The sequence below is a fragment of the Pseudomonas sp. WS 5059 genome, assembly GCF_012985525.1.
Taxonomy (GTDB): Bacteria; Pseudomonadota; Gammaproteobacteria; order Pseudomonadales; family Pseudomonadaceae; genus Aquipseudomonas.
In genome coordinates this window covers 115,343-173,013 of record NZ_JAAQWO010000011.1, presented here as the reverse complement: position 1 = coordinate 173,013, position 57,671 = coordinate 115,343, and the positions used below count along the sequence as shown (strand labels likewise).

The following is a 57,671-nucleotide window of genomic DNA, read 5'->3' as shown; positions in this document are numbered from 1 at the left end:
CATGCCTGTTCGCTGTGAAAGCGCGGGCGCTCGATCAGGCGGATCGGCGAGCCCTGGATCGAGTCGGCCACTTCACCGTAGACCAATACCGTGGCGCCGTTCTCGCGCAGCAGTTGCACATGGCTGGCGATGGCGTCGATTTCCTCGGCCACCGAGCGCCGGGCCAGGCGGCTGGAGTACCAACCGGAGACCAGCGCCAGGTCGTAGGGGCGCAACACATCACCCACGCCCTTGGCGTCCTTGGGGAATTTGCCGTTGAGTTCGAAACCTTCGTAGCCGATGGCCTTGCCTTCGCTGAGCGCGGTGCTCAACGGCGTCTCGCCGCCCAGGGCCGGCAGGTCGTCGTTACTCCAGGAGATGGGGTTGATGCCAATACGGATTGCGGGCATGGCTGCACCTTTTATTGTTTTAACCTTGAGGCTGCTGAAATCTGCTTGTGTGGGAGCTGGCTTGCCGGCGCCCACATTTGAGCGTGTTTAAACTCTCGAGCTGCGCCAGGCCTGGATCAGTTGTTCGAAGGTCTGCTGTACCTGCTGGATCAGCGTTTCGTCGTCGATTTCCCCTGCCATCCACGCCCTGCTCGGCTCCTGGAAGATCGTGCGGCCCACGGCAAACCCGCGGCAGGTCCGGCTCTGGCTGGCCTGCTGGAAGCCCTCGGCCAAAGATTGCGCCGGCGCATTCAGGCCCAGCAATACCACGCCCCGGCAATAGGGGTCGCGTTCCTCGATCAGTTCATCGAGCTGGTGCCACTGCTCGGCCGACTGCGCCTCAATCTTCCACCACGCCGGGTAGATACCCAGGTTGTACAGGCGCTTGAGGCTGCGATAGAGCACATCCGGGTAGGTCGAAGGGTGATCCTTGGGCGGCACCACTTCCAGCAGCAGTTCGTGGCCGCTGGCTTGCGCGGCTTGGTACAGGCCCTTGAGCTGCGCTTCCTGTTCCAGGCGCAGCAGCGGCTCGTCGTCGGGATGAAACTGCACCAGGCACTTGATGATCTGCTCCTGGGGCCAGCCGATCAGGTTACTGCCGATCGAGCGCCCGTGTTCGAACGCCAGCGGCCGCGAACCCTGAACCTCTACCGGGCGCGCGACCCACCAGCCACGGCCGGTGGCGGCGTTCAGCGCGTCCTGGCCAAAGCGCTGGTCGGCCAAAATACCCACATCGGCCTCCACACCCTGCTCGTGCAGTTTGCCTTCGACGCGTTCTACCGCCTGGATAAACAGTTGCTTGATCGCACTGATCCGCGCCGGGTCCTGGCCGCCTTTTTGCGCCAACTCCAGCAGTTGCCAGCGATGGTCGAAAGCAAACACAAACAGCTGCTTCCAGGCCTTGCGCGGCACGCTGACCTGATGCAAGCGCTGTAATACCGGGTCCTGGTCCGGGCGAGTGATGGGCACCGAGCTGCTGAACAGGTAGTGGAGTTCTGCAAGCGTCGGCATCGCCGGGGCGCAGGCATGGCGCGACACCACCAACCCGCCGCAGGCATTGGCCAGCTGGCAGCAGCGCGTGTCATCGGCCTCGTTCAGCCAACCACTGAGAAAGCCGGCCATAAACGCATCGCCGGCCCCCAGCACGTTAAGCACCTCGACCCGCACCCCGGGATAGATCGCGCCGTCTTCCAGGCGCGCCGGGATCGCCCCGTGAATCACCGTGCAACCCTGCGGGCCGAGCTTGACCACCAGGGTCGCCGCCGTCAGTTGGCGCACCGTGCGTAAGGCGCTTTGCAGATCGTGGCTGGCGCCGGCAATCAGGAACTCTTCCTCGGTGCCGACAATCAGGTCAAAGCGCGGCAGGATCCCTTGCAGATGCTGGCTGACGCTCTGGTCGGCGACAAAACGGGTCTCGCCGTCAGCCTTGCCCGCCAGGCCCCAGAGCACCGGGCGGTAGTCAATATCGAGCACGCGCTTGACGCCGTGTTGCTCGGCGTAATCCAGGGCCTGGAGGCTGGCCTGGTACACGCCGTCGGTGGAAAAGTGAGTGCCGGTGATCAGCAGCGCCTTGCTGCTGGCAATAAAGGCTTCGCTGATATCGGCGGCACACAGGGCCATATCGGCGCAGTTTTCGCGGTAGAACACCAGGGGGAAGGTTTCGCGGTCCTTGAGGCCCAGCAGCACCATGGCGGTCAGGCGCTGTGGGTCGACGGTGATGCCACTGACATCACAGCCCTCGCGCACCAGCGACTCCACCAGAAAGCGCCCCATGTGATCGTCGCCGACCCGGCTCAACATCGCCGACTTGAGCCCCAACCGCGCAGTGCCGAAGGCGATGTTGGCGGAGGAGCCGCCCAGGTACTTGGCAAAACTGGCGACATCTTCCAGGCGCGCCCCGACTTGCTGCGCATAGAGATCGACGCCCAGGCGCCCAAGACAAATCAGATCCAATTGACGCCCACTGGCAAAACGAGTCTGGCCCATGCTGGCTCCTGTTATTTTTATCAGCCCGCGCCTGCCGTCGTGACGGCGACGCTCTTGGTGGATGCAGACTAGGACGTCCGGCGCCAGCAATCAATATTTATTCTATAAATATTTTATGTGGAATATATTTTCCATTAAGATATTTTTTGCCGCCTTCCCTGTAGACTTGCGCCCATCGACCTATTGTCATGGGCGAGGTGCGCCTCACCTGCCCTGTAAGAACAAGCCAGAAGGATTGCCTATGTCCCGCTCCGATCAGCAGGCTCCCGCCGAGATGCTCGCCAGCCCTCCGATCAATGCCGAGCGTCTGTTGCAGCTGATCACCGATGAATACGAAAGCCTGCCCCGCCAGCTCAAGCGCATCGCCAGCTACATGAGCCAGCAGAGCGATCGGATCATGGTCGACCGCATCAGCGACATCGCCCGGGAATGCGAAGTCCATCCTTCGGCCATCGTACGGTTTTCCCAGCGCTTTGGGTTCAGCGGGTTCAGTGAGATGCAGGCGCTGTTTCGCGAGGCGTATACCCACAAGACCACGCCGGTGCAGAACTACCAGCAGCGCATCCGCAGCATGATCGCCAACAAGTCGCAGAAAGCCAGCGCTGGCGACCTCGCCCGTGAATGCGTGAATGCCACACTGTCCGGCATCGAGCGCCTGGGCCTGGAACTGGACGACGCAGCCTTCGAGAAAGCCGTGGACCTGGTGGTCAACGCCGACAATATCTACGTGGTCGGGGTGCGCCGCTCTTTTGCGGTGGCCGACTACCTGGTCTACAACCTGCAGCACACCAACAAGCGCATCCACCTGGTCTCGGGCCTGGGTGGCAGCTATCGCGAGCAGATGCGCAGCGTGCGCGCCAATGACCTGGTGATCGCCATCAGCTTCACGCCCTACGGCAAGGAAACCCAACACTGCCTGCGTATCGCCCAGCATCACCAGGCCAAGACGCTGATCATCACCGACAGCAACCTATCACCGCTGGCCAAGCGCGCCAACACGGTGTTGCTGGTCAATGAAGGTTCGTCGTTTGCGTTCCGCTCGCTCAGTGCCACGCTGTGCCTGTGCCAGGCGCTGTTTATTGCGGTGGCGTACCGGCTGGAGTTGAAGGTCGATGAGATTCATGAACAGGTGGGGTTTGACGACTAACAAAAAGGCCGCCCCTGCCATGCAGGAGCGGCCTTGATCAAGCGGGTACGCGGGTTAGTGCATGAAGATCGCGATCAGGATAATGACCGGGATCGGCACACCGAGGAACCACAGCAGTAATGAGCGCATGACGTTCTCCTTGAATTAACGAATGGTTTCCAGATACGCCACGGCATCCCGGCGGCGACCGCCGAAGGTCGCGGCGAAACTGGCGAAGAAGGCACCGAGCAACAGCGCGACGAAGGTCCACAGCGAGGTCACCGCGGCGATCTTGCTGGCGGTATCGGCGGCCTGTTTGGCCTTCAACTTGGCATCTTCCAGGGCTTTGCGGGCATCACCGTAGACCTGGTCGACACGCCGCTCGGCATCGGCCTGGCTGAGGTTGGTGCGCTGGCTGATCAACTGCGCCAGGTAAGTACGGTCTTGCGGCGCCAGTTGGCCGTCGTTGCCCAGGGTGCGGGCGAAGATCCGCGCCACCACGCCATGCACCGCATCGTCACTGGCAGCGGCCGGGCGATCATCGCGGAACAGGCTGTCGACGTAGTAGCCGAAGTCATCGCCATTGGCCGCGTTGCCGGCAGCCTGGGTCAAGCCGCTGGCGGCACCCGAAACCACGCTCGCACCGGCCTGCACACCGCCGCCGACAATGCTGCTGACCGAGCCGACCACCAGGGTCGCGGTCACCAGCGTGGCCACGGCCCAGGACAGAAAGCCGTGGGCGGTGTCGCGAAAGTACACCTCATCGCCATGCATATTGGCCCATTTGACCCGCAGCCGGCCGGCGATATATCCGCCCAGCCCCGCCGCGACAATCTGGGTAAAGGCCAGCCAGACAATCGTGGAAATGCCCAGGCCCTTGGCGCTGATGCCGCTGTCGGCCCACGGCGACACCGCCGAAAACCCCAGGCCGAAGCCCAGCAACACCAGGACCAGGGATAACGCAGCGGCAGCTGCGGCCCCGGCAAAGATCGCCCCCCAGGAAACCCCGGAGAGCGTGCTCGACTCTTGCAAAGTGGATGAGGATGTCATCATTGTTGTTGTGCTCCAGGCATTGAAAAATGGTGTTACATCTGTCGGAAAGGACAGTGCAGGCGGCGTGCCAGTCGCCGTAAAAATAAAAACCTATTAATTTCAATGAGATAAGTAAGTTGAACTTCCTAGGATCATGCAACTTGCAAGAACGCAGGTTAAGTGGCGGGCGTTATGCATTCCCGGGCCATCCGCCAACCTTGTGGGAGCGGGCTTGTCGGATCGCCGCATCGCCGCGAAGACGTCGGCCCAGCAAACATTGATGTTGAATGACCTGCCGCTTTCGCGAGCAAGCCCGCTCCCACATTGACCGAGGCCTACATGAATTTTCTTTTAGAAACCTCGCTATCATTTCTTGGCAAAATGCCCCCCACTCCCGTGTGACCAGGTAACCCTTATGACCCGCATTTTGACTATCGAAGACGACGCCGTGACGGCTCGCGAGATCGTCGCCGAGCTGAGCAGTCATGGACTGGACGTGGACTGGGTCGACAACGGCCGCGAAGGCCTGACGCGGGCAGTCAGTGGCGACTACGACCTGATCACCCTCGACCGTATGCTCCCGGAGCTCGATGGCCTGGCCATCGTCACCACCTTGCGCACCCTCGGCGTGTCGACGCCGATCCTGATGATCAGCGCCCTCTCCGACGTGGATGAACGGGTGCGCGGCCTGCGGGCCGGTGGCGATGATTACTTGACCAAACCCTTTGCCTCCGACGAGATGGCCGCGCGGGTCGAGGTGCTGCTGCGCCGTAACAATGCGCTCAAGGCCGCGCAAACCGCGCTGCGCGTGGCCGACCTGGAATTGAACCTGATCAGTCGCGAAGCCAGTCGCGCCGACCAACCCCTGAGCCTGTTGCCCACCGAGTACAAGCTGCTGGAATTCCTGATGCGCAACACCGGGCAAATCCTCTCGCGGATGATGATCTTCGAGGAAGTCTGGGGTTATCACTTCGACCCGGGCACCAACCTGATCGACGTGCACATTGGCCGCCTGCGCAAGAAAATCGACCCGCCGGGCCTGACGCCACTGATCCGCACGGTACGAGGTTCGGGCTATGTCATTGCTGAACCCGTCTAACGGCTGGCGCTCGTCCAGCAGCCGCCTGCTGGCCCTGTACAGTTCGCTGTTCGTGGCCTGGAGTTGCATCCTCATGGGGGTGCTGTACTACGAAGTCTCGGGTTACCTGGGCGACCTGTCGCGCCATTCGCTGATGCAGCGCCAGCATCTGTTCCAGCGCTTCGAGGGCGCGCAACTGGATGAAGCCCTGGCCACCAGCATGACCTTCGATATGAAGGGCATTGACGCCTATGGCTTGTTCGATGGCCAACAGCGCCCCCTCAGCGGCCCGCTCCAGCAAATCCCCCCAGGCCTGCCCCTGGACGGGCGCATCCATGCCTTGGCCAACTGCATCGAATCGGATGATCCGAAACTGCCCCGGGGCAGTTGCGACGCGGTGGCGACCCACACCCAGGATGGCCGCTGGCTGGTGCTGGTGCGCGATAACGGTTCATTGCTGGGCGTGACAAGGATCATCCTGCAAGCCCTGCTCTGGGCAATCTCCCTGACCATCATCCCCGGCGTCGCCGGCTGGCATCTGCTACGCCGGCGCCCATTGCGGCGGATTCGCGGGATCCAGGCCAGCGCCGAAGCCATCGTCGCCGGCGACCTGACCCACCGCCTGCCGCTGTCCAACCGCCGCGACGAACTGGACATGCTCGCCGCCATCGTCAACGCCATGCTTGAGCGCATTGAAAAACTGATGAACGAAGTCAAGGGCGTGTGCGACAACATTGCCCACGACCTGCGCACCCCACTGACCCGCTTGCGCGCGCAGTTGTACCGGATCAAGCAACAGGCCAGCGAGGAGTCCCCCCTGGCCCTGCAGCTCGATGCAGTGATCAGCGAGACCGACACCCTGATGGCGCGTTTTCGCGGTTTGCTGCGTATTTCCGAGCTGGAGGACCGTCAACGACGCTCCGGCTTCCTGGTCTTCGATCCCCTGCCGTTGCTCCAGGAACTCCATGACTTCTACCTGCCCCTGGCGGAAGAAGGTCAGTTGGAACTGCTGCTGCAAGTCCCCGAAGCATTGCCACCGATTACCGGTGACCGGGCACTGCTGTTCGAGGCCCTGGCCAACCTGCTGAGTAATTCGATCAAGTTCACCCCGCCGGGCGGCGAGGTGATTCTGCGCGGGATCGACGTTGCTGGCAGCACGCGCATCGAAGTCCTGGACAGCGGCCCCGGGATTCCCGAAGCGGAACGGGCGGCGGTGTTCCAGCGTTTCTACCGGGTCGATGAGGTCAACCAGCAGGGCAGCTTTGGCCTGGGCCTGTCGATTGTGGCGGCGATCATCAACCTGCATGGCTTCCGTCTGGAAGTTGGCAGCAGCGAGCGTGGGGGCGCGCGACTGACCCTGGACTGCCGCACACACACCCCACTGTAGGCGCCGGCTGGCCGGCGATAGTGGCCGATCAGGCCGGGAAGTTCTTGCGCAGCGCCTCGACGCCGCCGGTGTAGACGCCGCTGAACAGCTCTTCAACCTCAGCATCCGTCACGCCCGCAACCGGAGTGAACACACCCGACCAGGTGACCTTGGCCGAGTGCTCACCCAGCGCTTCAACCTGCAATGTCGCCAGATAGGCACTGACCGGAAACGGCGATTCGCTGAGGGTGTAGCTGTAGGTGCGCGCAACGTTATCGAAGGTCTGCAAGTGCTCGACCACCACCGCGCCATCCACGGTTTGCAGGTGCCGCACGCGCCCGCCTTCGCCCGGTTCGCTCTTGGCAATCAGCGGCAGCCAATCGGGCAACGAGTTGAACCCACCGACCAGTTGCCAGACTTGATCGGCCGACACCGGGATTTCAATGACAGCAGCAGCTTTGGCCACGATATAACTCCACGACTGGAAAAAAGTCAGGCAGCTTACGCTGCCTGGCGGTGTTGGCGCTATTGGCCGCTCAGCCGTGTGCCGACTTGGCACACTCGCAGCCGGTGGCCGACTCGCACGGTTCACCATGGGCATGGTGATCGGCACAACCCTGGCAGCAATAGCCCTTGCCGTCTTTGGTCACAGCGTTCTGCCCCAGTACACATTTGCAATGCGGGCAGGCACAGGTTGGATCTGGCATGATCAGACTCCTTTTTTTTGGTCGTCCCGGTGCAGCGAATGCCGGCACCTTTAGCAGTGACTGCGGGCCGCTGCCCTTGGTTCAGCGCCGTTAATCAGCCTGGCGCGTGCTGCTGCGATACATGAACACCAGGGCCAGCACCAGGCACAGCATCGCCAGCACCCGGCTGCCGGACAGTTCGATGGCCGTGTTGCCCATCCAGCCGAAGTTGTCGATCAGCATGCCCATGGCCAATTGGCCGACGATCACCGCCACCGTCGCCACCGCCGTGCCCACGATCGGCACCGCGCCGACCATCACCATCATGTACACCACACCGAACAACGCCCCGGTCAGCTGCCACTTGGGCACCTCGAGCAGGCTGACGGCCTGGGCCGGCTCAAAAAACAGGATCAGCAGGCCGGTCACCAGCGTGCCCACCGAGAACGTCACCAGGCTGCTGCGCAGCACGCCGACGGTTTGCCCCAGGCGCCCATTGATCGCCGCCTGCACACTCAACACCGCGCCGGCGGCAACCACCAGCACCAACAATGCAATCAGATTCATCGCCTTAACCTCGCGCAATCAAAACAAGGGCTATCACAATCAACAGCAGGGCAACCCAGCGTTCGCCATTGACCCGCTTGCGGGCGGTGCCGAACCAACCGAAGTGGTCGATCAGCACGCTCTTGCCGACCTGGCCGCAGAGGATCGCGATCATGGTCATGGCAATGCCGATATGGGGCGTGGCCAGGGTCAGTACCACCACATACATCGGCCCCAGGAAGCCCCCGATCAACTGCCAGCGCGGCAGTTCATTGAGGGCCGGACCTTTTTGCGGGCCGCTGAACAGCAGGAGCAGCAGCAAGATTGCCGTGCCCACCGCGAAGATGCTCAAGGTCGCCCATAAGTGCCCCACCTGGGCGCCCAGCGGCCCCAACAGGCCCGCCTCCACCGACAGGCCCATGCCTGCCAGGATCACCAGCGGCAACAGCAGCAGCCCCAGGCGGTTTTTCGGCCGGGCCTGGGCCGCGGCCTCGAGAGAAGAAGTTTGCATACACCACCTACACGTCAGATTAAACAATGACGCGCATTATCCGCTGGCCCATCTGTGCGATAAATGGGAGCATGCAGACAACACCTTTGCGTAAATCGCACAGCACGGAGGGCCCATGCAGGGCTTCAATGAGTTGAGTTTCAAGGCGCTGCGCCTGTTCGTGGCGGTGCTGGACCACGGCAGTTTCTCCGAGGTCGCACGCCGCGAAGGCCTGGCGCCCTCTTCCATCTCCCGGCAGATCCAATTGATGGAACAGGCCCTGAGCCAGCAATTGCTCTATCGACACACCCGCGCCGTCAGCCCCACGGAAGCCGGGCGCCTGCTCGGGCATCATGCGCGCCTGATGCTGCAACAACTGGAAGAGGCCGGGCAGGCCCTGCAAGAACAGGAAAGCGAACCCAGCGGCCTGGTGCGCATCAATGCGCCCATGGTGTTCGGCCAACGGCACCTGTCGCCCTGGCTGGCGGAGTTGTGCCAGCGATATCCCAAGCTGCAACTGGACATCCAGCAGACCGACACCTACGTCGACCCCTTGCAGGAAGGCGCCGACCTGTTGTTCCGGATCGGTGTGCTCAACGATTCGGGAATGCAGGCGCGCATTTTCGCGCCCCAGCGCTACCGCATCGCCGCCAGCCCCGAGTACCTGGCGCGCTTTGGCACGCCGCGCCATCCCGATGAGCTGCGCAATCATCAGTGCCTGGCGTACAAGGGCGTGAACGGCCAGCAGCGTTGGTTCTTCCGCCGCGCCCAGGACGACTGGACGCCCTATACAGTCAAGGGCCCGATCACCGGCAACCACGCCGACACCCTGGCACGCGCCGCCGAACAAGGCCTGGGGTTCGTTGTGTTCCCCTCCTGGCTGATCGGCGACAGCCTGCGCGCCGGGCGCTTACAGGCGGTACTGAGCGATTACGAAGTGGCGACCACCCTGGAGCCGCAGCAGATTGCCGCGCTGTGGCCCGGCAGCCGGCGGTTGTCGGTGAAGGTGCGCACGGTCATCGACTTTTTTGTCGAGCGTTTTGGCAGCGTGCCCTACTGGGACCGCTGACTCAGAACAGCCACTGGCCGATCAGCCAGGCGTTGGCGCCGCTGATCACGGTGAACAGGCTCCAGGCCAGGATCCTGGTGGGCAGGCGATTGACGAATGGCCCCATCAATTGCCGGTCGCCGGTCATGCGGATCAGCGGGTACAGGGCAAACGGCAGCTGCAGGCTGAGCACCACCTGGCTGAGGATCAGCAACTTGCCAATGGCCTGGTCGCCCATCAACCACACCCCGAGAAACGCCGGGATCAGCGCCAGGCCACGGGTGATCAGGCGGCGTTGCCAGCAGGGAATACGCAGGTTGAGGTAACCCTCCATGATCACCTGGCCGGCGATGGTGCCGGTGAAGGTCGAGCTTTGCCCGGACGCCAGCAAGGCAATGCCGAACAGGATACTGGCGAAGGCACCGCCCACCAGCGGGTCCAGCAGGTGGTAGGCGTCCTGGATTTCCACGACCTCGGTATGACCGCTCTGGTGGAATGCCGCGGCGGCCAGCACCAGGATCGCGGCGTTGACCAGCAAGGCCAGGGCCAGGGAGCCGATGGTGTCGATACGCGCCAACTTGACCGCGTCCTGGCGGCTGGCCAGGTCCTTGCCGAACAAGCGGGTCTGCACGATGGACGTGTGCAGGTACAGGTTATGCGGCATCACGGTGGCCCCGAGGATGCCGATGGCCAGGTACAGCGGCGCGGCATCGCTGATCGCCGAGAGCGACGGCGTGAAACCGCGCAAGACGTCCGGCCAATACGGTTTGATCAACACCAGCTCGACAAAAAAACACACACCGATGGTCGCCACCAGCGCCAGCATGATCGCTTCCAGGCGCCGGAAGCCGCGGTTTTGCAGGGCCAGGATCAGCAGCGTGTCAAACGCGGTGATGACAATCCCGGTGGTCAGCGATACCCCCAGCAGCAGATGGAACGCCAGGGCGCAGCCGAGGACTTCGGCGAGGTCGGTGGCAATGATCGAGATTTCCGCCAGCACCCATTGCGTGCGCGCTGAACGCCGGCTGTAGCGTTCGCGGCACAACTGCGCCAGGTCCTTGCCAGTGGCGATGCCCAGCCGCGAACACAGGCACTGCACCGCCATCCCCGCCAGACTGGCGAGCAACACCACAAACAACAGGCTATAGCCATAGCGCGACCCGGCCTCGATGGCCGTGGCCCAGTTGCCGGGGTCCATGTAGCCGATGGAAATCAGCAGGCCGGGGCCGGCAAACTGCACGACCCGTTTGAAGAACGATGCGCGGGGATCGACGGGGATGGTGCCCGCCACTTCCGGTGGGCAGAACGGTGCGGTAGCAGTTTTCGGCAGGCTGAATTTCACGCGGGGTACCAGGCAGACACACAGGACAAGCCCGCAGCTTAGTAGTCAGGCGAGACCGTGCGCATCAGCGTTTCACGGGGCAGATCGAACGCCTCGACCACCTGCACCACCAGGTCCATTTCCTGATTCAGCGCCTCGCGTTCCATGCGCTGGCGAATCACCCCCAGCACCAGCACCGCCAGGGTCGTGATGGAATACGCCGGCCCGGAAAACGCGCGCACCCCGCTCAGCAGCAGCATCGCCGCCGCCAACGCCTGCCCCACCACCGGAATCGCCGTGGCCGCGCCGCGCCGCACGATAAACCCGGTCAACCCGGCCAGCGCTGTACCGCTCAAGGCGGTGGTGGCCGAACGGCCGACATCGAAACGGTGGAAAAACCCCTGCTCCTTTTGCGCCGCCGCCCGCAGTTCAGCCTCGAACACCTGGCGGTCGGCCAGGCTGAGTTTGTCCTTGTACTGCTCGATCAGGGTCTCGGCGACCCGTTCTTCCAGGCTCACCAGGGCCACGCTGTCGATGGGCTGGTCAAACTTGATGCCGACGCGCAAGGCCACGTCCTGGGCCAATTGGCGATAACTCACACCGTGCCCACGGGCCAGGTTCATGAAGCTGTCACCGCCCATGCGCTGCAACTCGATGGCCAACTGCAATGGGTCACGTACATCCGCAGCGATGGTCGCACTGCGCTTGGCGGCCATCAGCTCGGCGAGGAACTGCAACTCCGGCGCCCGTGCCTGGAGCAGCACCGGGAACAGGTCCACGTCCTCTTCGGCAAAGCGCACCTCGGCACTGCGCTGGTCCGCACGGATCATGCCCCGGCGCTCGTGCAGCAAGTCGGTGTACTGCACCACGGTCTGCAACTGCGGCCAGTAGGCGGCGTGGTCGAAGGTGACCAGATGCACGTTGGTCACCTTGCCCTTGAGCGATGGGGTCAGGGGAATGGCATAGCGGCCGATGCAGCGCTCGGTATCCGGCTTGAGCGCCAGGGCCCAGTCCTTGCTGGAATGGCAGTTGATCACCCGCCCCTTGAGCGGTGCCGACACCTGCTCCCAGGGGCTGGACGTGCAAATCGCGCCGCCCATCAACAACAGGTGATTGAGCGGCAGCTCCCGGGCCAGCTCCGGGCTGGCCAGCAGGCTCTTGACCAGCAGGCGAGCGCCCAGGGAATGGCCGATCAGGTTGATCTGGCGCACCTCGATCGACTCGGCATGCAGGTAGTTGGCCAGTTCCGCCAACAGCGTCCTGGCCACTTCGTCCACCCGCGCCTCGACACTTTTGTAGTGATCGAGAAAATAGCCCACCGCCTTGCCCAGGCCCACGGTCGCCGCGCCCAGGGTCCCGCCGCCGAGCATCGAGGCGAAGATGTCCTTGAAGGGGGCGAACAGGTTTTCCAGGAAGTGCCCAGCCGGCCAGAACAGCATCACGTTGGTCGAACCTTCGATCCCCGCCAGTTGCGCCTGGAAATTGGCCAGTTGTTGCGGGTTGAAAAACGCAGAATAACCATGGACATAGAGATTGAGCACCGGCCCCTGGGGCGCGCCGCACAGTACGAACGAAGGCTTGCGGGTACGGTGCATTTGGTCCCACTGGTGTTGCATGAGGCGCTGGCTCCTGGTGAAAACGCAGCGCGATAGTAGCAAGAATCGGCGCAGGGCCGCGGGGGTCATGGGCACACACCCAGCTTTAATGCAAAAAAAACCGCCCTCGCGGGCGGCTTGAAGAACCCGGCCTTGATCAGAAGCCGAGGGAGAAACTGATGGTCATCCCATGGTCCTTGTCGTTGCGTGACAACTGGCCCGAGTAGCCCAGTCCCAGTTTGCCGTTAGGGCTGATCTGGTAATCGACGCCCGCCTCCACCACCGCGCTGTCCTTGGCAATCGGCACGCCTTGAGTGCTGAAAGACGCGCCGCCATTGATAAAGCTCAGGTCGGCATCCGGCTGGGTGTCACCAAAGGCATGGCGCCAACCGATGCTGCCCCGTGGGGTGATGCTCGAACCGTTGCCCAGGGCGATGGTTTTACCCAGGCGCACGCCAAGGGTGGAGAACGTGATGTCCTGGTCGGCATCCCCTTTGAGGGCGGCCGAACCGCCTTTTTCCTTGAGGGTGTCGCTTGCGTAGTTGACGTAGGCCAGGCCCGCGAACGGTTCCACGGCCAGGCCGCCGGCCTCCACGGTGTACCCGACTTCACCGAACACTTGCGCACTGCGCGCCTTGTAGTCGGCTTTCAGGCGCTGGCCCTCGGTGCCCACGGCCACGTCACGTTTGCTTTCGATGTCGTGCCAGGTGTAGCCCACGCCCATGCGTGCGGCGAAGGCCTCCTGCTGATACGCGGTGTAGGCCATCAGGTGGTAGCTGTCGACGTCGGCACTGGCGTTGCGGCGCTTGGCGTCCAGGTCACTGCGGGTATAGCCAGCAGCGATACCCGCGCGCCAGGCGTCGTCCAGTTGCTTGTCGGTGCCCAGCAGGAAGCCGCTGAGGTTGCGATCCAGGCGCGCGGTGTTGCTGTCGCCGCCCAGGTGGCCCCAGGTGCCGAGGACGCGCATCCAGCCGACCATTTCGCCGTGGCACCCGGCGCTGCTCAGGCGGTTTTCGCTGGGTGCCAGGCTGTTGCGTGGATCGTCCTGGCGGTAGCAGCCCGGTTGGCGCATGCGCTCGTTGACCGCGTCACGCACGTAGCGCGAATCCTCGAGCAAGGCGCTGGCGGTACTGGCGTGGATTTCCCCCGACAGGCTGTCGAACGCTGCGCGGGCATTGGCTGCATCGCCGGTGAGCAAGGCGTTTTGTACGGCACTGCCGGCCACTGCCACGCCGCTGCCCAAGGCCGTGGCCACGGCCCGCTGGTTGCCGGTGGCCGCCACGCTGGCGAAGCTGGTGGTGTTGCGGCTCACGGCCAACGCTACCTGGTTCGGGCTGTAGTTGAGGGCCGTATCGAGGAACGCCAGGTTCTGCAGGTTGGTGTTGGTAAAGGTGCCGGTCACGCCACCGCCAGCCGTCAACAGGGTGTAGGTGGTGGGCCCGGTGTAAGGGACCAGGTTGAGCACATTCAGGCTGCCCGCCAGGTTCGCGCTGCCGCCGACCGCCAGGGAACTGGCCACCGATGGGGTGATCACCAGGTTGAGAGTGCCGTCGGCAGCGTTGGTGAAGTTCCCGGCGACGCTGAGTTTGCCGCTGTCGGGAGTGACCACGCCATGGTTGACCAGCGAGCCGACACTGCCGTTGCCACTCAGGCCCGCGCCATTGGCCACAGTCACCTGGCCGCCGAGCACAGTCCCCGGGTTGCTGGCATTGCCCACTTGCAGCAGGCCCTGGTTGACGGCCACTGCACCGCTCAACGGCTGGTTGCCGGTCAGCAACAGGCTGCCGTTGCCCTGTTTGACCACAGTGCCGGTACCGGTCAGCGTGCCGTTGAACTGGCCATTGCTGTCTTGCTGGAACAGCAGGTTGGCGTTGTTGGTGATTGCCCCTTGCAGGCTGCCGGTGTTCCCGGCCAGCGTCCCCCCGCTGACGGTGGTCCCGCCGCTGTAGGTGTTGGCGCCGGTCAGCAACAAGGTGCCCGCGTCGGTTTTGTTGATCCCACCGCTACCCACCAGGGGCGCCGAGACCTCGGCGGTCACGCCGGCATTGATACGCACCGTCGCCAGGCTGCCGTCTGCGGCATTGGTGGGGCTGAGGCTGCCGCCCGTGCCGGCGACCAGCGTGTAGCCACTGTCCAACACTTGCAGGCCGGTGAAACTCTGATTGCCCGCCACGGTGACGGTCCCGCCCTGCCCGCCGAACACGGCAAACTGGTTGTTCGAGGCCTGGCCTTGGGTGCCGGTCGGGTCGGTCCAGTTGGTGCCGGGGCCCCAGGTGCCGCTGCCGCCATGTACCGTGCCGTCAGGGCTGGTGGTGGTGCCGTTCCAGAACTGGATTTGCCCAGGCGCGGTTTGCACCAGCAGGTTGAGCTGGTTGGCCAGCGCCGTTTGCAGGCTCAGCGCGCCCGGCACAATCGCGCCTGGCAAGTTGCCCAGCAGCAGGCCGTTATCGGTCAGGCTGCCACCGTAGCGGAACAGTTGGTAGACGCCAACGCCGAACCCTCCTGCGTCGCTGATGTTAAGGGTGCCATCCAGGGTCAGGTTGCCGGCCACGTTGACCACCGTGGTCGATGCGCCCGGTGCGCCGAGGGCGAAGTCCAGGCTGGTCCCCGCTGACAAGGCCAGGGCACCCACGGACAGCGGCGTCGCAGTTCCGGCCGTGAGAGTCGAGCCGTCAGCCATGCTCACCGCCCCCGCCAATTGCCCGCTACCGCCCAGGGAGGCGCCGCTGGCGACCTGGACGGCGGCACTGTTCAAGGTGCCGTTGACCAGCAGGCCACCGGCCGTGACGTTGGTGCTACCGGTGAAGCTGTTGTTGCCGGTCAGCAGCAGATCACCGCTGCCGGTCTTGGTCAGCGAGCCGCTACCAGTGAGGTTGCCGGTGTAGGTGCCATCGGCATTTTGCTCGAAGGTCAGCGCCGCGTTATTGGCTATCGCCCCTTGCAGGCTGCTGGTGCTGCCGGTGGTGCTGCCGCCATTGAGAATTGTCCCGCCGCCATAGCTGTTGCTGCCGGTGAGCAACAGCGCACCGTTGCCGTTTTTCACCAGGCTGGCGGTGCCGCTGAGCGCGCCACTCAAGGTCAGGTCATGGCTGCCCAACAGCGTCAACTGACCACCCAGGGCAATGGCATTGGCCAGTTGCAGGGCGCTGCTGCCATCCAACTGCGCCGCGCCGCCCACGCTCAGGGCGCCACTGCCCAGTGCCGCATTGTTGCCCAGCGTCAGTTGCCCGGCATTGAGGCTGGTGCCGCCGCTGTAGGTGTTGACGCCATTGAGGGTCAGGCTGGATGCGCCGGTTTTCACCAGGCTGCCATTGCCGCTGACCACGCCATCCAGGGTCAAGGCACTGGCCCCACCCACGGTCATCGCACCGTTGAGCAGCGCGTTATTGCCCAGGGTCACAGCACTGTTGCTGGCCAGGGTGGTGCCGTTGGCGGCGGTCAATACGCCGCTGCCCAGGGCATTGTTGTTGCCCACCACCAGGGTGCCGCCGTTCAGAGCGGTACCCCCGGTGTAGCCATTGGCGGCGTTGAGCACCAGGGTGCCGCTGTCCAGTTTGGCCAGGGTGCCACTGCCATTGAGGCTTACACCGAGGGTGGCAGTGACGTTGGGGTCGACCCGCACGGCGGTGTTGCCAGTGCCGCCGTTCACCAGGTTCAACTGGCCAGAGGTACCGGCCACCAGGTTGTAACCGTCGCTGACGAACTGCATGCCCGTCAGGCTTTGGCTGCCGTCCACCGTGACCGTGCCAGCCGCGCCCTGGAACACCGCAAACTTGTCGTTCCAGCTCTGGTTGAGGCTGCCGTCGACATTCGCCCAATTGGTGCCGTTGCCCCAGGTGCCGTTGCCGCCGTCGATGGCGCCGTTGCCAATCAATTGGCCGCCGTCCCAGAACTGCACGGTGGTGTTGGGCGCGATGACCACCAGGTTGACCTTGTTGCTGATCGCGGTTTGCAGTTGCAGGTCATCGGCAGTCACGCTTGAGGGCAGAGTCCCGAGGGTCAGGCCGTTATTGGTCAGGGCCCCGGCGTAGTTGATGAGGTTGTAGACCCCAGTGCCGAAACCGCCGAGATCACTGACATTGAGGTTGCCATCCAGGACCAGGTCACCGCCGACATTCAGCAGCCCGCTGCCGCCACCGACTACCGGTACGCCAAGGCCGACGTCCAGGTTGGCATTGCCCCCCAGCACCAGCGAACCCACGGTCAGCGCACTGGCGCTGCTCAGGCCCAGGTGGCCGCCATCGGCCACCGTCACCGCACCGGCCAAGCTGCCGCCGCCGCTCAAGGTCGCGCCGTTGTTGACCGTCACGCTGCTGCTGGCCAGGCTGCCCGCCACGTTGAGCGTGCCGCCCGTGACGCTGGTAGCGCCGGTCAGGCCGCTGTTGCCGGTGAGGTTGAGGGTGCCGGTGCCGACTTTATCCAGGGCACCGCTGCCGCCCAGGCTACCGCCGAAGGTGTTAGTGCCGCCGACGGTCAGCGTATTGCCCGCCGCCACTTGCAGTGCACCGTTGCCGGCCAGGGTGTTGAGTGTGGCGCTGCTGCCCAGGTTGAGGGTGGCGCCGCTGCCCACGGTGACCCCGGAGGTGTTGCCCAAGGCGCCGGAGCCGACGGTGGTCAGGCTGCCCCCCAGCACCGCCAACGGGCCGCTCAGCAGGTTATTGCCGCTGAGGGTCAGGCCCGCCGTGCCGTTTTTGATCAGTGCGCCATTGCCGGCCACTACGCCGGCCAGGTTCAGGTCGTGGCTACCGGCGACGGTGAGGTCGGCATTGAGGTCAATGGCATTGGCCAGCACCAGCGGTGCGCTGTTATCCAGGGTGGCCGCACCGCCCACGCTCAGGGTACCGCTGCCCAGCGCAGTGTTGCTGCCGAGGGTGAGCGTACCGGCGTTGAGCATCGTACCGCCGCCGTAGCTGTTGGCCCCATTGAGGCTGAGGTTGGCCCCGCCGTTCTTGATCAACTGCGCGGCGCCGTCGACGATCCCGCCGAGGGTCAGGCCGTTGCTGCCGGCCACTGTCAGCGTACCATTGAGGGTCAGCGCATTGCCCAGGGTCACATTCGCGCTGCTGTCCAGGGTCGCCGGGCCGTTGACCAGCAAGGCGCCTGCGCCCAGGGCGCTGCCCGTACCGACGGTCAGGCTGCCGGCGTTGAGTTGGGTACCGCCGACATAGCCGTTGCCGCCGGCGAGGGTCAGGTTGCCGCTACCGCTTTTGATCAGCCCGCCGGCACCGTTGACCGGGCCATTGAGGGTCAGGTCCGACGTGCCGAGGATACCCAGGTTGCCGCTCAGGTTCAGAGCATTGGCGAGGGTCACTGCAGCGGTGGTGTCGAGGGTGGTCCCGGCGCTGCTGTTCAACGCGCCTGCGCCCAGGGCGCTGCTGGAGGCCAGGATCAAACCGCCGGCATTCAGGGTGGTAGGCCCCTGGTAGGTATTACTGCCACTCAAGGTCAGGCTGGCGATGCCGTTTTTGATCAGGCTGCCGGCGCCGCTGACAGTGCCCGCCAGGGTCAGGGCATTGCTGCCGCCAATGGCCAGGCTGCCATTGAGAACCACGTCATTGGTCAGCGCGAGCGCTGTGTTGCTGTCCAGGGTGGTGCCGGTGGCGGCGGTCAGCAGGCCCGTGCCCAGGGCACTGTTATTGCCGACGATCAGGCTGCCGCCGTTCAGCGCCGTGCCGCCGGTGAAGGTGTTGCTGCCATTGAGCACCAGGGTGCCGCTGTCCAGCTTGGCCAGGGTGCCGCCGCCGCTGAGGTTCACATCCAGGGTTGCGGTGACAGTGGGGTCGACCCGCACTGCGGTGTTGCCGCCGGCCCCATTGAACAGGGTCAGGCCGCCTGCCGTACCGCCCACCAGGTTGTAGCCATCGGTGACAAATTGCAGGCCCGTGACCGCCTGCGCGCCGTCCACGGTGACGGTGCCCGCCGTGCCCTGGAACACCGCCAGGCTGTTGGGTGCCCAGCCCAGGTTGAAGCTACCGTTGAGCTCGGTCCAATTGCTCGACGCCGCGTTCCAGGTGCCGTTGCCGCCTTCGATGGTGCCGTTGCCCACCAGTTGGCTGCCATCCCAGAACTGCACGTTGGTGTTGCCATTGACCAGCAGGTTGATCTGGTTGCCAATCGCCGTTTGCAGGTCGAGGCTGCCAGGCAGGACGCCACCGGGCAGGCTGCCCAGGAGCAGGCCATTGTTGGTCAACACGCCGGTGTAGTTGATCAGGCGATAGATCCCGGCGCCAAAGCCACCGGTATCACTGATGTTGAGGGTGCCATCCAGGGTCAGGTTGCCCAACACCCGCAGCAGCTCGGTGCCGCCCGTGGACGGCGCGCCGAGGCCGGCATCCAGGTTGGCGTTGGCCCCCAGCACCAGGGCGCCGGTGGTCAGTACGCTGCCGGACTTCACGGCCAGGTGGCCGCCATCGGCAACATTCACCGTGCCCAGCAAGGTCCCGCTGCCGCCGAGGGTCGCGCCGCTGTTCACATTGACCCCGGCGCTGGCCAGTTGGCCGTTGACGTTCAAGGTGCCCGCGCTGACCTGGGTATTGCCTGCCAGCGTACTGACCCCGGCCAGGGTGAGCGTGCCGTTGCCAAGTTTGTCGATGTTGCCCAGGCCGGCAAGAACCCCACCAAAAGTGCCGTTCCCATTGTTGGCGCCCAGGCTCAAGGTATTGCCGAGGCCGACCAGCGCAGTACCGGCGCCGGTGAGGTTGCCCAGGCTGGCGGAACTGCCCAGGTTCAAGGCAGTGCCGGTCGCCAGGTTGATCGCGCTGTTGGTACCCAGCGCACCGTTGCCGACGGTGGTGAGGCTGCCCGCCTGGATATCCAGCAGGCCGCTGAAGGTGTTGTTGCCCGCCAGCGTCAGGTCTGAAGTACCGGTCTTGATCAGGCTGCCATTGCCCGCCAGCACACCGGCCAGCGTCAGGTTATTGCTGGCGCCCACGCTCAGGCCGGCGTTGACGGTCAAGTCGTTGGCCAAGACCAGTGGCGTGCTGCTGGCCAGGGTCGAATTGCCCGTCACGGTCAGCCCGCCCGTACCCAGTGCCGCCGCAGTGCCCAGGGTCAGGGTGCCCGCATTGAGGGTGAGGCCACCCTGGTAGTTGTTGAGGCCATTGAGGGTCAGGTTGGCCGCGCCCTCCTTGGTCAGGCTGCCGCTGCCACTGATCACCCCGCCCAGGGTCAAGTCGGCGCTACCGCCAATGCTCAGGTTGCCTCCCAGGTTAAGGGCATTGCCGACACTGACCGCGGTGCTGCTGTCCAGGGTCGTGCCGCCCGCCGCATTCAACGCACCATTGCCCAAGGCGCCACTGCTCGCCAGGATCAGGCCACCGGCGTTCAGCGCGGTGGGCCCGAGGTAGGTGTTCACACCGCCCAGCGTGAGCTGCGAGGTGCCGCTCTTGACCAGGCCGCCGGCGCCACTGATCACGCCATTCAAGGCCAGGGCATTGCTGCCAGTGACGTTGAGGTTGCCAGCCAGGGCCAGGTCATTGCCCAGGGCCACGGTTTTATTGCTGGAGAGTGTGGTGCCCGCGGCCGTGCTCAGCAGGCCGACGCCCAGCGCGGTGTTACTGCCCACCACCAGCGCCCCACGCTCAAGGGCAGTGCCGCCGGTGTAGCTGTTGTTGCCATTGAGCACCAGGGTGCCACTGTCGAGCTTGGCCAGTTTGCCGGCGCCGTCGATATTCACGCCCAGGGTCGCGGTGAGGGTTGGATCGACACGGATCGCTGTATTGCCGGCGCTGCCGTTGACCGCCGTCAGTTGCCCCGCAGCACCGCCCACGACGTTGTAGCCGTCGCTGGCAAATTGCAGGCCGGTGAACTGCTGCGTGCCGTCCACGCTGACCGTCCCCGCAGTCCCTGTGAACACTGCAAAGCCGCCGGCCCAGGCCGAGTTGGGCGTGCCGCCGATGGCGGTCCAGTTGCTGGCGCCAACGCTCCAGGTGCCATTGCCACCTTCGACCGTGCCGTTGCCGGTGGTCTGGCTGCCGTCCCAGAACAGCATGTTGGCTACCGACACCACCACGTTCACCTGGTTGGCCGTGGCGATATCTACCAGCACATCGCCCAGGTTGAAGCCCTGGGGCACGCCCGTCACTGTCAGGCCCTGCCCGGCCAGGCTGCCGGTGTAGTTGATCAAACGGTAGATACCGGCACCAAAGGCCCCGCCATTGCTGACATTCAGGTTGCCATCCAGGCTCACACTGCCATTGACGCTGAGCAGCGGCGTCGGGGACGGCGCACCAAGGCTGACGTCGAGGTTGGCGCCGCTGCCCACCACCAGCGAACCGGTAGACAGCGTATCCGCGCTGTTCAAGGCCAAGTGGCCGCCGCTGTTGATGTTCAGTGCTCCCAGCAGCGATCCGCCACCGGTCAGGGTGCCCCCGGCATTCACGTCGACAATGGCGCTGCCCAGGGTATTGCTCACCTTCAAGATGCCGGCGTTGACCTGGGTATTGCCGCTGAGGCTGTTGATGCCGGTCAGCTCAAGTTGGCCGCCGCCGACTTTGATCAAACTGCCGCTGCCTGTGAGGCTGCCGCCAAATGTGCTGCTGGTATTGGCACCGCCTACGGTGAGGCTGTTGTTCAAGCCCACGTCGATAACGCCAGCGCCGCTCAAGCCGCCGAGCACGCCATTGCCGGCCAGGTTGAGGCTGGCGCCGGCGCCGATGTTCAGCCCGCTGTTGCCACCGAGGGCCGCGGCGCTGCTGGCGAACACGCTACCGCCAAGGATGTTCAGTGCGCCGGTAAAGGTGTTGTTGCCGCTTAAGGTCAGGTCGGCCGTGCCATTTTTGGTCAGGCCACCGGCGCCACTGATCACCCCGCCCAGGGTCAGGTTATTGGTGCCGGCCAGGGCCAGGTCGGCATTGAGGGTGATGTTATTGCCCAAGGTAAACGCCGCGCTGTTGTCCAGGCTCGCCGCGCCACCCACGGTCAACGCACCGCCGCCCAGGGCTGCGGCATTCCCCAGGGTCAGGCGGCCGCCATTGAGCAGCGTGCCCGCCTGGAACGTGTTGATCCCATTGAGGGTCAGGTTGGCCGTGCCCGCTTTGGTCAGCGTGCCGGTGCCGCTGAGCGCACCGTCCAGGGTCAGGGCGTTGCTGCCCGCCACGGTCAAGCCGGCGTTGAGCACAATGTTATTGACCAGGGCCACCGCGGCACTGCTGTCCAGGCTCGAGGCGCCACTCACGGTCAAATTGCCCGACCCCAGCGCTGTATTGCTGCCCACTTTCAACGTACCAGCGTTGAGGTTCAGGCCACCGAGGAAAAGGTTATTGCCGGAGAGGTTCAGGGTGGCGCCGCCATTCTTGGTCAGGCTGCCGCCCCCGATAATCGGCCCGGTGAGCGTCAAGTCTGCGGTCCCGCCCACGGTCACCGCGCCGTTGAGACTGACCTGGTTGGTCAGGCTCGCCGTGGCATTGGCATCCAGAGTGGTGCCGGCGGCGGCGCTCAACGCTCCGGCGCCCAGTGCACCGTCGGCACCCACCACCAATTTGCCGAGGTTCAGCACCGTGTTGCCCTGATAGCTGTTGGTGCCGCTGATAATCAGGTCGCCGCTGCCTTCCTTGACCAGGCCGCCGCTGCCACCGATCACCCCGCCCAGGGTCAGCGCATTGCTGCCAATCACGGTCAGGTTGCCCAGCAGGTCGATGCCATTGGCCAGGGCAATCGCCGCGCCCAGCAGCGGGCCGGTGCTCAGGTTGGTCCCGGCGCTGGCGGTCAGGGTGCCCGAGCCCAGCGCGTCCGTGGCCCCAAGCACCAGAGTGCCGGCGTTCAACTGGGTGCCACCGCTGTAGGTATTGGTGGTGTTGAGGGTCAGGTCCGCCGTACCGTTTTTGCGCAAGGCCCCCGTGCCGCTAAGGTTGCCGCCAAAGGCAAAAGCGTTGGTGCCCTGCACCGTGAGCCCACCGGCACCGATCACCACGTTGTTGGCCACGTTCAGGTTACCGGTGCTGGCCGCCAGGGTCCCGCCATTGACGTTCAGCACGCCGCTGCCGAACGCGGCGCTATTGTCAAATTGCACAAGGGCGCTATTGAGTATCGTCGACCCGTTGACCAGCGCCCCTTGCAGGGTCCAGGTCCCGCCATTGATCAGCAGTTTGTTGAAGTTGATGTATTGACTGCTGGATGCGGTGCCGGTCTGGATAACAGCATTCACCCCGGCCAGTTGGTTATCCAGGACCAGGGTATTGTTGGTCCCCCCCACGCCGCCATCGACCTTGCCGGAGGGCGCGAACGACAGATTGACGTTGACCAGTCCACCCAGGCTGATCCCGGTACCGGCATTCACCACAGACCCGGTGACCGCGGTAAATGTATTGCCCCCACGCCCGGCGCCCAGGGACACCCCACCATTGAGCGTGCCTGCGTTGATAAACGAGTTGCCAACCCCGCCGGCGGCACCCGAGGCTTCAAAGCCTATCCGGCCGGTGACCGTGCCGCTGTTGGTCATATTGACCCGGGAGCCGCCCTGCACCACCACCACAGGGGCTTCGTCAGGTTGCAGCACCGATACGCCAATGCTCGAAGCGCCGATAGTGCCGCTGTTGTAGATGCTGGTGGTGAAGTTTGCGCCATTGGTGATATTGAGCGCCGCGCCGCCCAGCAGCGAGGCCACATCCAGCAATGGGATGGTGCCTCTGATCGTGCCGCTGTTGGTCACCGATACGTTGCCTGAGGTTGAAGCGTTGCCAATCACCACGCCACTGGTCAAGGCGCTGAGGGGCAACAGGAACGCCGGGTCAATCACCCCCAGGTTAGTCAGCGTTATACCGCTACCCGTCAAGCTCAATACCGTGCCCAGCACAGTGTTCATCCGCGCTGCGGCATCGACGGTGACCTGCAGGCCATTGGTCGAACTGGAAAAGTTGTTGACCGGCGTCAGGGGCAGGCTTGGCGCTCCGGTACAGGTAACCACCGCGTTTACGCCCGGGTTCGCCGGCGAGCACGCCGCCAACGCCTCGGGGCTCGCCAGGCCTGCCACCAGCCCGAGGACACCCAGACGAATCGCAAGAGAGAGAGGAGAAACATGGGTTTTGGCGCCAGCAACAATTCTTCTTTCCACGGGCAACAACTCCTTCGTGGTCCAAGCCTTTCGTCCGTGAATGCGTAGAAGCCCCATGCAACAGATCCAACACGCATCGAAAGCGAATTACCTGACCGTGATGACAACAATCCTGTTGTCAGAACCGTAGCTGACGCGCGTTAAAGTCATTGAAATAAATGGTATTAATACTTTCGTAAGTGCCTTGTAGGATTTGGACGACATCCAACAGGCGCCGGCGTACAGCGCCCTACCTCGGCAAAAATTCAGATTCAACCGCATAAAAGCGCGCTCTAATAGCGCCCTGTCGATTCGCCTCAACGATCCTGGAGTAAGCGATGCCCCATGAAGGCAACCTGTTACAAGCGGCCGTGGTGTTCCTGCTAGCGGCGGTGCTCACCGTACCCCTGGCCAAGCACCTGAAACTGGGCGCGGTGCTGGGCTATCTGTTCGCCGGTGTGATCATCGGCCCCTCGGTGCTGGGGTTGGTGGGCAACCCGCAAAGCGTCGCGCAGTTCTCTGAGCTTGGGGTGGTGTTGTTGCTGTTCATCATCGGCCTGGAGCTGTCGCCCAAACGCCTGTGGGTGATGCGCAAGGCCGTGTTTGGCGTGGGCCTGGCACAAGTGCTGTTGACTGCCATGGTGATGGGCGCCGTGGCGCTCTGGGCGTTTGGCCAGTCGTGGAACAGCGCGATTGTGCTGGGCCTGGGCCTGGCGCTGTCTTCCACCGCCTTCGGTCTGCAAAGCCTGGCCGAACGCAAGGAACTGAACAGCCCCCACGGGCGCCTGGCGTTTGCCATCCTGTTGTTCCAGGACATCGCGGCGATCCCGCTGATCGCCATGGTGCCGCTGCTGGCCGGCAGCGACCACACCACCACCGCCGCCCAGGACCTGAACCACGGTTTGCAGGTATTGGGCAGCATCGCCGTGGTGATCATCGGCGGTCGCTACCTGTTGCGGCCGGTGTTTCGGATCGTCGCCAAGACCGGCCTGCGCGAAGTGTCCACCGCCACCGCGCTGCTGGTGGTGATTGGCACCGCCTGGCTGATGGAACTGGTGGGCGTGTCCATGGCCCTGGGCGCGTTCCTCGCCGGCCTGCTGTTGGCCGACTCGGAATACCGCCACGAGCTGGAATCGCAGATCGAGCCGTTCAAGGGCCTGTTGCTGGGGCTGTTCTTTATCAGCGTGGGCATGGGCGCCAATATCGGCCTGTTGTTCAGCACGCCCTTTGTGGTGCTGGGGCTGACCCTGCTGCTGATCGCCATCAAGTTGCCGCTGCTGTACGCGGTCGGGCAGATGGTCGGCGAACTCAACCGCGAGAGCGCAGTACGCCTGGGCGTAGTGCTGGCGGCCGGCGGTGAATTTGCCTTTGTGGTGTTCAAGATCGGCCGCGACCAGGGCCTGTTCGCCCCGCAGCTGTACGACGTGCTGGTGTTGACTATCACCCTGTCGATGGCCCTCACTCCGCTGCTGTTACTGCTGTGCCCGAAGCTGTTTCGGCCCAAGGCCAAGCCGGTGGAAGTGCCGGAAGAATACCGCGCCATCGAGAGCGATGCGCCACGGGTGGTGATCGCCGGCATGGGCCGTATGGGGCAGATCGTGGCGCGGATCCTGCGGGCGCAGAACATCTCGTTTATCGCCCTCGACACCTCGGTCGAAACCATCGAGCTGACCCGCAGTTTCGGCGGCATGCCGGTGTTCTACGGCGACCCCCAGCGACCCGAAATCCTGCATGCGGCGAAGGTCGACCAGGCCGAGTATTTCGTGATCGCCATGGATGATCCAGAGATCAACATCAAGACCGCCGAACTGGTGCGCAACCTCTACCCGCACATGAAAATCATCGCCCGCGCCCGTAACCGCCAGCACGTGCATCGCCTGGTGGACCTGGACGCGTCACCGGTGCGCGAAACGTTCTATTCCAGCCTGGAAATGAGCCGCCGCACCCTGGTCGGCCTGGGCCTGAGCGAGGCCCAGGCCGATGCGCGGATCAACCGTTTCAAGCATCACGACCTGCAACTGCTGACAGCGCAGCACGCGGTGTACGACGATGCGGCCAAGGTGATGCAGTCGGCCCAGGAAGCCCGTGCGGAACTGGCGCGGTTGTTTGAAATGGACCGCCTCGAAGAAGAGTCCGGAAAGGTCTGAGGATGGATCTGAACGATATTGCGAATTTTCTGACAGAATACAGCGCAATTTCGTTCATCCATTGGAAGACCTCATGCTCACCCTCAGCAAAACCGCCGCCCGCCTGGCCCTGGCGCTGACTGTCAGCCTGGGCGCCAGCCCGCTGTTCGCGGCTGCCAAGCCGGCCGCCGCGCCGCCGGACGACTTCCAGATCGTCTCGACCCTGGACGGCAAGTTCACCTTCACCCTGCCCAAGGGCTACGTGGCCGACGCCCTGCCCGCCGGCGCACAAGCCCAGGGCACCGCGGGCGCCAATGGCACGATGTACATCAACCAGGCGTCAAAAAGCGTGGTGGTAGTGGCCCAGACCTTGCGCAACGACGGTATCGACCTGAAGGACGACGAACCGCTGTTTCTCGATAGCGCAGCTGAAGGTTTCCTCAAGGACGTAGGCACCAGCCTGCCGGACTACAAGAAACTGGCGCAGAAGAAACTGCTGATCAAGGGCGTGGGCCTGCGCCAGATTGATGGCACCGCCAGCATGGGCGGCGGCAAGACCTTGAACTCGACCTTCCTTGCCGGCTCCGGCAACCGATTGCTGGTGATCCAGGCGATTTCCCGGGCCGAGGATGTAGCGGGGCATGGCCTGCTGGTCAGGCAGATTACCAGCGGCAAGTGACATTCCCCTAAGCACCACACATCCAATGTGGGAGCGGGCTTGCCCGCGATCGCGGTGTATCAGCCAATACATAGGCTGACTGACACCCCGCCATCGCGGGCAAGCCCGCTCCCACTTTGTTTATTGCATTCCCCCCTACGGCTTGCGCAGCAGGTAGGTATCCATGATCCAGCCATTGGCCTGGCGCGCCGCCTTGCGCACGCGCTCGATTTCGTCGGCCACCTCGGCCACCTTGCCGCTGATCAGGATTTCATCCGGGGTGCCCAGGTACGCGCCCCAATAGATGTCCATCTCCTGGTCCGCGACGCTACGGTAGGAGTCCTCGGCGTCAAGCATCACCACCAACGTATCGGCATCGCTGGCCTGCCCCGCCGCGAGCCGGCGCCCGGTGGTGATCTCGATGGACCGGCCAATGCGGTTCAATGCCACCTTATGCTGGGCCGCCAAGGCCTGGACGCTGGTAATCCCGGGGATGACCTCGAATTCAAACTCACTGCTGCCACTGGCCAGGATCGCCTGCAGGATGCGGATGGTGCTGTCGTACAACGCCGGATCGCCCCAGGCCAGGAAAGCGCCCACTTCGCCGTCGGCCATTTCCTGGTTGATCATGCGCTCGAACGTCTGTTGCTTGTCGCGGTTCAGATCCTGCACGGCCGTGGTGTAGTCAATCTCGCCACGCACGCGCTCGGGGCAGTCGGCTTCGACAAAGCGGTAGACGTGCCCGGCGTCGATGTAGGTCTGGCAGATTTCCCGTCGCAGGTCGATCAGCTTGTCCTTGCTCTGGCCCTTGTCCATCAGGAAAAACACGTCGGTGCGGTTAAGCGCCTTCACCGCCTGCATCGTGATGTAGTCGGGGTTGCCGGCGCCAATGCCGATGATCAGGATTTTTTTCATGACGGGGTTCTCAGTGCGGGGCGGGGATTTTGCCATGTTCGCGCCGCTCAGGTCTCGCGCGTTTGCAGGCGCAGGCGCCAGATGCCATTGAAACGCAGCTCAGTGCTAGAGAGCGGTTCCACATCGATCCGATTGAACATAGCCGGGGGGCATTGCAGCGCATGCAGCAACGCAGCACGGATCACAAAGGGGTGAGTCACCGCCAGCACATGGCCCGGCGCCTGTTCCAGGGTGCCTAGCCACTGCGCCACTCGCTCGCACAACTGGGCCACGGACTCGCCGCCATGGGGCGCTGCCGTGCTGTCCGTGAGCCAGGCCTGCAAGGCCTCGGGTTCAGCGTGTTGAATCGCATCGATGGCCATGCCTTGCCAGCGCCCCAGATCACAGTCACGTAACGCCTGTTCAACCTGCGCGGACTCGCCGAACAACCCCGCAGTTTGCCGGGTTCGCGCCTCCGGTCCACACAGCAGGCGCGGTGCCCGCTTGAAGCGCTGCGCCTGGGACAGGCGTGCCTGCTGCCAGTCCATTTGCAATGACTCGTCCAGGGCAAAACGTGCCGGTTTACGGGCGCACGTAGGGGCGTGGGCGATCAGGGTCAAGCGAGTGGCCTGCATTCAGAATCCCGCGAGGTTGAAGGTAGTGGAAGGGTCGACCGCCGAAGCGGCCTCACCATAGTACAGCGGTTGGTGCGACACATTATCTATCGCATGGGTTGGCGCTCGGGGCGGAACCGCGGGCAACCGACCGCCACCCAAAAAGCCTCCCCTATTGTCCAAGGAATGCCCATGAGACTGACCGACTCCCGCCCCGCCCTCGCCCCTGCGGACACCTACCCAAGCGTGCAACCGGCACCCGCGCAACCCAGCGATGTGACCCCCCTAGGAAGGGTGCCGTTTATCAGCCTCGACACCCAGCAACAAGCCCGGTCATTGGTCAGGCAAGCCGATAGCGACCTGGCGTGCCTGTTGGCCGCCACCTTGATGAGCCGGGTCATTTCCCTTGAGCCTGGCGGGCAAGACAGCCCCAGCGCCAGGCAGGTGGACGCTATTCCCGCCGACTCGACCTTCGGCCAGGCCTGGTCGCGCCTCACTCAAGCCGTGAATAGCGAGCCATTTGCGACATTTGCCAAAGAACACCATATCGACACCTCACGTTTTACGTTCAACCCCAGGTCGGGGTGGCTGGACTGCACCGTCAACGACAAACCGGCCACGTTTACCTCGTACGACAGCGGCTGGGACCAGGCATCCGCCGACGTTTTAGCGGCTGCGCGGGTGCTGGCCCCGACACTTGCACAGTCGTTTGAATACGCCGGTGAACACAGCGCGTCATCCAACGTGGTAAGCGACTTCTACGGGGACTCCTTCGCCAATACCAAGGCCGACACCCTCACCTATATTGGCCGCCTACAGACCGAACATGGCTTTGCCGCCCTGGTTTACCCAGGCTCTGAGCAGCCGCGCTACAACCGCCCCGAGCACCAACACGCCAAGCAACTGCAGCGGGATGCGATCGACTCCGTTGCGGCCCGCGATCAGAGCCCGTCGTTGCCCCAGCAGAGCTCATTGGAAAAAATCAGCGCAGGCGATCTGTTTCTGGCCAGGCTGTGCAGCAGCGACCTGAGCTCCGGGCACCCCGAAACCCGGCTGCCTGGGCACGGCACCTCCGGGGGGAGCATAGGCCGGCTGCCAACGTTCTCGACGATGGGCCAAACCCGCCAGGCGTTCGAACAGGCGTTGAACGCCGAGGCTTTTTTGCGCTTTGCGCAACAGCACAAACTTGACCTGCCCAGTGTCAGCATTGCCCCGCAAACCGGCGATCTGGTCTGCCAGGTCACCGACCCCAATGGGGTGATGCTCGAAAAACGCTTCACCCTGAGCGACGACTCCGGCTGGTCAGCCGTCGCGGCCGACATCGTCGCACAGGCCCGGGACCTGGCCGCAGGGTCGACAGACAGGGTCCGTCACCCGCACTACAACGCGGTCCGCTTCCAGGAGATCTTGAACTTCTATGGTGAAACACCCGCAGACGGCACATTGCTGGAAACCCTCAAGCGCTGCGCGGTACTCAACCGCAGTGGTTTCCCGGCGTTAAGCGCAAGTAGCCCCACGGACACTGCCCCCACACGCGCCCTCCAGCAAAAACGGCGCCTTGCGATTGAACGCCTCGACCAGGCAACCAGTGCCACTGCGGCCGGGCCTGCCAAGGCCCTCAACCCGACAACCGAGACCGTTCGCCGCCAATTTGACGGCCAACCCGATGTGCGTTCGGTTGTGCAACGACTGCTCACCGAGGCCATTCAGAAGGTCTCTCCCGGCCTGGACTTCGATATCAACCAGATCGCTTACGCCGAGCCCGACCCGGCCAACCCGGGGCACTTCCGGCGCAGCTCCCTCACGGCCGTGGCCTTGAACTACCTGAGCGGCGAGGACGCGCCGAGCTTTCCCGACAACAGCAAGTTGGTCGACACCCGCCCGGACCTGCTCGCCCATACGGGCAACACCCCCGACACGCCCCTGCCGATCAATCTGAAAGCCGTTGAAGCCGCCCTGCACGCGCTGCCCGCGCAGTTGAGCGAGGCCATGGCCAGCGACCTGCGCAGCTACTGGGCACAACCGGCGTTCAGCACCGCGGCCGGGCCCTTCGCCGGCGATCGGCAGGCGCTGGTCAGTGAGTTGTTGCGCAACAATCTGCGCCTGGCCGGGCTCAAACAGCCGGGGCTGGATGACGCGCAACGCGAAACCCTGGACCAACTGGTGACACGCCCACCTCCCGCCGCCAACAGTGACATCACCGTATTTGCCCTTGGCAGCGTTACACGGCAACACCCGGACGCCAGCGAAACCGCCTCCCCCAACCTACTGGTGCAACGCCATATCGGCGAGCGTTTGATCCTGTTGCTGTGCGCGCCAAACGGCACCGTCACCCCCTATGACTCCTACGCCGCGTTCGACGCCGCCCGGGCGCAACACCTCAGCCAACAAGCCCCAGGCACGGGGCGCCTGAACACCTTGAAGAAAATCGACGCAGATCCGTTCGTCGCCCAGGCACAGACCCTCATCGAACAGGGCCTGGGTGACGTGCTCAGCAGCAGCCCGGCCTACGGCGCGGTGGCGGGCGAGCGGCCCACACGCAAAATGCCGGGCTGGGTCAACAACGCCAGCGAGGCCGAACGTTTTGTGTTGCATGACCTGAGCCTGCAGTTGGCAAGCATCCACCAGCGCAACAAGGGCCGCACCTACAACAGCGACATTCCCGATATCCGCCCCTTTGCCGAACAGACTTTCGATAACCTCAAGGCGGTGAACCATCCCGCCAAGGATCTGCAGGTGGTGTTCAAGGTTGCGGTGGGCGGCACCTCGCCCGGTGGTGTGATCAGCGGCGGCATTCATCGCGAGTCCATGAGCCTCACCGACGCCCTGCTGCGCAACCTCTCGGGCCTGCCCAGTCGAGACGTGGAGGTCTACCTCAAGCCGGGCAACACCCGCGTCACCGAACTTGAAAAGGATGGTGTCCTGCAGAAGCTGATCGAGGACGCCGACGTCGGCAAGAAGTACCCGCTGTTGCTCAAACGTGAACTGCAAGACGAGCGCACCAAAAAGGCCGAACGCCTGGCCCTGTTTGCCGAGCAAGTGCCAGTAGAGCTGCAAATAAAGGCCCTGGAGTTGGCCGTCAACAAACAATCCGGTGTCGATACCACTGGCTTGAGCTACATCCAGGCCATCCTCGACCCCGCCCCCGGCACCAAGCGCGTCGACGGCCAGGAGATCGTAATCCGCCCACTGGCATTCGTGCCGGGCCCCGGCAAGAGCCCCGATGTGGTCGACAATATGTACCTGATCGAACCCGAGGACAGTGCCAAGGGCCCGCATATCCTCTACCGCCCGCTGATCGCCGATGCGCCGCTGCTGCAATTTCCGACGCGCCAGGCATTGCTTCAAGCCATCCAGCAACCAGGCCGCCTGCAAAAAGACATCCTGGCCTGGTTGCCCGATGACGCGACCCGGGCGTACTACAAGGCCTGGAGTTTCAAGGAGCCCAGCCTCCAGACCACCAGCATTTTTGGCGTGGGCGACGGTGAGACCGTGCCTGCCGAGCCCAAGCTGGCCGCCGGCGGTTACGAGGCGGCCAATACACTCAAAGAGAAGCTGCAAACCGGGCAACTGATGAACCACCTGTACGACGCCAATGCCTTGGGCCTGACCAGCATTGCCGAACAACAGTCGGTCTCCGATGACGAAAGCCGCTGGGCCACGCTCAAAGAGGGCGGTTATCTGCTGCTCAACGCCGTGCTGCCCGCACTGCGCGGGCCGGGCGCGGCCATCGGCGTGGCGTTGCAGTTCCAGGGCATTCTCAGTGACCTACAGACCCTGGCCGACGACGATACCGGCAACAAAGCCCCGGCCATGGCCGACTTGTTGGTCAACCTGGCAATGCTGTTACTCCAGACGCCCGCGCGGCCTGCGGCCAGGCGAGTCGGCGCCCCCGTGAGCGCCAGCCGCAACAGCATTGTCGAGGCCCCCAATGGCCAGAAGGTCCGGCGCCTGCAGGTCATGAAGGGCACGATGGAAAAGATGCAACTGGTCAAAGGCAACCTCTTTACCTTTGAAGACCAATACAAAGGCAAACCCCGGCTCAATATCAACGCCCATGGCCGCGACCTGAGCGTCACCGAGCGCCTGACCGGCGCCAGCTCAACCATCCTCTATGACGGCGCCGAACACACCCCCGAACAACTGCACGCCCACCTGCTGGCCAAAGGCATCGACCCCAGCCAGTTCGACAACGTGCGCCTGCTGGTGTGCTACTCCGGCAATGGCGCCGAAAACTCCTTTGCCGCCCAGTTCCAGCGCTTGATCAACAAGCCGGTAAAGGCCTTTGTCGGCACGGTGACCGTGACTCCCAGCCCCGAACTGGTGACTGCCGAGTTCAAGACCGGCATCCAGATGCACGGGCCGCACGACGGGCCCAAACTGGTGAGCGACACCTATGCGCAGTACGACAGCGTGGAAACCGTCAAGGATCGTACGGACATCTCCATGATCCGTAACCCGCTGGAGTACCTGCTGTTCTCCTACTACCCCGTCCACTACCCGCCTCGCGCGGCCAATCGCTGAGCCCAGACAAGCACGCGGCGCGGCGCAATCGGTTCGGCACATTGACGAACGGTCCGGCGAATGTTCAGATGCGGCCCTGTTTCAGGTGCCGCATGCCGCCGTGCATGAGGTGAAACGGGAAACCGGTACGCTCGTTCGAGCAAGTCCGGTGCTGCCCCCGCAACGGTATTCGCGTGACCCCTTCGACACACCACTGTGGCCAGAGCGCCATGGGAAGGTGAAGGGTTCGATACGCGAGAGCCCGGAGACCGGCCTGGAATGTGTGTTTGGCAAAATCCTGCGGTGGGCGGGCATGGGCCGGTATTGGCGTGTGCTCGATACTTTCTCCTGCGTGCTTCTGCGAAGATACTTTCGAGAAGACTATGATTTTTCAACGTTACGTCACTTCTGGCCCAACCCTGCTGTTGGGTTGCCTGTTCAGCCCCCTGCTACTGGCTGACAACAGCGCCCTGGAACTCAAGCCGCAGACCATTCTGGCACCGTCGGTGGAGTCCACCACCGTGGCCGACATGGCCCAATACGGCAGCAAGGTCGAGATCGTCACCCGCGCCCAGATCGAACGCGCCGGCCCCAGCGCCGATATCACGCGGGCGATGCAGATGTTTATCCCCGGTTTCTACGTCGCGCCGAAAAACGGCCCGTTCGACTACGGCACCTATTCCCTGCTGGGCGGGCGCAACGACGACACGCTGATCCTGCTCGACGGCGTACGCCTGAACAACCGCCTGTACGGGGGCCTGTACCTGGACACCCTGCCGGCCAACGCCGTGGAGCGCATCGAAGTGCTCAAGGGTGGCCAGAGCCTGTTGTTCGGCACCCAGGCCGTGGCGGGCGTGATCAATATCGTCACGCGCACCCCGCAGACCCGTGAGGTGTCCGGCGAAACCAACCTGGGCGTCGATACCTTTGGCGGCACCACGGGTGATGCCCGGGCCGAGCGGATTTTCACCAATGGCCTGGGCGACCTGGGCCTGCTGGCCTATGTCAGCCATAACGTGTCCGAGGGCTACCAGCCCTTTCGCAACCGCGACATGAGCAACGTCACCGACAAGAAACGCTCCTACGAAGTCACCACCCTCGGCGCCAAGGCCATCCAGTCTTTTAGCGATGACTCGCGCCTGGAACTGTTCTACCAGTACTCCGATGCCAACCTGGACTTTGCCGGCGCCACCAACAACCGCAAGACCACCAACGACCGCGTGCAGCAGATTGCCACGGCGACCTTCGAGCAAAACATCAACGAGCGGCTGAGTTACTTCCTCAAGGGCCATATCAACGACTGGGACACTCGCTACTCAAGGGTCAACAACACCGCCGACGGCGGCACCGTGGTGCGCAACCACAATGACTACTGGGGCTTTACCGACTGGGGCGTGCAGGCCGAAGGCAAGGCTGAGCTTACGGGCGGCCATGTGCTGGTGTTCGGCTCGGACAACCAGTGGTTCAAGGGCCAGGACGACGTGCTGGTGATCGACGACAACAAGGCCCAGGCCCACGCCCTGTACACCCAGCTGCGCCCGCAGATCGACGCCCTGCCCGACTGGCATCCGAGCATCGGCGTGCGCCACGAAACCATGAGCGGCGGCGACAGTGCCACCGTCGGCATGCTCACCTCGCTCTACGACCTCAACCCCAACTGGGCCCTGCGCGGCCAGTACGGTACGGCCTACAAGCTGCCGAATGCCGAGCAATTGTTCGTCAATGAACCCGGCGACGAGCTGGGCAACCGCAACCTCAAGCCGGAAAGAAGCCGTAACGCCGAGCTGGGCCTGGACTACAAGGGCCTGCTGGCCGACCGTGAATTCAGCGCCAGCGTGACCCTGTTCAAGCGCAAGATCACCGACCTGATCACCCTCGACGATAGCCACTGGGTCAACGGCCAGGGGCAGATCCAGGTGCGCGGTTTCGAGGCCGACGCCAAGCTGGCGCTCAACGACCAGTGGAACTTGCAGGCGGACATGACCCGCAACCTGACCGAATCGCGCGCCGGGGTCACCCTCAATGACGTGCCGAGCTTCTTTGCCCGCTCGCGGGTGGGTTTCGAGTCGCAGAACCGCCTGTGGGGCGCCGGCGCGGCGATCCGCTATATCCACGATGTGATCAGCTCGAAAAGAGTCGAATACGGCCACTATTCGGTGGTGGACGCCGACGCCTATCGCTACCTCGACCCTGCCCATCAACACCGCGTGAGCCTGCTGGTAGAAAACCTGTTCGACCGCGACTACGTCACCAGCCGCTCCAGCAATGTCGACAACCTGGGCCGGCCGTTCACCACGGAGGTGCGTTACACGTATCGCTTCTGATGACTGAAATCACGCAAATCGACGGGGTGGACACCCACCCCGACTGGTCCCGTATCCCCGAGCATGCCCACCATGTGCTGCTGTGCACCGGCCCGCGCTGCACCCAGCGTGGCGCCCTGCAACTGTGGAAAACCCTGCGCCGGCGCCTTTTGGAGCACCAGCACATCGAAGTGCCTGGCGGTGTGCTGCTGACGCGCACCCATTGCCAGTTCCCCTGCAACCTGGGGCCAGTGCTCACGGTGTACCCGCAGCGCTGCTGGTATGGGGTGCACAGCAAGGCCGATGCCGTGCGCCTGGTGGATGTGCACCTGGTGGGCGGCGAGGTGGTCGAGGAACTGTTGATCCGGGAGCATCCATGAAACGTTTGGCAGGCGTTGCCATCGCCCTGTTGTGCAGTGCCTCGGCCATTGCGCACGACTACCGCAACTGCCAGCAGGATTGGCAACTGCCCCATGCACCGCCGGCGCGGATTGTCGCCCTCAACCAACACGCTGCCGATATGCTGCTGGCCCTGGACGCCGGCCCGGCGCTGGTGGGCGTGGCGTACCTGGATGACAACGGCGCCGCGCATAAGCAGGGCAAGTATTTGGGGGTGTCGGTGATTGCACTGCGCTATCCGGCCAGCGAAGTGTTGTATGGGCAGAGGCCGGACCTGGTGGTGGGCGGTTTTGCCACGGCCTTTGGCAGCGGCATTACTTCACGCACTGGGCTGGCGGGCAATGGCGTGGCTTCGTATCTGCTGGAATCGGCCTGTGCCGGGCACTCCCTGGATTATTTCGGGCATATCCGCACAGACCTGCAAACCCTGGGCAACCTGCTGCATAAGCCGCAGCGCGCCCGCGAGCTGATTGCCGCCCTGGACGCCGACCTGGCCAGCGCCCGGGCACTGGCCAAGCCGGCAACACCCTTGTCGGTGTTTTACCTCGACAGTGAAGTCAACGGCCTGGACAGCGAAGGACAGCAAGGTTTCGTCACTGCCCTGCTGGCCGCCGCCGGCGCGCGCAACCTGTTGGCCGGGATCAATCAATACCGGGTCACGGTCAGCAGTGAGACGTTATTGATGAGCGACCCGGATGTGATCCTGCTGGCCGATGCCGTATGGTCCCCGGCCAGCCGTAAACGCCAGTTGCTGACCCGCGACCCGGTGCTGTCGCGCCTGCGGGCGGTGCGGGAAAACCGCATGATCGATATCCCGTTTACCCACCTGGTGCCCACTGTCGGCAGCGGCAAAGTGGTGCTGGACCTGACGCGCCAGCTCAACACCCTGTAGGAGCGGGCTTGCCGGCGACTCGTGACTTGTGGTCAAGAGTCATTTGAACAATCGTGGGTGTTTCCGCGGGGGCCCGGGGCAGATACTCGAGGCCATTGTTCACGCCACCACAGGAGTCACTCATGTCTATTCCCGCATTCGGCCTTGGCACTTTCCGCCTGCAAGGCCAGGTGGTCATCGATTCCGTCAGCACTGGCCTGGACCTGGGCTACCGGGTCATCGATACCGCGCAGATCTACGAGAACGAAGCCGAGGTCGGCCAGGCTATCGCTGACAGCGGTATCCCCCGCGATGAGCTGTTCATCACCAGCAAGATCTGGATCGCCAATTTTGCCGAAGGCCAGTTGATCCCCAGCCTCAAGGAAAGCCTGCGCAAGCTCAAGACCGACTACCTGGACCTGACCCTGATCCATTGGCCGTCGCCGGAAAACCAGGTGCCCGTCGCCCAGTTCATGGGGCAGTTGCTCGAAGCCAAGCGCCAGGGCCTGACCCGGCAGATCGGCATTTCCAACTTCACCGTGGCATTGATGGAACAAGCCATCGCCGCCGTCGGCGCCGAGAATATCGCCACCAACCAGATCGAACTGCACCCGTACCTGCAAAACCGCAAGGTGGTGGATTTCGCCACGCGCCACGGCATCCAGATTACCTCGTACATGACCCTGGCCTACGGCGAGGTGCTCAAAGACCCGGTGATCCAGGCGATTGCCGAGCGTAACCAGGCCACACCGGCACAAGTGGCCCTGGCCTGGGCCATGCAACTGGGGTACGCGGTGATTCCGTCCTCGACCCAACGCGCCAACCTGCAGAGCAACCTCAAGGCCGTGCAACTGACCTTGAGCGAAGCCGATATGGCGCAGATCGCAGGCCTTGAGCGCGGTCAGCGCCTGACCAGCCCCAAGGGCATTGCGCCGCAGTGGGACTGAGCTAAACCGCCGGGCTGCGCGCCAACTCCCGCAGCCACGGCAAGACCCGCAAGCCGCTGGCCGGTGACGGCGGGTCGATGATGCCCATGAAGTGCTCCAGGGTGAGGCTGTCGGGCGACCCCGGCAAACGCATCATCGCCTGGGAGGCCGGCGCCCCGCTGTGCTGGTCGTCATAGACCAGCACATGGCGCACCTGCTGGAACGCCAGTGCGTCACCCGCGCTGGCGGCCAGGCCCGCATTGATAATCAGCACATCGAATGGCTCGGCTGGAATATCGGTCAGGATCAGCACTTCATCGAAGGTCTGCACCGGGACGATCCGGTAGTAACCCAGTTGGTTGAGCATTTTCTCGAGGTGCAAGCGTTGCAGGTGCTGTTCATCAGCGATCAGGATGGTCAGTGCTTTGGTGGGCATGGCAGGTCCCTGAGCAGGCAGCGCTCGTGGTTTGAAGGAGCGGCCTACTTTTTCAGACATATTTCGATAGCAAAATCAGCGTAGTTCCCTCTGCACGTAGGAGTTCTCCTAAACACTCTCGCACTTCCTACTCTTATGCCCGGTTGCAATAGTCCGCCAGGGCCTGATGCAACTGATCAATGGCTGCTTGCACGCCAGTCACCGCCAAGGCCAACGCCTCCCGATCACGTTGTTCACAGGCGGCTTCCAGGGCCTCACAGGCGCTCACCAACGCCTGCGCCTCAACCAGGCGCGCCCCGCCCTTGGTCCGGTGGGCCAGGTCATGCAACTGTGGGTAGTGGTTTTGTTGCAGCAAGGCCGGCAGTTGCGTGCGGTCTTCGGCGAGGCTGTCGAGCAGCGGCTCCAGCAGTTCCCTGATCGCGTCCATATCGCCACCGGTCAACTTCAGCAAGCGGCCCAGATCGATCGTCTGGATCGCCTCGGCCGCCTGCGGCTCGTTGACCGAAGGCAGGGCCGTACGCGAAGCCAGCGCCGCATGCAGGTCGTCGAGGCCAGTCGGCTTGAACAGGCAACCGTCCATCCCCGCCGCCAGGCAACGCTCGGTTTCCTCGGGCTGGGCATTGGCGGTAAACCCCAGCAACAGGCAAGGCGCCAGGCCACGGGCACGCTCGTCGGCACGAATTTCCCGCGCCAGGTCATAGCCGTTTTTCAGTGGCATATTACAATCGGTGATCACCCCATCGAAGCGCTCGGCCCGCCAGTACTCCAGGCCCTGCACGCCATCTTCGGCCGTAGTGATGCGGTGCCCCAGGAAGCTCAGTTGGCGGGTCAGCAATTGGCGATTGGCCGGGTAGTCATCCACCACCAGGATATTCAACCTATGGGCCGGCGGAGCATCCAGAGCGGCCGGCTCGTGATGGGCCGCGGCAGCAGACGCCACGGCCAGGGCCAACGTGACCTCCACGCGAGTGCCCTGCCCCAGCACACTGCTCAACTTCAGTTGGCCACCCATCATTTCACACAGGCTGCGGCTGATCACCAGCCCCAGGCCAGAGCCACTGCGCGCCGACTGGTCGGTATTGCGCCCCTGGACAAACGGGTTGAACAGGCGCATCTGGTCCTCGACGCTGATGCCTACCCCCGTGTCTTCCACCACCAGCCGCAGGCTCAGATAACCATTGGCAACCGCAGGCGAGCCACTGCAGCTCAAGCGCACATGGCCCTGGGCGGTGAACTTGATGGCGTTGCTCAACAGGTTGGAAACCACCTGCTTGAAGCGCAACGGATCGATCAGTACATGCCGGTCAAGCAGCGGGTCCAGTGCCACCTGCAACACCAGGCCCTTGGTCCGCGCCAGCCCTTCGAAGATGCGCGCCACCGAGGCCAGCAACTCACGCAGGTTCGATGGCTCCAGGGCCAGGGACAGATGGCCGGACTCGATGCGCGCAATGTCGAGAATATCGCCGATCAATTCCAGCATGCCCCGCGAAGCGTCGGAGGCCACGGCCAGGGCATCATGGTCGATCCGCCCCTGCTCGGCATTTTTCAACGCCAGCTCGATCATGCCGATCACCGCGTTCATCGGCGTGCGGATTTCATGGCTCATGGTCGCCAGGAACGTGGTCTTGGCCCGGTTGGCAGCGTCGGCACCCTCCTTGGCCTCCTGCAATTGCCCCAGCAAGCGCTGGCGTTCACTGACATCGACCCAGCCGGCAATCATGCCCACGACCTTCTCGTCACCGTCGCGGTACGGCAGCATCCAGTGGTAAATGGTCAGGGTCGCGCCCCCAGGCACCTTGAGGACACGGTCGTGAATCTGCGGCTCGCCGCGCTCCATCAGGCGCAAGTAGTCTTCATGGTAGGACTGGGACTGGGGCTGGTTGCCGGTGTCGGTCTCGACCACGGTCTTGCCGATCACATCTTCAAGGCAAAAGCCGAATACATTCAGGTAGGCGCTGTTGCACGCCATCAACCGCCCCATGCGGTCGCGCACATAGATCGGGTGCGGCGTGCCGTCGATCAGCACGCTCATAAAGCGCATCTGGTCGCTCAGCGCGCGCTCGGCCTGGCCGCGCTTGCGTATCAGGCTACGCAGGTAAATGGCCCAACCCAGGGTGAGCGCCAACAGCAGCGCGGCCAGCGCAAACCCCTGGATAATCGTGTCGCGGTGGCGCAGCCAGTAACTGTCGTCGATCACCACCTCGCTGCGCCAGTGGTTGGTCAACTCGTCCATTTCCTGGGGAGAGATACTCAGCAGTGCCTTTTCCAGGATCGAATACAGCTCCAACTGGCCGCGCCCCACGCCAAAGGCGATACGCGCTGGCTGCGCGCCCACGGTACTGGTGATACGCAGGCGATCACGGTATTTATGGGCAATCATGTAGCGCGCAATCATCAGCGCATTGACCGACGCATCGACCCCGGCACTGGCCACCAGGGCCATGGCCTCGGCGGGGCCGTCGACGTCTACCAGGATGATTTGGGGGTATTCCCGGCTGATGATTTCCCGCTGTACGCTGCTGCGAATCACCGCCAGGCGCTTACCTGTCATATCTTCCATGGTGATCGGGCTGCGCTCATCATCGCGGGTGACCAGCACGAACGGGTTGCTCAGGTAAGGCCGGGTAAAGCGGATCTTGTCCTCCCGGGACATGCTTGGGGTAATCAGCGCGATCATGTCCGCGTCGCCCTCGCTGACCTGCTCGACTTGGCGCGGCAGCGAACCGCCGCGTATCACGTCGAACTTCAAGCCGGTGCGCAAGCTGACCTGCGCCAGTACCTCGGCACTCAAGCCCTGGAACTGCCCACGGTCGTTGAAAAATGACAGCGGCAGGAATTTGTCGAGCGCCGTAACCTTGACCCGTGGGTGCTTGTCCAGCCAGCGCTGCTCACTGGCGCTCAGGCGCAGGCGTTCGCGGCCGACCACTCCCAGGTTACCGGCGCTCCAACGGCGCAGGATCTCCATCTGCTCATTGGCGGGGATCACCTCCAGCACCGCATTGACAATACGCAGCAGCCGCTCATTGTCGCCGGCGAGCGCGAACGCAAAGGGGTTGACCTCCAGGCTGGAAAAGTCCGCCATGCGCACGTTATTGAGATGATTTTTATTGATCAGATAATTGGTGCTGATTGCATCGCCCAGGTAGACGTCCGCCTGGCCAAAGGCCACTGCGCCAATCGCCTCGAAGGCCGACGGATAGATATGCAATGAAGCATTGGGGTAGAAGGCCGCGACTGCACCGGGCTGCATGTAGTGATAAAGCATGGACAGGCGCTTGCCGTCCAGGTCGGCCGTCAGCGACTGGCTATCGCCCACCCGCGTCACCAGGATCGGCTGGTCATTGGCGTAGGAGCGCGACAGCTTCAACTGGCCGTCCGCCGCCTCGTAGCCGTTGGCCGTGCCTACAAAATCCACCTCTGCGTGCTTGAGGGCGGCGATGGCTTCGTCGCGGTGCTCATAGCGCTGCACCTGGACCTTGACGTTGAGGGCCAGGGCGATCAACGCCGCATAATCGGCGGTAATCCCCTCCAGTTCGTCGTTGTTATTCGTCAGATCAAAGGGCGCGTAGTCGGGAGCGGAAACCCCCATCACCAACGTGCGGCGCTGGCGCAACCAGCGCCAGTCCGCCTCATTGAGGTTCACCTGCGGCGCTTCCAGGCTCGAATGCCCCAACAGATGCAAAGCCTGTGGCTCGCCCAGAGCCACGTTGACGGTAAGTGACAGGCCCGCCAGCCAGAGTACGGCGAGCCACTTGCCCAGAGAGGTCGACATTTCAGATCAGATGATTGCGCTGGGCGAACTTGGATAAATGCACCACCGAAGACATGCGCAGTTTCTCCTTCAACCGGGTTTTATAGGTGCTGATGGTCTTGTGACTCAACAGCATGTCCTTGGCGATTTCATTGTTCCCCAGGCCCAGGGCGAGCTTTTGCAGCACCATCAGCTCGCGGTCGGAAAGTGCCTCTACCAGTTGCTGTTCAGTGGTTTGCAAGTCGTCTTTGCGCACCGAACTGGTGGGCAGGCTGGGGAAGCAGCTGTAGTTGGACATGACGGCCTTGATGGCTTTTTGCAGCTCATCGAGTTCACCGGTTTTCGCGACAAAGCCCATCGCCCCGGCGCGCATGCAACGAGTGGAAAAGAACACTGCCAGATAGGAGGTCAGCACCAGGATTTTACAGGGCAGGCCCAATGCCTTGATCCGGCTGATGACCTCCAGCCCGCCCAACTTGGGCATGGCCAGGTCGAGGATGACCAGGTCCGGTCGCTCCTCCCTGGCAATCTGTAAGGCGTCGGCACCGTTGGCAGCTTCGAAAATCTTCTCGAAGCCCTCCTGGCGCAACAGGTATTTGACGGTAGAACGAATGAACGGATGATCATCCACGATTAGCGCTTTGCTCATGCGGCTCCCTGGGAAGACACCACGATTGTTTAGTTGCTTCATTGGCGACCACTCATTTCAGGGGCGCCAACACCCTTACACATCACACGAAACCCCTGTACCTGTGAGAAATACCAGTTCCGACCAGCGGCACTGTCTACACAGAACGTTTCAACGGAATTTGGTTAGGTGCAACGGCGCAACATTAACAACGGAATGATGTTTCGCCCGAAGGGAAAATCCGGCGCACTTGTAGGATTAATCCTTCCAAAAGCGTAGTCAAATTCAATAAAAAAAGCCGCCCCCTATGACAGGAGGCGGCTTTTTGGGGGATGCAGGGTTTGCTTCAGTCGGTGGTGCTGGGGCTCCAGAAGGCCTGCACCACAAGGGTCGACTGCGAGATCCGCGCCACCAGGGCGTCCAGTTCGTCACCATCGACCGAGTTGGCCGCCAGCGTCGCCTCGATTTCCACCTCCTCAGTGCCAAATGGCCGTACGTCGACATCACTGGCCGGGTAGTTGCAGCGCGCCAGTTCCGATTCGAGCAAGGCCATCACCGCCTGCTGCTGGGCGCGCCGGGCGATCACGTAGAGGATATTGGTGACCTCCGCCGACACCACATCCAAAGGCTGGCGGTTGATGTTATTGACGATCGGCCGCAGCAAGGTGTTGGCCGCCAGCACAAAACAGGTACCCAGGAACGCCTCGAGGATCAGGTCGGCGCCGGCGCAGGCGCCCACGGCGGCGGAAGTCCACAGCGTGGCCGCCGTATTGAGCCCGCGTACGTTGCCCTCCTCGCGCATGATCACCCCGGCGCCGAGAAAGCCAATCCCGGACACCACATACGCCACCACCCGCACCGCCCCTTCGGCCCCGGCCAGGCGGTTGGCCATGTCGACAAAGATCGCCGCCCCCACCGCCACCAGCACGTTGGTGCGCAGCCCCGCCGTGCGCTGGCGGAACTGGCGCTCAAAGCCGATCAGCCCACCCAGGATGAAAGCCGCGCTGAGGCTGACCACGGTGTCGATCAGGGAATCCAGATTGATATTGTTGAGGGCTTGCATGATGAATCTCCCTTTGATTGCCCGCAGAATCAGCGTCGAAAAAAGGGGGATCAGGCAGGAACCAGGACGGTTCGCTACCCAAAGGCCGCTTCTCGCTTGATCGGCGAGGCAACGGCACGGGGATGCGCGTCAGCTGGCCAAGCCTGGTCGACAACTGTCACTCGAAAGTCTGTTCACGAAGGTCTGCGCTATGGTTGAAAACCGGCGCAGCTTACGCCCGCAGTCTGCGGGAGGAAAGTGACAGTGCGGCGAATCGCCGGGTTCTTCAGCCAGGGTTCAGCCAGGCATCGCTCCCGCGGGCGCGGGAACGATCTGCAACGCTGTCAGCTCGCGGTGGCCAGCAGCACATCACGCACCGAGCGCGCCTGGCCCAGGCTGCGGTCATGCTCGTGCAGCGAGGCAGCAATCTCATCGGCGCGAATCGGCAGGATCGACAGCAACGTATCGCTCAAGCCATGGCTGGCCTGGCTGAAACCCTGCATGTAGATGCCCGCCTTGCAGCGCTCGTCGGTGACCACGCGGTAATCGCGGCTGACTTCAAAGTCACCCATATAGGCCTCCAGCGGCGCCAGCAACTGGCGATGCATCTGCCGTTCATAACCTGTGGCCAGGACCACCGCATCGTAGTGGTTGATCACGGTCTCACCGGTGGCGTTGTGACGTACCAGCAACTCGATGCCCAAGGGCCCGGCGCTGGCTTTTTCCACGGTGGTCAGGGTGCGGAATGCGTGGCGGGCGATGCCGGAGACTTTCTGCCGGTAGAAAATCCCGTAGATGCGCTCGATCAGGTCCAGGTCCACCACCGAATAGTTGGTGTTGTGGTACTCGTTGACCAGCCGTTCGCGCTCGCTGCTGGGCTGCTGGAACACCAGGTCGGTGAACTCCGGGGAGAACACTTCGTTGACGAACGGGCTGTCATCGGCAGGCTTGAGGGCCGAGCCGCGCAGGATGATGTCCACCTGCACCGAGGGGAAGCTGTCGTTCAGGTCGATAAACGCTTCGGCCGCGCTCTGCCCACCGCCGATGATTGCAATGCGCATCGGCTTGCCCTCGACACACGGCTGCTGGGCCATGCGCGCCAGGTACTGGGAATGGTGGAACACCCGCCCGTCATCCTTGAGCGCCTTGAACGCCTCGGGAATCCGTGGCGTGCCACCGGCGCTGACCACCACCGAACGTGCGGTGCGCACCAGTTGCTCGCCATGGGCATCGCGGGAGATCACCCGCAGCGCCTCGACCTGCTGCTGATGCAGGATCGGCTCGATGGCCAGCACTTCCTCGCCATAGCGGCTTTGCTCGGTAAATTGCCCGGCGACCCAGCGCAGGTAGTCGTTGTACTCCATGCGACACGGGTAGAAGGTGCCCAGGTTGATAAAGTCCACCAGGCGCCCGTGGGCCTTGAGGTAATTGACGAAAGAGTACGGGCTGGTGGGGTTGCGCAGGGTCACCAGGTCCTTGAGGAAGGAAATCTGCAGCTCGCTCTGGCTCACCAGGGTATTGCCGTGCCAGCGGTAGTCGGCCTGCTTGTCGAGAAACAGCACATCGAGCTTACCCTGGGCTTTCTCGCGCTCTTGCAGGGCGATGGCCAGCGCCAGGTTCGAGGGACCGAAACCAATACCGATCAGGTCGTGAACCGCGGGCGATGCAATTGCCTGTGTCATTCCAGTGTCCTCTGGATAAGCCCCGTGGCGATGGGGCGGAAAGCCTGGGCGACCTGCTGAACAACAGGCCATGTGTTGATAGGAAACGAGGACCATGAAAAAAAATTTAAGCCCCGCACCGGATTCACCCTGGCAGGCGCGGAGCCGCCGGCGCGGGCAATGCGGTGATGGCAGTTTGAGGCCGTCTAATTTATAGTAATTCTCATGTAGATTTGAAAAGTCCTACACACAACGTCCAATACTGGCGTTTCGCCCAGCTGTAACGGCGTGTGTAAGCACTTAAATTTCAGGGCAAATACCTCGTTTACCTGACAGCTTGCCGCGCCTGTCTCTGCCCTTGTGGGCGATTGAGCTGCGGTCCGAACTTTCCTGGCTGGAACCCGTGCATGAACCGTCCCCGACACACCCGGCGCGCTCTGCTGGCAGCACTTTGCCTGATCCCCGTGGCCGCGTTCGCCGCCTGGCAACTGATCCCGCCCGGCCGGGATAAATTTGCCACCCTGCAAGTACACCGGGGCGATATCGAAAGCAGCGTGACCGCCCTCGGCACCCTGCAACCGCGGCGTTACGTGGATGTCGGCGCCCAGGCCTCCGGGCAGATCCGCAAGATTCACGTCGAAGCCGGCGCCCAAGTCAAGGAAGGCGACCTGCTGGTAGAGATCGACCCCGCCACCCAACAAGCCAAGCTCGACGCCACCCGCTACTCCATCGCCAATTTGCAGGCCCAACTGCAGGAACAGCACGCGCAACACCGCCTGGCGCAGCAGAAGTACCAGCGCCAGCAACGCCTGGCCGCCGGTGGCGCCACCCGCGATGAAGACGTGCAAACCGCCCAGGCCGAACTGGACGCCACCCAGGCGCGCATCAACATGTTCAAGGCGCAGATCAGCCAGGCCCAGGCCACGCTGCGGGTTGATCAGGCTGAGCTGGGCTACACGCGCATCTATGCGCCGATCTCCGGCACCGTGGTGGCCGTGGATGCCCGCGAAGGCCAGACCCTCAACAGCCAGCAGCAGACGCCGCTGATCCTGCGCATTGCCAACCTGTCGCCGATGACCGTGTGGGCGGAAGTCTCGGAAGCCGATATCGGCCATGTCAAACCGGGCATGCAGGCCTATTTCACCACCCTGAGCGGTGGCAACCGGCGCTGGACCAGCACCGTGCGCCAGATCCTGCCGGTGCCGCCCAAGCCCCTCAACGAAACCAGCCAGGGTGGCGGCAGCCCCAGCAGTTCGAGCAAGAGCGGCAGCGGCCGGGTGGTGCTGTACACCGTGCTGCTGGATGTGGACAACGCCGACAACGCACTGATGGCGGAAATGACCGCCCAGGTGTTTTTCGTCGCCAGCCGCGTCACCGATGCGCTGACCGCGCCCGTCGCGGCCCTGCAGGGCAGCACCCGCCCCGACATGCAACTGGCCCGTGTGGTGGCCAAGGACGGCAGCATCGAAGACCGTGAGGTGCGGGTGGGTATCAGCGATCGCCTGCGCATCCAGATCCTCGACGGCCTCAACGAAGGCGATCATCTGCTGATCGGCCCCGCCGAAAGCAGCGGAGGCTGAATGTTGACGCCGCTGATCGAACTTCGGGACATCCGCAAATCCTACGGGGGCGGTGATGCGCCCCAGGTCGATGTGCTGCGCGGGATCGACCTGTCGATCCATGCCGGGGAATTCGTGGCGATTGTCGGGGCCTCCGGCTCAGGCAAGTCGACCCTGATGAATATCCTCGGCTGCCTCGACCGCCCCACCGTCGGCCAATACCTGTTCGCCGGGGAAAACGTCGCCCAACTGGACACCGACGAACTGGCCTGGCTGCGCCGCGAGGCCTTTGGCTTTGTGTTCCAGGGCTACCACCTGATCCCGTCCGGCTCGGCCCAGGAAAACGTCGAGATGCCGGCGATCTATGCCGGCACACCGGCCGCCGAACGCCACGCCCGCGCCGCCGCCCTACTGACCCGCCTGGGGCTGGCCGGGCGCACCGGCAACCGCCCGCACCAGTTGTCCGGCGGCCAGCAGCAACGGGTGTCGATTGCCCGGGCCTTGATGAACGGCGGGCATATCATCCTCGCCGACGAACCTACCGGCGCCCTCGACAGCCATAGCGGCGCCGAGGTCATGACCCTGCTCGACGAACTGGCGAGCCAGGGCCACGTGGTGATCCTGATCACCCACGACCGCGAAGTGGCGGCGCGGGCCAAGCGCATCATCGAGATCCGCGACGGCCTGATCATCAGCGACACCCCCAACACCCACAACCAGCCCGCCACTGAAGCCAACCCCAAGGCCCTGCAAGCGGTGGACCTGCGCCAACGCCTGGCCGACGGCGCCGAGCACAACGGCGCGTGGAAGGCTGAACTGGTGGACGCGGTGCAGGCGGCCTGGCGGGTCATGTGGATCAACCGCTTCCGCACGGCCCTGACCCTGCTGGGGATCATTATCGGCGTGGCCTCGGTGGTGGTGATGCTGGCCGTGGGCGAAGGCAGCAAACGCCAGGTCATGGCGCAGATGGGCGCCTTTGGCTCCAACATCCTGTATGTCAGCGGCTCGGCGCCCAACCCACGTACGCCGCCCGGCATTATCACCATGAACGACGTCGCCGCCATGGCCGCCCTGCCCCAGGTCAAGCGAATCATGCCGGTCAATGGCGCGGAGGCCGGGGTGCGTTTCGGCAATGTCGACCACATGGCCTATGTCGGCGGCAACGACACCAACTTCCCGACGATCTTCAACTGGCCAGTGGTCGAGGGCAGCTACTTCACCGAGGCTGACGAACGCGCCGCCGCTACCGTCGCGGTGATTGGCAAACGGGTGCGCGACAAGCTGTTCAAGGACCTGCCCAGCCCCATCGGCCAATACATCCTGATCGAAAACGTGCCGTTCCAGGTGATCGGCGTGCTTGCCGAAAAAGGGGCCAGCTCCGGCGACAAGGACAGCGACGACCGTATCGCCATCCCCTACTCTGCCGCGAGTATTCGCCTGTTCGGCACCTATAACCCTGAATACGTGGTGATTGCCGCCGCCGACGCGCGCAAGGTGCATGAGGCCGAAAAAGCCATCGACCAGTTGCTGCTGCGCCTGCACAACGGCAAGCGGGATTTTGAACTGACCAACAACGCCGCGATGATCCAGGCCGAGGCCCGGACCCAGAACACCCTGTCGCTGATGCTCGGCTCGATTGCCGCCATTTCGCTGCTGGTGGGCGGCATCGGCGTGATGAACATCATGCTGATGACCGTGCGCGAACGCACCCGGGAAATCGGCATCCGCATGGCCACTGGCGCCCGGCAGCGCGACATCCTGCGCCAGTTCCTCACCGAAGCGGTGATGCTCACGGTGGTCGGAGGGGTGGCCGGGATCGGCCTGGCCCTGCTGGTCGGTGGCGCGCTGATCCTCAGCAGCGTGGCCGTCGCCTTCTCGCTGCCCGCAGCCCTGGGCGCCTTCGCCTGCGCGCTGGTCACCGGCGTCATCTTCGGCTTTATGCCGGCCCGCAAAGCAGCCCGGCTCGACCCGGTCACGGCCCTTACCAGTGAATGATCGCCCTATGAAAGCGCACTTGACCCTCGTTGCCGCCAGCCTGCTGCTGGCCGCGTGCAGCAGCCCGGCGCAGCGCCCGGCCAGCGGCCTGCAGCCGCCGCCGGCCTGGGACACGGCAAGCCAGGCCAACGCTCTGCACGTCAACCAGCAATGGTGGAAGGCCTTTGCCAGCCCGCAGCTCGACCAACTGATCGAACAGGCCCGCACCGGCAGCTACGACCTGGCCAGCGCCATGGCCCGGGTGCGCCAGGCCCAGGCCGGCGCCGTGGTGGCCGGCGCGCCGCTGCTGCCCGAACTCAAGGGCGGGCTCAACGCCAACCGCCAGAAACTGCTGCGCGGCAACGGCTACAGCGAACTGGATGCCGACAACAACAATGACGCGGTGGATTATTTCAATGCCAGCCTGACGGCCACCTACGAAATCGACTTCTGGGGCGGCAAGCGCGCCGCTCGCGACAGTGCTGAACTGGCGGTGCGCGCCAGCGAATTCGAGCGCGCCACGGTGGAATTGACCCTGCTCAGCGGCGTGGCCACCACCTACACCCAGCTCCTGGCCCTGCACGAGCAACAACGCATCGCCGAGCTCAACCTGGCCAATGCGCAGAACGTGCTCAAGCTGGTACAGACCCGGCATGACGCGGGCTCTGCCACCCAACTGGAACTGGCCCAGCAAAAGAGCCTGGTCGCCGCGCAGCAACGCCAACTGCCCGAGGTACGCCAGCGGACCGAAGCCGCACGGATCAGCCTCGCCGCCCTGCTCGGCCAACCGGTACAGACGCTGCAACTGACGCCCCAGGCCTTTGAGCAACTGCGCTGGCCAAGCATCGCCGCCGGCGTACCCAGCGACCTGCTCAGCCGCCGCCCGGACATTGCCAGCGCCGAAGCGCAACTGGCGGCCGCCCAGGCCGACATCATCGTCGCCCGCGCCGCCATGCTGCCCAGCGTGACCCTCAGCGCCAACCTGGGCTCGGGCGCCAACCGTGCTGGCGATATGCTGCGCAACCCGTTCTACAACCTCACGGGCGGGCTGATCGCACCGATTTTCAACAACGGCCGCCTCAGCGCCGAACGCGACAAGGCCACGGCACGCCAGGATGAGCTGCTGCAAACCTATCGCGGCGCGATCATCAATGGCTTTGCCGATGTAGAAAAGGCCCTGAGCAGCATTCGCCGACTGGACGAACAGCGCCAGTGGCAGCATGAAGAACTGGACCAGGCACAGACAGCCTTCCGTATCGCCCAGAGCCGCTATGAGGCTGGCGCGGAGGACTTGCTTACCGTACTGGAAACCCAGCGCACGCTGTATGCCGCCCAGGATTTGAACGTGCAACTGCGCCAGGCACGGCTGGGGGCGAGTATTGCGCTGTACAAGGCACTGGGAGGGGGGTGGCAGGCGTCTGGTCTTTAACGATGAGGATCTAATGTGGGAACTGGCTTGCCGGCGATGTTGCCTGCCCCATCGCCATTGCCATCGCCGGCAAGCCAGCGCCTACCGTTTGACGTTGATCGGACAGGTCAAATCGTCCGTTCCCTGACCTTCAAATGCCGCGCATACCACGGCCGCTTCGGCACCTTGCGGAACAAGTCCTGCAACTTGTCATCATCAGCGCCGAAGGTGATGCGCAACGCCAGCTTCATGGTTTCCGGATCCATCTCCACGGTGCGCCCCATCTGCAATCCCGGGGTGGTGCTGCAACCATGGGTATCCGGCCCCAGCCATGGATCACCCACCTCGACCCAGCGCCCTGGCGCAAACCATGGCACACCGTTGACCTCCAGGCGGCTCAGCTCACCCGGATTAAAGCGCTGATGGGCGCGGAACCAGTCCTCCAGCCGGTCATCGATCCAACCGTGGAAATGCCAGAACACCGGGTTCACATGGGAGGAAAACGGGTCGCCCAAAAAGTCATTTTCAGGCTCATACCAACGCGCCGAAAAATCCGCAGGATCGCGCGCAAAGGGCACCGGTGCGCCGTTGGAAGGGTCGCGCGGCACCGACGCCCAGCGCATGTGCAGCCAATCGTGCAGCCCCAGCTCAACCTCCGAGCCGAACTGGCCCAGGGTCAACCTGGCCAGGTAACGCGGGTCGCGGTACTGCGACTCCCACACCTGGAAGTTGCTGTGATAGGTCTCGCAAGCCTTGATATCACTGACCCACTGGCTGTACTGCTCGTCGCCACTGGCCATCCAGGTCGGCGGCAGTGCGAAGCCATCGTGATTGTCAAAGTAGCGCGCGAAGCCCTGGCGATCACGCTCAAGCTCGGGCTGCGGCGGCGGGAAGCGCGGCCAGGACGGCAAGTCTTGTAGGGAGCGCGCCGTACCGAGCATATGCCGATGCATAAAGAAAAAATCGATACCCGAGCCGTTGCGGTCCTTGCGCGGGCCACGGGCATCGCGCTCTTGGTCCCGTGGCCCGGGCTGCCAACCGATGCCGCGCAGGGCGTTGCGCTTGTCCTCGGGGAGCTTGTGCCACTGGTCCCGCGTGGCGTGCCAGAGCTGGTGGAACAGGCGGTGTTCGGGGGCAATCAACCATGCCAGCAGTGCTGGGTTCAGACCGATACGTTCGCGGGCTTCGGGGAACAGCTGTTTGGTGGCGACAAACCGGTTATCCAGCTCCAGCAGCGCCAGGGGCCGGTCGAGATTGAGAATCTGCCCGCTGAGGGTGCCGCTGCCGGCATTGCCGAAGCTGCCCCAGACTTCATCCAGGCGCATCGTCAATTCATAGGCCGGCATGCCGTCCGGCGCGTCGCGGTCGATCAGGCGCCAGTACAACAGCGCCGCGTCGCCCGGCGCCAGGTCACCCAGCACCTGATAGCGCGGCTCGCCCTGCCCACGCAGTTGGCCAGCGGTGTCCAGGTAGCCACGCACGCCACGGCCGCGCGGCGCAATATCAAGAAACAGTTCCAGACCGTCGAGGGGCAAGCCTTGCAGCCCGGCGTCACGCCCTTCCAGGCGCAGGCTCCAGATCCCGCGCAGGCTGTTCGCCAACTGCTGGCCGGCGGTGTCCGCCAGGTCCACCGTGGCTTCCTCGGGAGTGATGGGAAATTCCTCACGCGTCAACTCGCGATGGGCATAAAAGGCAGCAGGTACGGCGGCGCCGGTCAGCGCCAGGCCTGCGATAAACCCTCGTCGAGAAATCGTCATGTTCCTACCTGTGTCAGCCCTGGAGCAGGCTTTATCCAAGCTAGAACGTTTAGCCGGGCGGCAAATTTACTGTAGGGGCCGCGCTTAAATTTCCCGGCCCTGCGCTCGTTCTCCCCAGATAGCAAAGGCCCCTTGCGCCCGCACCTCAAAGGCGAACCGACTGAGATGGCAATGACAAAACCACGTTCGAAAAAGGCTCTATACATCGGCCTGCCCTTGGCCCTGGCCATTGCTGCCGGCGCAGGCCTGGCCTGGGATCACTGGTTTGGCGGCAATGCCGGCTACCCGCTGGAAGTGATCAAGCAGGCCAATGAACTGCAGGACCGCCTGATATCGTTCGACAGCCATATCACCGTGCCCCTGGACTTCGGCACCGCCGGCCATGAAGCAGACAAGGACGGCAGCGGCCAGTTCGACCTGGTCAAGGCCAGTCGCGGGCGGCTGTCGGGGGCGGCGCTGACGATTTTCGGCTGGCCCGAGCTGTGGAATGGCCCCAATGCACCACACAAACCCACCGCAGGTTTTGTCGACGAAGCCCGGCACCAGCAAGAGGTGCGCTACAAGATCATCGCCGGCATGGTCCGCGACTTCCCCAACCAGGTGGGCATCGCCTACACCCCGGCCGATTTGCGCCGCCTGCATGGCGAGGGCAAGTTTGCGATTTTTATCAGCATGCTCAACGCCTACCCCCTGGGCAATGATCTGAACCTGCTGGACATGTGGACGGCGCGCGGCATGCGCATGTTCGGCTTCAGCTACATCGGCAACAACAGCTGGGCCGACTCCTCGCGCCCGCTGCCGTTTTTCAATGATTCGCCGGATGCCCTCGGCGGCCTCTCGGCCATCGGCAAGCAAGCAGTGCAGCGCCTGAACGACCTGGGCGTGATCATCGACGTCTCGCAAATGTCGACCACCGCCCTTGAGCAAGTCGCCCAGCTTAGCCGCACCCCGATGGTCGCCTCCCACTCCGCGCCCCGGGCCTCGGTGGATATCCCGCGCAACCTCAGCGACAAAGAACTGCAACTGATCAAGAACAGTGGCGGCGTGGTGCAAGTGGTGGCCTTCGGCGGGTATCTGCGCCCGTTGAGCCAGCCGATCCAGGACAAGCTCAATACCTTGCGCGCGCGTTTCGACCTGCCACCCCTGCCCAACCTGGCGATGGCCCTGATGCCCGGCGACCCGATCATCGCTGCCTGGCCGGAGCAGAAGTTCGGCGAGTACGCCAGCGAGCTCTACGCCATTCTCGAAGAAGAACCCAAGGCCAGCCTCAAGGACCTGGGAAACGCCATTGACTACACCGTGCGCAAGATCGGTATCGACCACGTCGGCATTGCCTCGGACTTCAACGAAGGCGGCGGCGTCAAGGGCTGGAACGATGTCAGTGAAGTGCGCAACGTGACCGCCGAGCTGATCACCCGCGGCTACTCCGAAGCCGATATCGCCAAGTTGTGGGGCGGCAATTTCCTGCGGGTGTGGGAGCAGGTGCAAAAGTCTGCCAAGCCTGGTGTGCTGCCAAGCGAGCAAACGCCATGACCGACCGTCGCACCTTTCTCAAACAGGCCGGCATCCTCGCCGCCAGCCTGCCGCTGGGGACCAGCCTGCACGTGCAGGCGGCTAGCACCAAGGCCCCCGCCGATAAATGGGCCGGCCTGCGCCAACTGTTCGACCAGGATCCAAACTACATCCATTTCTCCAATTTCCTGATCACCTCGCACCCAAGGCCCGTGCGCGAAGCCATCGAGCGCCACCGCGCCGCCCTTGACCGCAACCCCGGCCTGACCATGGACTGGGACCTGCAGGAACCCTGGAAACGCGAAGGCCAGGTGCGTGAATGGGCCGGCCGCTACCTGCAAGCCAAACCCAGCCAGATCGCCCTCACCGGCAGCACCACCGAGGGCCTGGCGATGATCTACGGCGGCATCCACGTGCGCCCCGACCAGGAAATCCTCACCACCGAGCACGAGCACTTTTCCACCGACAGCATCCTCGCATTGCGCACCCAGCGTGACGGCACCCAGGTGCGCAAGATCAAGCTGTTCGCCAACCCCCACCACGTGTCGGTCGATGAAGTGCTGACGGCCATCGAGCGCAACATTCGCCCCAACACCCGAGTACTGGGCATGACCTGGGTGCAGTCGGGCAGCGGCGTGAAGCTGCCGATCGCTGAAATCGGGCAACTGGTCAAGCGCCACAACCAGGGGCGCGAAGAAAAGGATCGGATCCTCTACGTGGTCGATGGCGTGCATGGCTTCGGCGTCGAAGACCTGGCCTTCCCGGACATGCACTGCGACTTCTTTATCGCCGGCACCCATAAATGGATGTTCGGCCCACGGGGCACTGGCCTGGTGTGCGCCGCATCGGAGCAAGTGACCACCCTCACCCCGAGCATGCCGACGTTTTCCGAAGACACCGATTTCGCCACCACCTTCTCCCCCGGCGGCTATCACGCCTTTGAGCATCGCTGGGCGCTGGACGAGGCCTTCAAGCTGCACCTGCAATTGGGCAAGGCCGAGGTTCAGCAGCGCATCCACAGCCTCAACTCCTACCTCAAGGAGCGCTTGCAGGCGCGACCGAACATCGAGCTGGTCACCCCGGCCAACCCGCAGCTGTCGGCCGGTTTCAGCTTCTTCCGGGTCAAGGGCCAGGACAGCGACAAGGTGGCCGCCTACCTGATGCGAAACCGCGTGGTCAGCGACGCGGTGAACCGCGACGTCGGCCCGGTGGTGCGTACCGCGCCGGGCCTGCTCAATACCGAAGATGAGGTCGACCGCTTCCTGGCCCTGCTCGACAAAGCCCTCTGATCCCCTTTTTTCTTGCCCACGAGACGACTCATGAACGATGAACCGCTCACCCCAACGCTGCTCAAGTCCCTGGCGCTGACGGCATTGATCGCCTGCCTGGCACCCTCCGCCCAGGCCGCCACGCCGCCCAAGCCCGGCACCGTGTTCAAGGACTGCAAGAACTGCCCGGAAATGGTGGTGCTGCCCACCGGAACCTTCAAGATGGGCACCCCGGACGATGAAGTCGGCCGCCAGCCCGATGAAGGCCCGATCCATGACGTGACCTTCGCCAAACCCGTGGCCATCAGCCGCTTCCAGGTGTTGGCCGGCGAATGGGACAGCTACCTGCAAGAAACCGGCTACAAAATGCCCGACGGCGACGACCGCCCTGGCCGCAAATGCACGGCCGGCAAGCCCACTTACAAGATAAGCGCCAAACATCCAGCCGTGTGCATGGACTTTGCCGAAGCCCGCGCCTATGTCGCTTGGCTGTCGAAGAAAACCGGCAAGCAGTACCGCATGGTCAGCGAATCCCTGCGCGAGTACGCCGCCCGTGGCGGCACCTCCGGGCCCTTCCCGTTCCCGTTCGACGAGGGCAAGGAATACAGCATCGCCAAGCACGCCAACACCTACGGGCCGGCCGATGGCTACAGCTACACCGCGCCGGCCGGCAGCTATGCGCCCAATGCGTTCGGCGTGTATGACATGCATGGCAACGTCTACGAATGGGTCGAAGACTGTGAAAACGACAGCTATGTGGGAGCGCCCAGCGATGGCAGTGCCTGGCTGACCGGGCAATGCGAGGTGCGGCAGATTCGCGGCAACGACTGGGGCGAGGCGCCGGTGTTTTCCCGCTCCGGCAACCGCAACAACCTCTATCCCAACGTGCGCGGCGACTGGCTGGGCTTTCGCGTGGCACGGGAGCTCTGAGCCTGTGCAACTCGGGACGCGGCTAAATCGCGCCGGGCCCGACTCGTCCTCCTACTATCGGCCTGCCAGCGGTAAACCTTCGCGCGCAGGCCTTCACTTGCCCACAGCACGTAGCCACGTCGCGATCGAGGTAGTTTCATGACCGCAGCACCGCGCAGCGCCATTCGCGAACTCTTGAGCCTGCTCAAGCCCTATCGACGGATTGTCATTTCTTCCATCACCCTGGGCATCGTCGGCGGCCTCAGCGTCACCGCGCTGCTGGCCACGGTCAACCGCGGCCTGCACAGCGCCGACGGCATGGGCACCGGCGTGGTCCTGGCCTTCGCCGGGCTGTGCCTGCTGGCGTTGCTCAGCAGTATCGGCGCCGATATCGGCACCAACTTCGTTGGGCAGAAGGTGATTGCCAAACTGCGCAAGGACCTCGGCGCCAAGGTGCTCGCCGCGCCCATCGAGCAGATCGAGCGCTATCGCACCCACCGCCTGATCCCGGTGCTGACCCATGACGTGGACACCATCAGCGACTTTGCCTTCGCCTTTGCCCCGCTGGCGATTTCGACCACAGTGATCCTGGGCTGCCTGGGCTACCTGGCGGTGCTGTCCTGGCCGATCTTCCTCATGACCCTGCTGGCCATCGGCATTGGTTCGGCGGTGCAGTTCGTGGCCCAGAGCAAAGGCATCAAGGGCTTCTACGCGGCCCGTGACGCCGAAGACAACCTGCAAAAACACTACTCGGCGATTGCCGAGGGCGCCAAGGAACTGCGCATCCATCGCCCACGCCGGCACGCCATGCACACCCGCAATATCCAGGGCACCGCCGACCATATCTGCGACACCCATATCCGCTCGATCAATATTTTTGTGATCGCCAAGAGCCTGGGCTCGATGCTGTTTTTCGTGGTCATCGGCCTGGCGCTGACCCTGCAACAGTTCTGGCCCAGCTCTGACCCGGCGGTGATGAGCGGCTTTGTCCTGGTGCTGCTGTACATGAAAGGCCCGCTGGAAAACCTGATCGGCAACCTGCCGATCATCAGCCGCGCACAAATCGCCTTCCGGCGCATTGCCGACCTGTCGGAGCGCTTCTCCTCGCCGGAACCGCACCTGCTGCTCGATGACGCCGACAAAAGCGTGCCGGTGATGAAGCACCTGGAACTGCGCAACGTGCAGTACGCCTTCCCGCCCGTGGAAGGCAGCGAGCCATTCAAGCTGGGGCCGGTCAACCTGAGCATCGAGCCTGGGGAAATCCTGTTTATCGTCGGCGAAAACGGCTGCGGCAAGACCACCCTGATCAAGCTGCTGCTGGGCCTGTACACCCCGCAGCAAGGCGAAATCCGCCTCAACGGCCTGCCCGTGGACGCCCTGGGCCTGGACGACTACCGCCAGATGTTCACCACGATCTTTGCCGACTACTTCCTGTTCGACGACCTGGTGCAGAACGACAAGGCCCTGCCCGACGACGCCACCCAATACCTGGAGCGCCTGGAGATCGCGCACAAGGTCAGCGTGCGCGATGGCGCGTTCACCACCACCGACCTGTCCACCGGGCAACGCAAGCGCCTGGCCCTGGTCAACGCCTGGCTCGATGAGCGTCCGGTGCTGGTATTTGACGAGTGGGCGGCCGACCAGGACCCGACCTTCCGACGGATTTTCTACACCGAGCTGCTGCCGGACCTCAAGCGCCTGGGCAAGACCATCATCGTCATCTCCCACGACGACCGTTACTTCGACGTCGCCGACCAGTTGGTACGCATGCAGGCCGGTCGCGTCATCAGCGAAAAAGCCTGCGCCTGACCTCCCTCCCCCAGGAGCCGGCGTGCCGGCGATGGCTGCCTCAAGGCATGCGATGAAGCCACGAGCCTCATCGCCGGCAAGCCGGCTCCTACAACGCCTCCCGCCGGCTATTGCGCCTAAATCTGATCGATCGAACTTCGTCTTCCTGACACAGCTTATTTCCTCTGCCGACGGCGACGAGATCGATCATGAACCAATTGAACCAACTTCCCGACGACGACCTGCTGGCCCTGTTGCTGGCCGATGAAGCCGGCGCCGGGCAGTCCATCCAGAGCCTCGCCGGGCATGACCCGGTACCGCTGTCGTTCGCCCAGCAGCGCCTGTGGTTCCTGCAACAGTTCGATCCCCAGAGCCATGCTTACAACCTGCCACGGGCGATTGCCCTCAAGGGCCCGGTAGACGCGCGCGCCCTGGAAGCAGCGCTGAACCGGGTGATCGACCGCCACGATATCCTGCGCACCGCCTTTCGCGACACCGACGGCACGCCGCTGCAAGTCATCGAGCATGATGCGCGGCTGACCCTGCTGGAAGAGGACCTGAGCGCCCTGGACAGCCAGCAGCGCGACCTGCTGCTGCAACAGCGTATCCGCCAGCACGCCACCCAACCCTTCGACCTGCGCCAGGCGCCGCTGATTCGCAGCAGCCTGCTCAAACGGGCCGAGCAGGACTACGTGCTGCTGCTCAACATGCACCACATTGTCTCGGACGCCTGGTCCAACCCGATCCTGATCCACGACCTGGCCAGCGCCCTCGGCCAACCGGGCCAGGCCCTGCCGCGCCCGGCCATCCAGTACGCCGACTACGCCCAATGGCAGCGCCAGGACTACCCGCAGACGCCGCAACACAGCGCAGCCGCGCAGTATTGGAAAGCTTGCCTGGGCGACGAAATCCCCACCCTGCAGCTGCCTCGCGAGCGCCTGGAAAAGAGCGCC

At 63.7% G+C, this 57,671-nt stretch carries 37 protein-coding genes and 1 riboswitch (2 of these 38 running past the window's edge); of the genes, 19 read left to right on the top strand and 18 right to left on the bottom strand.

The features are described 5' to 3' along the window. Positions 1-389, bottom strand: the 5' end (the start) of a protein-coding gene (gene iolE / locus HBO12_RS26640) for a myo-inosose-2 dehydratase (RefSeq protein ID WP_169954731.1). Its footprint begins 505 nt before the window's first position; the window shows 389 of its 894 coding nt (coding positions 1-389); its start codon is at positions 387-389; its stop codon lies beyond the left edge, outside the window. Between the two features lie 87 nt (positions 390-476). Then, positions 477-2,414, bottom strand: coding sequence for a bifunctional 5-dehydro-2-deoxygluconokinase/5-dehydro-2-deoxyphosphogluconate aldolase (locus tag HBO12_RS26635; protein ID WP_170043732.1), 1,938 nt, complete (start codon positions 2,412-2,414; stop codon positions 477-479). A gap of 241 nt (positions 2,415-2,655) precedes the next feature. Between HBO12_RS26635 and HBO12_RS26630 the strand changes: the two genes are divergently transcribed. Next, complete coding sequence (locus tag HBO12_RS26630) at positions 2,656-3,561, top strand: MurR/RpiR family transcriptional regulator (RefSeq protein ID WP_169954733.1); 906 nt, start codon at positions 2,656-2,658, stop codon at positions 3,559-3,561. Between the two features lie 144 nt (positions 3,562-3,705). Here the strand turns inward: HBO12_RS26630 and HBO12_RS26625 are convergent, their stop codons facing one another. Beyond that, the gene (locus HBO12_RS26625; RefSeq protein ID WP_170043731.1) at positions 3,706-4,593 is read right to left on the bottom strand and encodes a hypothetical protein; all 888 of its coding nucleotides are present in this window, start codon (positions 4,591-4,593) and stop codon (positions 3,706-3,708) included. A gap of 394 nt (positions 4,594-4,987) precedes the next feature. On the opposite strand from HBO12_RS26625, the gene HBO12_RS26620 reads away from it, so the two are divergent. Then, a complete protein-coding gene (locus HBO12_RS26620) occupies positions 4,988-5,671 on the top strand; it encodes a response regulator transcription factor (RefSeq protein WP_169954735.1) in 684 nt (227 codons plus the stop codon). After that, complete coding sequence (locus HBO12_RS26615; protein WP_169954736.1) at positions 5,649-7,037, top strand: sensor histidine kinase; 1,389 nt, start codon at positions 5,649-5,651, stop codon at positions 7,035-7,037. Before HBO12_RS26620 ends, HBO12_RS26615 begins: the two co-directional genes overlap by 23 nt. Positions 7,038-7,065: 28 nt before the next feature. Here the strand turns inward: HBO12_RS26615 and HBO12_RS26610 are convergent, their stop codons facing one another. The 4 genes from HBO12_RS26610 to HBO12_RS26595 form a co-directional block, all read right to left on the bottom strand. Next, positions 7,066-7,482 (bottom strand): SRPBCC family protein, encoded by a 417-nt coding sequence (locus tag HBO12_RS26610; protein WP_169954737.1) that lies wholly within the window; start codon positions 7,480-7,482, stop codon positions 7,066-7,068. Positions 7,483-7,552: 70 nt separating this feature from the next. Next, positions 7,553-7,723, bottom strand: a complete 171-nt coding sequence (locus tag HBO12_RS26605; RefSeq protein ID WP_169954738.1) for a metallothionein — start codon at positions 7,721-7,723, stop codon at positions 7,553-7,555. A gap of 90 nt (positions 7,724-7,813) precedes the next feature. Further along, entirely contained in the window at positions 7,814-8,269 is a 456-nt protein-coding gene (locus HBO12_RS26600) for a DMT family transporter (RefSeq protein WP_169954739.1), read from the bottom strand. Between the two features lie 4 nt (positions 8,270-8,273). Continuing rightward, positions 8,274-8,759 carry a DMT family transporter gene (locus HBO12_RS26595; RefSeq protein WP_169954740.1) on the bottom strand — a complete coding sequence of 162 codons (486 nt, stop codon included), beginning with the start codon at positions 8,757-8,759 and terminating at the stop codon, positions 8,274-8,276. A gap of 115 nt (positions 8,760-8,874) precedes the next feature. On the opposite strand from HBO12_RS26595, the gene HBO12_RS26590 reads away from it, so the two are divergent. Beyond that, a complete protein-coding gene (locus HBO12_RS26590) occupies positions 8,875-9,807 on the top strand; it encodes a LysR family transcriptional regulator (RefSeq protein WP_170043730.1) in 933 nt (310 codons plus the stop codon). A 1-nt stretch (position 9,808) separates the two neighbouring features. On the opposite strand, the gene HBO12_RS26585 is transcribed toward HBO12_RS26590, so the two are convergent. From HBO12_RS26585 to HBO12_RS26575, 3 genes are all read right to left on the bottom strand, one after another. Beyond that, positions 9,809-11,128: an Nramp family divalent metal transporter gene (locus HBO12_RS26585; protein ID WP_170043729.1), complete on the bottom strand. Its 1,320-nt coding sequence runs from the start codon at positions 11,126-11,128 to the stop codon at positions 9,809-9,811. Between the two features lie 38 nt (positions 11,129-11,166). Further along, positions 11,167-12,723, bottom strand: coding sequence for a DUF726 domain-containing protein (locus tag HBO12_RS26580; protein WP_170043728.1), 1,557 nt, complete (start codon positions 12,721-12,723; stop codon positions 11,167-11,169). A gap of 136 nt (positions 12,724-12,859) precedes the next feature. Beyond that, positions 12,860-23,752 (bottom strand): autotransporter-associated beta strand repeat-containing protein, encoded by a 10,893-nt coding sequence (locus HBO12_RS26575; RefSeq protein ID WP_346343198.1) that lies wholly within the window; start codon positions 23,750-23,752, stop codon positions 12,860-12,862. Positions 23,753-24,069: 317 nt separating this feature from the next. Here HBO12_RS26575 and HBO12_RS26570 point away from each other — a divergent pair, with 317 nt between their 5' ends. Together HBO12_RS26570 and HBO12_RS26565 are read left to right on the top strand one after the other, a co-directional pair. Then, positions 24,070-25,878, top strand: a complete 1,809-nt coding sequence (locus HBO12_RS26570; RefSeq protein ID WP_169954745.1) for a monovalent cation:proton antiporter-2 (CPA2) family protein — start codon at positions 24,070-24,072, stop codon at positions 25,876-25,878. A 73-nt stretch (positions 25,879-25,951) separates the two neighbouring features. Further along, the gene (locus tag HBO12_RS26565; RefSeq protein WP_169954746.1) at positions 25,952-26,536 is read left to right on the top strand and encodes a DcrB/PsbP domain-containing protein; all 585 of its coding nucleotides are present in this window, start codon (positions 25,952-25,954) and stop codon (positions 26,534-26,536) included. Between the two features lie 135 nt (positions 26,537-26,671). Here HBO12_RS26565 and cobF read toward each other — a convergent pair whose 3' ends face one another. Then, positions 26,672-27,430 (bottom strand): precorrin-6A synthase (deacetylating), encoded by a 759-nt coding sequence (gene cobF, locus HBO12_RS26560; RefSeq protein ID WP_169954747.1) that lies wholly within the window; start codon positions 27,428-27,430, stop codon positions 26,672-26,674. A 47-nt stretch (positions 27,431-27,477) separates the two neighbouring features. After that, complete coding sequence (locus HBO12_RS26555) at positions 27,478-28,044, bottom strand: histidine phosphatase family protein (protein WP_169954748.1); 567 nt, start codon at positions 28,042-28,044, stop codon at positions 27,478-27,480. Between the two features lie 171 nt (positions 28,045-28,215). On the opposite strand from HBO12_RS26555, the gene HBO12_RS26550 reads away from it, so the two are divergent. The 5 genes from HBO12_RS26550 (at position 28,216) to dkgB (ending at position 37,046) form a co-directional block, all read left to right on the top strand. Continuing rightward, positions 28,216-32,547, top strand: coding sequence for a dermonecrotic toxin domain-containing protein (locus tag HBO12_RS26550; RefSeq protein WP_170043726.1), 4,332 nt, complete (start codon positions 28,216-28,218; stop codon positions 32,545-32,547). 66 nt (positions 32,548-32,613) lie between these two features. Further along, a riboswitch (cobalamin riboswitch) is annotated at positions 32,614-32,818 on the top strand. 91 nt (positions 32,819-32,909) lie between these two features. After that, positions 32,910-34,850 carry a TonB-dependent receptor plug domain-containing protein gene (locus tag HBO12_RS26545; protein ID WP_170043725.1) on the top strand — a complete coding sequence of 647 codons (1,941 nt, stop codon included), beginning with the start codon at positions 32,910-32,912 and terminating at the stop codon, positions 34,848-34,850. Next, positions 34,850-35,209 carry a (2Fe-2S) ferredoxin domain-containing protein gene (locus HBO12_RS26540; protein WP_169954751.1) on the top strand — a complete coding sequence of 120 codons (360 nt, stop codon included), beginning with the start codon at positions 34,850-34,852 and terminating at the stop codon, positions 35,207-35,209. Before HBO12_RS26545 ends, HBO12_RS26540 begins: the two co-directional genes overlap by 1 nt. Beyond that, positions 35,206-36,120, top strand: a complete 915-nt coding sequence (locus HBO12_RS26535) for an ABC transporter substrate-binding protein (protein ID WP_169954752.1) — start codon at positions 35,206-35,208, stop codon at positions 36,118-36,120. Before HBO12_RS26540 ends, HBO12_RS26535 begins: the two co-directional genes overlap by 4 nt. Before the next feature lie 122 nt (positions 36,121-36,242). Beyond that, positions 36,243-37,046, top strand: a complete 804-nt coding sequence (dkgB, locus tag HBO12_RS26530) for a 2,5-didehydrogluconate reductase DkgB (RefSeq protein ID WP_169954753.1) — start codon at positions 36,243-36,245, stop codon at positions 37,044-37,046. 1 nt (position 37,047) lies between these two features. Here the strand turns inward: dkgB and HBO12_RS26525 are convergent, their stop codons facing one another. The 5 genes from HBO12_RS26525 to HBO12_RS26505 form a co-directional block, all read right to left on the bottom strand. Further along, positions 37,048-37,461, bottom strand: a complete 414-nt coding sequence (locus HBO12_RS26525; protein WP_170043724.1) for an ANTAR domain-containing protein — start codon at positions 37,459-37,461, stop codon at positions 37,048-37,050. Between the two features lie 133 nt (positions 37,462-37,594). Next, entirely contained in the window at positions 37,595-41,233 is a 3,639-nt protein-coding gene (locus HBO12_RS26520) for a transporter substrate-binding domain-containing protein (RefSeq protein WP_170043723.1), read from the bottom strand. 1 nt (position 41,234) lies between these two features. After that, positions 41,235-41,861, bottom strand: coding sequence for a response regulator transcription factor (locus HBO12_RS26515; RefSeq protein WP_169954756.1), 627 nt, complete (start codon positions 41,859-41,861; stop codon positions 41,235-41,237). A gap of 325 nt (positions 41,862-42,186) precedes the next feature. Next, positions 42,187-42,903: an MgtC/SapB family protein gene (locus HBO12_RS26510; RefSeq protein ID WP_170043722.1), complete on the bottom strand. Its 717-nt coding sequence runs from the start codon at positions 42,901-42,903 to the stop codon at positions 42,187-42,189. 323 nt (positions 42,904-43,226) lie between these two features. Beyond that, positions 43,227-44,564 carry a lysine N(6)-hydroxylase/L-ornithine N(5)-oxygenase family protein gene (locus tag HBO12_RS26505; RefSeq protein ID WP_169954758.1) on the bottom strand — a complete coding sequence of 446 codons (1,338 nt, stop codon included), beginning with the start codon at positions 44,562-44,564 and terminating at the stop codon, positions 43,227-43,229. Between the two features lie 386 nt (positions 44,565-44,950). Here HBO12_RS26505 and HBO12_RS26500 point away from each other — a divergent pair, with 386 nt between their 5' ends. From HBO12_RS26500 to HBO12_RS26490, 3 genes are read left to right on the top strand one after another with little or no spacing between them, the layout of a single operon-like run. Next, complete coding sequence (locus tag HBO12_RS26500) at positions 44,951-46,123, top strand: efflux RND transporter periplasmic adaptor subunit (protein ID WP_170043721.1); 1,173 nt, start codon at positions 44,951-44,953, stop codon at positions 46,121-46,123. Further along, positions 46,124-48,097, top strand: a complete 1,974-nt coding sequence (locus tag HBO12_RS26495) for a MacB family efflux pump subunit (protein WP_169954760.1) — start codon at positions 46,124-46,126, stop codon at positions 48,095-48,097. A 7-nt stretch (positions 48,098-48,104) separates the two neighbouring features. Next, entirely contained in the window at positions 48,105-49,505 is a 1,401-nt protein-coding gene (locus tag HBO12_RS26490; RefSeq protein ID WP_170043720.1) for an efflux transporter outer membrane subunit, read from the top strand. Between the two features lie 107 nt (positions 49,506-49,612). On the opposite strand, the gene pvdP is transcribed toward HBO12_RS26490, so the two are convergent. Next, positions 49,613-51,241: a pyoverdine maturation tyrosinase PvdP gene (pvdP, locus tag HBO12_RS26485; RefSeq protein ID WP_170043719.1), complete on the bottom strand. Its 1,629-nt coding sequence runs from the start codon at positions 51,239-51,241 to the stop codon at positions 49,613-49,615. Between the two features lie 171 nt (positions 51,242-51,412). Between pvdP and pvdM the strand changes: the two genes are divergently transcribed. The 5 genes from pvdM to HBO12_RS26460 all read left to right on the top strand — a co-directional run. After that, the gene (gene pvdM, locus HBO12_RS26480) at positions 51,413-52,774 is read left to right on the top strand and encodes a pyoverdine-tailoring dipeptidase-like protein PvdM (protein WP_170043718.1); all 1,362 of its coding nucleotides are present in this window, start codon (positions 51,413-51,415) and stop codon (positions 52,772-52,774) included. Further along, entirely contained in the window at positions 52,771-54,042 is a 1,272-nt protein-coding gene (pvdN, locus tag HBO12_RS26475) for a pyoverdine-tailoring periplasmic protein PvdN (RefSeq protein WP_170043717.1), read from the top strand. The genes pvdM and pvdN overlap by 4 nt, the downstream gene beginning before the upstream one ends. 30 nt (positions 54,043-54,072) lie before the next feature. Continuing rightward, positions 54,073-54,951, top strand: coding sequence for a dihydropyoverdine dehydrogenase (gene pvdO / locus HBO12_RS26470; protein WP_169954765.1), 879 nt, complete (start codon positions 54,073-54,075; stop codon positions 54,949-54,951). Positions 54,952-55,089: 138 nt separating this feature from the next. Beyond that, the gene (locus HBO12_RS26465) at positions 55,090-56,739 is read left to right on the top strand and encodes a cyclic peptide export ABC transporter (protein WP_169954766.1); all 1,650 of its coding nucleotides are present in this window, start codon (positions 55,090-55,092) and stop codon (positions 56,737-56,739) included. Positions 56,740-56,927: 188 nt separating this feature from the next. Continuing rightward, positions 56,928-57,671, top strand: the beginning of a protein-coding gene (locus HBO12_RS26460; protein WP_170043716.1) for a non-ribosomal peptide synthase/polyketide synthase. 11,574 nt of this gene lie beyond the right edge of the window; the window shows 744 of its 12,318 coding nt (coding positions 1-744); the start codon lies at positions 56,928-56,930; its stop codon lies beyond the right edge, outside the window.

Bases quoted from the DNA above. Each gene is read 5' to 3' on its own strand.
- HBO12_RS26620 (WP_169954735.1), top strand. From the start codon at position 4,988: ATGACCCGCATTTTGACTATCGAAGACGACGCCGTGACGGCTCGCGAG.
- HBO12_RS26510 (WP_170043722.1), bottom strand. From the start codon at position 42,903: ATGCAAGCCCTCAACAATATCAATCTGGATTCCCTGATCGACACCGTG.
- HBO12_RS26495 (WP_169954760.1), top strand. From the start codon at position 46,124: ATGTTGACGCCGCTGATCGAACTTCGGGACATCCGCAAATCCTACGGG.
- pvdM (WP_170043718.1), top strand. From the start codon at position 51,413: ATGACAAAACCACGTTCGAAAAAGGCTCTATACATCGGCCTGCCCTTG.
- pvdO (WP_169954765.1), top strand. From the start codon at position 54,073: ATGAACGATGAACCGCTCACCCCAACGCTGCTCAAGTCCCTGGCGCTG.
- HBO12_RS26590 (WP_170043730.1), top strand. From the start codon at position 8,875: ATGCAGGGCTTCAATGAGTTGAGTTTCAAGGCGCTGCGCCTGTTCGTG.
- HBO12_RS26465 (WP_169954766.1), top strand. From the start codon at position 55,090: ATGACCGCAGCACCGCGCAGCGCCATTCGCGAACTCTTGAGCCTGCTC.
- HBO12_RS26600 (WP_169954739.1), bottom strand. From the start codon at position 8,269: ATGAATCTGATTGCATTGTTGGTGCTGGTGGTTGCCGCCGGCGCGGTG.
- pvdP (WP_170043719.1), bottom strand. From the start codon at position 51,241: ATGACGATTTCTCGACGAGGGTTTATCGCAGGCCTGGCGCTGACCGGC.
- HBO12_RS26625 (WP_170043731.1), bottom strand. From the start codon at position 4,593: ATGATGACATCCTCATCCACTTTGCAAGAGTCGAGCACGCTCTCCGGG.
- HBO12_RS26525 (WP_170043724.1), bottom strand. From the start codon at position 37,461: ATGCCCACCAAAGCACTGACCATCCTGATCGCTGATGAACAGCACCTG.
- HBO12_RS26550 (WP_170043726.1), top strand. From the start codon at position 28,216: ATGAGACTGACCGACTCCCGCCCCGCCCTCGCCCCTGCGGACACCTAC.
- HBO12_RS26515 (WP_169954756.1), bottom strand. From the start codon at position 41,861: ATGAGCAAAGCGCTAATCGTGGATGATCATCCGTTCATTCGTTCTACC.
- HBO12_RS26490 (WP_170043720.1), top strand. From the start codon at position 48,105: ATGAAAGCGCACTTGACCCTCGTTGCCGCCAGCCTGCTGCTGGCCGCG.
- HBO12_RS26570 (WP_169954745.1), top strand. From the start codon at position 24,070: ATGCCCCATGAAGGCAACCTGTTACAAGCGGCCGTGGTGTTCCTGCTA.
- HBO12_RS26580 (WP_170043728.1), bottom strand. From the start codon at position 12,723: ATGCAACACCAGTGGGACCAAATGCACCGTACCCGCAAGCCTTCGTTC.
- HBO12_RS26535 (WP_169954752.1), top strand. From the start codon at position 35,206: ATGAAACGTTTGGCAGGCGTTGCCATCGCCCTGTTGTGCAGTGCCTCG.
- HBO12_RS26540 (WP_169954751.1), top strand. From the start codon at position 34,850: ATGACTGAAATCACGCAAATCGACGGGGTGGACACCCACCCCGACTGG.
- cobF (WP_169954747.1), bottom strand. From the start codon at position 27,430: ATGAAAAAAATCCTGATCATCGGCATTGGCGCCGGCAACCCCGACTAC.
- HBO12_RS26635 (WP_170043732.1), bottom strand. From the start codon at position 2,414: ATGGGCCAGACTCGTTTTGCCAGTGGGCGTCAATTGGATCTGATTTGT.
- HBO12_RS26555 (WP_169954748.1), bottom strand. From the start codon at position 28,044: ATGCAGGCCACTCGCTTGACCCTGATCGCCCACGCCCCTACGTGCGCC.
- HBO12_RS26505 (WP_169954758.1), bottom strand. From the start codon at position 44,564: ATGACACAGGCAATTGCATCGCCCGCGGTTCACGACCTGATCGGTATT.
- HBO12_RS26565 (WP_169954746.1), top strand. From the start codon at position 25,952: ATGCTCACCCTCAGCAAAACCGCCGCCCGCCTGGCCCTGGCGCTGACT.
- HBO12_RS26545 (WP_170043725.1), top strand. From the start codon at position 32,910: ATGATTTTTCAACGTTACGTCACTTCTGGCCCAACCCTGCTGTTGGGT.
- HBO12_RS26520 (WP_170043723.1), bottom strand. From the start codon at position 41,233: ATGTCGACCTCTCTGGGCAAGTGGCTCGCCGTACTCTGGCTGGCGGGC.
- HBO12_RS26630 (WP_169954733.1), top strand. From the start codon at position 2,656: ATGTCCCGCTCCGATCAGCAGGCTCCCGCCGAGATGCTCGCCAGCCCT.
- HBO12_RS26595 (WP_169954740.1), bottom strand. From the start codon at position 8,759: ATGCAAACTTCTTCTCTCGAGGCCGCGGCCCAGGCCCGGCCGAAAAAC.
- HBO12_RS26500 (WP_170043721.1), top strand. From the start codon at position 44,951: ATGAACCGTCCCCGACACACCCGGCGCGCTCTGCTGGCAGCACTTTGC.
- dkgB (WP_169954753.1), top strand. From the start codon at position 36,243: ATGTCTATTCCCGCATTCGGCCTTGGCACTTTCCGCCTGCAAGGCCAG.
- pvdN (WP_170043717.1), top strand. From the start codon at position 52,771: ATGACCGACCGTCGCACCTTTCTCAAACAGGCCGGCATCCTCGCCGCC.
- HBO12_RS26615 (WP_169954736.1), top strand. From the start codon at position 5,649: ATGTCATTGCTGAACCCGTCTAACGGCTGGCGCTCGTCCAGCAGCCGC.
- HBO12_RS26605 (WP_169954738.1), bottom strand. From the start codon at position 7,723: ATGCCAGATCCAACCTGTGCCTGCCCGCATTGCAAATGTGTACTGGGG.